The organism is Marinobacter sp. V34 (assembly GCF_055524115.1).
The window spans coordinates 57,672-115,342 of record NZ_JBUPZY010000007.1 but is presented as its reverse complement, the minus strand read 5'-3'; the positions used below and the strand labels follow the sequence as shown (position 1 = coordinate 115,342).

Here is a 57,671-nt window from a genome sequence, read left to right as displayed (position 1 = left end):
GTGGTGGCCGGAAGCTCTCAAAGGGTGACTTGGCGCTGGCTCGCATTTGCTCGGTAGAGCCAGACGCCCGTTCTCGCATGCGCAAAGCGCTGGATCACTGGAATGATTCAGGCTTCGGTTTCACGCTGGATTGGTTGCTGCGAAGTGTAACAACAATTGCTACTGGCGATGCGCGCTTTTCGGCTCTTCACGAGCTGGATGCCTCTACATTCAACAGTGCGCTGCAGCGCTCCATCAATCATATCAATACCATCCTGGATCTGATTGGTGCTCGACTGGGGCTGGACCACCAGCAGGTCCTGACCGGACATTTTGCCATACCCATTCTGGCCCGATTTCTGGACGAGGCCGGTGGTGCCGCCCAAGACCACGAAACCCAGAACAAGATCTTGTTCTGGTATGTGCAAACGGCGATCTGGGGCCGTTATTCCGGCTCCACCGAGAGTGTGCTTTCCCGAGATCTCAATATTCTGCTGGATGTGGGACCAGAGGCAGGGCTTGATGCACTTATTCGTGAGTTGCAGCTTTGGCGGGGTAACCTGCGGATCAGACCGGAGCACTTCACGGGCTGGAGCCGCGGTAACCGGTTCTACTCCATTCTCTACATGTTGACTCGTGTTGGCGAAGCTCAGGACTGGGGTTCCGGCCTACCGCTCAAGAAGGGACTTCTTGGTAAGAACACATCTTTGGAGGTGCATCATATCTTCCCGCGGGATTTCCTAAAGAAGAGTGGCCACGACAACAAGAAAGCCATTAACGCTTTGGGTAACTTTTGTTTCCTGACCAAGAATAGCAACCTGCAGATCAGTAACCGCCCACCACATGAGTATTTTTCCGAGGTCGAGAGCCAGCATCCCGGGGCTCTTGCCAGTCAGTGGATTCCACAGGACCCTGAATTGTGGAAGCCAGAAAACTACCCGGAGTTTCTTCGTCAGCGTCAGGCTTTGCTGGCTGCGGCGGCAAATGCATTCCTCGACACCTTGTATAACCTGCCTTCGGATGACAGTTCAGTCGCCTATGAGGCGATAGAGCAAGGCGAGTCTGCACCGGGTGGCATCGCCGATGCGGAGGAGGAAAAACAGCTGGATGACGTTAATGAATGGGTCAGCGAGCGGGGCCTGCCGGCGGGCGAAAAAGAATTCGAGCTAAGAGATTCAGACACTGGAGAACTGAAAGCTTTCCTCGACTTGGCTTGGCCAGAGGGTTTGCAGGAAGGTCTGTCAGATCCAGTTGCTCTGATTCTCAATGAGGAAATGGGTTTGTTCAAGTTGGCCACGAATGCTGGCTTCCAGGTATTCGATGACGCCGAAAGCTTCCGTGTCTACGCAGCCCGCAAGGTCCTTGGTGATCTTCATTACGGTCTTCCTGAATGGGCGCAGCAGGTGGAGGACACTGCCATCCCTGTGGTTAATCACATTATTAAGAGTGATCTGCCCGTGCCGGAGTGTGGAGCTGAAATTCAGATGGACAGCGGAGAGGTAGCCGGGGAGTTTGAGTTTGTCTGGGATGATCAGCGGGTTGCTGTTTGGGTCTCTTCGGAACGCGCGCCACAGCGGGCGATGTTGGCTGCGAAGGGTTGGCGACTGTTTTCTCTTGAGGAAGTAGTTGAGTTGCCGAAGTTGCTGGAAGTCGCACTGGATAGCACGCCTGCCTAACTCAAAAAATTGAAATTTTGGGAAATGGACTTACCATTATGGTAAATGATAAAGTTGTCAGCCGTTTCACTGGGACGCCAACCAGGGAAAACGGTGGGATCATCGGGAAGGAACCGCTTTATCCTCCCGACGAAGTTCTCGATTTACTGGACAGGCGCAGCATTGGAGCGATAACTCTGTGGACCAATGACTGTCAGAAAGATGTCCAGAATCTTGAGCTCGACCATGACGGTGTAATTAAGCTGATTAGGAATGCGCTCCGTAGCGGGAGGTTTGTGAATTCACAGTGGTGTCAGCAAAAACCAGGCGGCCCATGGGCTGCGTGTGATGCGTATACAGTCACTCAGGCAGAGTGGATTGAGGCTGCCTTCAAATCGCTTGATATTCAGTACTATGTAAAGTTTGCTTTGAACAAGAGCGGGAAGCTCTTGTTGGTAGTTTCTTGCCATACCAGCAGCTGAGGATGTTTATATGGAAAACAAGGTTTGCCCGATCTGTGAAGAGGGCGTACTGACCATCAGGGAAGGGCGTAATGAAACTGAGTACAAAGGGGTTAACGGTTCTGTCCGTTTCTTTTACGAGGAATGTAATGTATGCGGCAGCGAGCAAGCTGATGCCGCTTTATCTCTGAAAAACAAGCGGCTAATGATTGCCTTCCGAAAGCAGGTTGATGGCCTTTTAACCGGAGCGGAAGTGCGGGCATTGCGGGAACGCCTGCAGTTGAAACAGTCTGAGGCAGCCCTGGTATTTGGCGGCGGCCCGACGGCGTTTTCAAAGTATGAATCTGATGACATTACTCAGTCTGCAGCTATGGATAAGTTGCTAAGGGTGGTGGACGCTCTTCCTGAAGCGTTTCGTCATCTTTGCAAGTTGTCAGGCCAAGAGGTACCAAAAGGGGTTCCTTCATTGTCCGTGGTGAGGGGGGCAGAGAACATCGAATGGCAGACAATCGAGATCCCGGAAACATCGGATGGCGCCAACGATGAATATCATGCTGCCACGTCACACCTTATTTCTGGTGAAGAGAGGTATGGCTGATGACAGATGAAAAATTGCAGCGGGCCATAAATCACCTTGCCATCTCGGATGTTTATCTTGTTGCTTCTGAGGCTCGCCACGGTGAGGAGTTCAATCCTAAAGCTGCCCATGCCCTTGAAGGTTTGAAAGTTCAGACAATGCATCTAGCCCGGCGCTCGGAGATTCTAGAAACGGACAAACCCGACCGATATCTCCTGCGTATCGTGCTGGGTTTCGGTGTTCGCTGGATTAGTGAATCGGAAGTTGAAAAGGATGCACCCCAGATCAGGGCTTTCGTTGAAGCAGATTATGTAGCCGAATACTTAATGGATGAACGCCTGGAGCAGGATGCGATTGACGCCTTTGCACTTCAGAATGCGAGCTACCATGTTTGGCCTTATTGGCGTGAATACCTAATGAGCCAATGCGAGAGGCTGCGGATGCCCCGCTTGATTCTACCCACCAAACAATTTCCTGATAACCAAAAACAATGACATAAGGAAAGCCCATGATCCCCGGCTTGTTGGCCAGCGAAGTATCGGCCGCCCTGCGCGAGTTCATTGTCACCGGCTATGAAACGGAAACCGACCCGTTTAAAGGGGAATTCCGTCGTCTGGTAGAAGAACAGCAGGACGGGGAAGCATTCCTCAAAGGGCCCTACGTTTCAGTGGGCTTGCCCTTTATGCGCGGCAAAGCTGGCCGGGATTTCTTCAAGGGGTTTGAAACCGAGCATCCGCCTTTTGCCCATCAAGAGCAGTCCTGGCAACGATTAGCGTCTGATCGGCGGGCTGCGAATACTTTGGTGGCCACGGGCACCGGTTCGGGTAAAACCGAGTGTTTCATGTACCCGGTTCTGGATCACTGCCACCGAGAGGCAGGCGCCGGTATCAAGGCCATTGTGATTTATCCCATGAATGCGCTGGCCACAGACCAGGCGAAGCGTTTCGCCAAAGAAATTTATCGCCAGCCTGCGCTGAAAGGGCTTCGGGTGGGGTTGTTCGTTGGCGGAGATGGCCAGGGCACCAAGGCCATGGGCCCGGATCAGGTCATTACTGACAAGGAAACCCTGCGCAACAACCCACCGGATGTGTTGCTCACCAACTATAAAATGCTCGATTACCTGCTCATGCGCCCGCAGGACCAGAAGCTGTGGGCCTACAACGGGCCGGATACCCTTCGGTATCTGGTGGTGGACGAGCTGCATACCTTTGATGGCGCCCAGGGTACGGATCTGTCGCTGCTGATTCGACGGTTGCGGGCCCGGTTTGAGATGACGCCGGAGCAGTTGGTGTGCGTGGGAACTTCTGCCACCCTCGGTGGCGATGACAGTATTACGGGTTTGCTGAGCTATGCGTCCGACATCTTTTCCAGCCCGTTTCGCCGGGACTCGGTCATTGCCGAGCAGCGGCAAAATGATTCAGAGTTTCTCGATAACCTGGCGTTTCTCGGGCTGAACAAAGAAGTGGGGCCTGAGCATCTTTCGCTTGCCCTGAATGAGGGGCTGCAGGCCTATCTTCTGAAGGCCTACGACCTGTATTTCAGTAAAGAACCTGAAATACCGCTGAATGCCAAAGAAGGACGGATTCAGCTGGGCAAGGATCTCAAGCAGCATGGTCAGCTGGCAAACCTGCTGCGTCAGCTCAAACTGGGGCAGGGTACGCCGCGCTTTCGGGAACTGGTGGATATGCTGGCGTCCCAGATACCACCGAAGTTTCAGCGCCAGCCAGAGCAGGCATTGATTGCGTTGTTAGCGCTGCTTTCCCATGCCCGAGACGAAGTAGGGCGGCCGTTTGTGCAGTTGCGTTTGCAGCTTTGGTCCCGGGAGCTACGGCGGATTGTAGGCACCTTGCGGGAGCCGCAACCGCAAAACCTTGTGACGGACGAAGCGCCTGAAAACGGGCGCGCCGACGTTCTGCCCCCGTTGTTGGCTTTTGGGGACGATAAACCGCCGAAGGGGCAAAGGCAGGTGCGTTTGCCTCTGGTGCAGTGCCGGGAGTGCCATGGCACCGCCTGGTTAACTCGCATGGAAATGAGCCACGTTTCTGACCAGGTGGTGGAAACCGAACTTCAGAGTATCTACAGCGCGTTTTTTGGAAACCACGAAGAAACCGCACTCTTATTGCCTTGGCAACATGGCGAGGATGTTTCGCCAGCGGGGATGCACCTGGATAATTTTCGGCTGTGCCGTGAATGTGGCCGAACGGCGGCAGCGGATTATGCAGGCCCCTGTAAGGGCTGCCAGGCGGGCAACGAAGCGTTGGTGCGGGTGAGCAAACCTCATCAGTTGAAGGAGGTCAAACGTGACAATACCAATAAAAATATCCATGAGCACGATTGTCCCTACTGTTCAGCCAAGTCCGCTTTGGTGGTGTTCGGTGCCCGTGCTGCCAGTTTGAGTGCCGTGGCCATTCACCAGTTGTTCAGCAGCCGTGACAATGATGACCGCAAGCTGCTGACCTTCAGCGACTCGGTTCAGGATGCTACCCATCGAGCCGGTTTCTTTGCTGCTCGTACCTGGCAGAACAATGTGCGTATGGCGCTCACCCAGTTACTGGAAAATCAGTCCGAGCCATTACCGTTGTTGCAGTTACCTGATCTGTTTGAGAGGTATTGGCTGAATCAGGGAGGTGGGTCTGGGCGTATTGGGTTGCCCCGTTACCTGCGTGAGTTCATGCCGCCGGACAAGCGGTTTACTGCGGATTTCGAGCATTTCGAAACGACTGGCGAGGCGCGCGATGCGGCCAGGATGCTCAAGCTGATTCGCGGACGGATGTTGTGGCAGGCGCTGGAAGATCTGGGCTGGCGAGCTCAGGTTGGGCGTTCACTGAATCGGCTTGGCATTGCCGCGTTGGACTGGCCGGCAGAGTCGGTTGCCCGAGCAGCGCTGGCCTGGCGGGAAACCGTAGACAATACGCTGGGCTATCGCATTGATAGCGAGGCGGCTGCTGGCCTGATGACCGGCCTGGTTCAGCATCTGGTGAATCTGGGCGCGTTCGGGCTGAAAGACTTGGCGTACTACCGCGAGAAATCCGGCAAGAGTTACCTGCTTAAATTTCTGGATTACGCCCCGCCATTGGGCCCGTCTTCCCCACGGCCTCGGTACCCTGCTGTGGCAAAGGCTGAAGGCTATGAGCCGCTGAGTCACACTAATGCCTCGAAGTCCTGGTACGAAAACTGGCTCATCTGCCTGAACCCGGACACCCTCGTAGATCGCAAGCAAATGGAGCTGGTTCATGCTGCCGCTCTGGATGCGCTGGCGGATGTGGGAATGGTGCAGGCTGAAAACAATGAACGTGGCGTTAAACTATGGGCGCTGAACCCGGAGCTGTTGACCATCGTCACCGATGTTCGGGCTGTGGAGTGCGAAGGCTACCGCCCTATGCACGTTCCCGCCGACAAGGCCCGCAACTGGCTGGGGTTGCCGATGATCAGTGCCGCTGGTCCGGAGCTGCTGTACGAGAATGTCGTTCCTGTACGTGACACCTTGTATGCCAACCTCTACCGCCATGGTGAAATACACCGGGTAATCGCCCATGAACATACGGGTTTGCTGGCGGCCAGCGAGCGGGTTCGCGTAGAGAACAGCTTTATCAACGGTGAGAAGCCCTGGGAATACAATCTACTGTCGGCAACGCCTACGCTGGAAATGGGTATCGATATTGGTGACCTCTCCAGCGTTTTGCTGTGTTCCGTACCGCCGGCCCAGGCGAACTACCTGCAACGCGTGGGCCGGGGTGGTCGCCGGGATGGCAACTCCTTTGTCTTGACGGTGGCCAATGGCCGCCCACACGATCTGGTGTTTTACGCCGATCCCGGGCGGATGCTGGATACGCCGGTTGAGCCGCCTGCGGTGTTCCTGAAGGCCCGCCATGTGCTGCGCCGCCAGTTGCTGGCTTACTCCATGGACTGTTGGACCCGTGGGGCAAAGGGGGACAATCAGGTACCCCATACCATGCAGCCGGTATTGGATGCAGTAGAAAAGACCCAAGAGGACCGATTCCCCTACACCCTGCTGAATTTCCTGAAACATAACATGCAGCAAATCTGGGACGGGTTCAGTAGCCACGTTGCCACTGAACTAAGTGGGGAAGATCTGGAGCTACTGCGGCAATATCTGTTTGGTGGGCCGCAATACGATGAGGACCGGTTGGAGCTGTATCTCATCGGCCGGCTCAAGCTGGTGGCCGATGAGCGTAACCGCATGGCCATCACCATTAAAGACCTCGACAAGCAGCTGGATAAACTGCGCAAGCAACCCCAGGACGAACACACCCAGGCCGAAATTCTGGAGGTGGAGCGTGAAGCCGCGGGCTACCGTGGGATGCGCATTCGCCTGAACAAGCGTGAAACCCTGAATTTCTTTACCGACGAAGGGCTGCTGCCAAACTACGCCTTCCCGGAAGAAGGGGCGACCCTGCATTCGGTAATCTTCCGCTCTGAGAAAGGTGCGGGAGGCGATGGCGCAGAGCATGAATTCGTAAAGCGGGAATACGAATACCAGCGCCCCGCTCAGGCTGCGCTAACGGAGTTGGCACCGGAGTCGGTGTTCTATGCGGGCAACCGCAAGGTGAAAATAACCCGGGTGGAAACCTCGAAGGGCCGCAACATTCAGGACTGGCGATTTTGCCCCCGGTGCCATTATTCCGCGCCCGCCGATGATCCTACTTCTGGCTTCAGCGATAAAACCTGCCCACGCTGTCATACCAACCAGTGGGGCGATGAAAGCGCCCGCACCAAAATGCTAAAGATGACGCAGGTCTACGCGTTCACAAACGCCAGGGATGCGATTCTGGACGACCGCTCCGATGACCGGGAGCCAGTGTTCTTCAACAAGCAGATGCTGATCGACTTCAAACCTTCCGATGTACCGATTACCTGGGTGCTGGACGATAAGGAAAAGCCCTTCGGCTTCGAGTTCATCCGCTCCGCCAAGTTTCTGGAAGTGAACTTTGGCCGCCGCGAAGGGGAGGAGATGTACTTCGATGTGGCCGGAGAGCAAATCCAGCGAGCTGGTTTCCCTATCTGCCGGGAATGTGGCTCGGTGCAATCCAAAGCTGCAGCCAATGGCAAGAAAGAGGCTGCTCACCTCAAATCATGCAGTTACGCCCGTGGCCCAAAGAAACTGTCGAACGACAAAGAAGACACGGGCCTGGAGAATTGCCTGTACCTATACCGCCAGTTTTCGTCTGAAGCTCTGCGGATTCTGCTGCCGAGGCTGTCTACGGGCGGTACTGAAGAGCAGGTGAATTCGTTTGTAGCGGCCTTGCAGCTGGGCTTGAAAAGACGGTTTGGCGGCAAGGTAGACCACTTGCGGGTAGCCTATCAGAGCGAGCCAGTGGGCGAGACCGATGAGCGTAGGCACTTTATTGTGTTGTACGACTCCGTGCCTGGTGGTACCGGCTACCTGCATGAGCTGCTGAGCCGGGCGGAGAACATGCAGTCGGTGTTCCGCATGGCCTACGACGTAATGGATGCCTGTGACTGTTACGACAACACTATGGATGGTTGTTATCGCTGCCTGTTGGAGTATCGCAATGCCTATGGCATGGAAAGCACCAGTAAGGAGCTGGCGCTGGAAATGCTTAAAGATATTGTCGACGGTAACCATCAGTGGGTGCAGGACAAACAAGGTTTGAGCGCGCTGGGTGGTAACCCCTGGATAGACAGTGAGCTTGAAGCGCGCTTCCCGGAGGCGCTGGCACGGTTCTCTGGTGAAGACTGTGTGGGCAACCACAAGGTGCGAGTCGGCAAGGACATTATCCGGGGTAAAAGCGGTTACCGGCTGACCATTGGCGATCTCGCCTATGAGATCGAACCGCAGGTGAATCTGGGTATGGAGGAAGGCGTGCAGTTTGCCAGCAAACCGGATTTTGTGCTTTGGCCGGCACGTAAAGGTTTGCTGCCTGTGGCGGTTTTCCTCGATGGCTATAAGTTTCATGGCGAGAAAGCCAGCGAAGACTTGCTCAAGCGCCAGGCTCTGATGCGTGCCGGCTTTGTGGTTTGGACGCTGAATTGGTACGACGTCAACAAGGTTATGGGCGACAAGGCCATGGATGTGCCCTTACCGCTCGGCATGACCTCTGCGGAACAGAATCATCAGGCCATTGCGGGTCTCTCCAAGGTGGTTGGATTAAATAACACCGCTCAGCACCTCAATAAAACCACCTTTGACTTGCTGATGCACTTCTTGACCGAGCAGGACAATGCGTTGTTGCAGCAGCAGGCGCTGTTTTTCATTCTGCAATGTCTGCCGGCCCGGTCTTTGGCAGACGCCGACGTTAAAACTGTCGTGTTAGATAGCTTGAACGGCCTGCCAGCAAGCTTCACTGACCTGGCGCCTGATCCTGCTGCATTGGCAGGATCGGTTGAGCTAACCGATGACAACGCCGCAGCGAAGATTACCCTGAGCCTGCTGGCCGGACCGGAATTGCTCACAACCTTTGATCTGGGCAAGGCTCTGATCTCTGCTAGCTACACCCTGCAAAAAGGCAGTGAAGACCAGGCCCGTTACCAATGGCAACGGTTCTGGACAGCTGTGAACTTCCTGCAGTTCCTGCCCGCGTTTTACGCGTGGACCCCAGACTCGAAAAACAGCGGTATTGCGGCGGGTCTGCTCTGGACGAAAAACACGGGCCAATATGGGAAGCCCGACGTTAAGCCAGAGCAGGTTCCGCCCTGGTTTGACCAGCTCGAGGATGAGTTGCGGGAAAGGCTTGAAGAGCAAGATGTGGCCTGGCCGGCGGAGGTGTTGGTTGCAGAGCCCGTAACTGCGGGTGAACTGGACGAAGTGGTAGGCGAAGCCGAACTGTTGTTTGCCAGCGCAAAAGTGGCTTTGTTGATGGATGATATGGACGACCAGGTGGCTGCCAGGCCTTATCTTGAAGCGGATGGGTGGCGTATCTGCTCCTCGGTGGACGAGTTGGTTGATGCCTTGAATGAATTGGAATCAGGAGCCTGAGATGGCGAGTGTTGCGTTTTCTGACAAGTATTTTGAAAGCCTCCTCAAGTTGACACCGAAGGAGCAAAGTCAGGCCAATAAAGCGGTCATGTTATTTCAGCAGGATCGCAACCATACCAGCCTTAACTACGAGAAGCTGCCCGCTTTCAAGGACAATAAGGTCCGCTCTATCCGGGCAAATCAGGATGTACGGATTATTCTGGCGGCGGCGGAGAAGGAAGATCTGTATCTAATGCTCTATGTGGACCACCACGAACCAGCTTATAAATGGGCAGAGAAGCGTAAGATCGAGATCAACCCAAACACTGGCAGCGTTCAGGTATTTACGGTTGAAGAGAGTGTTCTTGAGCCGGCAGGGGAAGAACCGCGAGGGACATCACGGCCCGGCTTGTTTGATGCCATCAGGGATCGGCAACTGTTGCAGCTGGGCGTTCCAGAAGAGGCGTTGCCCCTGGTTCGTACTATGAAAATTGAGGCGGACCTGGAAACCGCGCTGACTGAAGAGAAGATTCCGAAAGACGTTCACGACGGCCTGTTCATGATAATGGCCGGTGCCAGTTATGAGGAAGCCTATAACGAAGTGGTTCCGGCGGCCCCGGAGACGGTGGATACTGAAAACTTCACAGCAGCGCTGACACGCCCCGAATCGCAGGCTGTCTTTACGGTGGCCGAAAACGAGCAAGCTCTGCAGGAGGTGCTGAACCAGTCGATTGAGAAGTGGCGGGTGTTCCTGCACCCGGCCCAGCGCCGACTGGCAGAGGGCAAGAAAAACGGCCCGGTTCGCGTGCTTGGCGGTGCGGGTACCGGTAAAACCGTAGTGGCTATGCATCGGGCTAAATGGCTTGCCAACCATTTGGAAGAAAGCGATGGGAAAATACTGTTCACGACCTTCACCAAGAACCTGGCGGCTGACATCCAGCAGAACCTGAACAAGATCTGTAGCCAGGAGGCGCTGGCTCGTATCGAGGTGCAGAACCTAGATGCCTGGGTGATGAACTTCCTGAAAAAGCAGGGCTACGACTACGGTTTGTTATTGGATAGCCGGGAAGAGAAGAAACTATGGGAAGAGGCTTACTCAGAGAAGCCCGCCAGTATTGATCTGGGTATGGCATTTTTCCAGGAAGAGTGGGCGAGGGTGATCCAGCCCCAATCAGTGCGCAGCGTAGATGAATATAAGAAGGCTTCGCGGATTGGTCGTGGTACACGGTTGAATCGCCAGCAACGGGTGGAAATCTGGCCGGTATTCGAGCGTTATCGTCATCTGCTGGCCAGCAACTACCTCAAGGAGACGGATGATGCCTACCGCGATGCCCGTATGCTGATTGATGGCAAATCGGAGCTGCGCCCCGATCTGGCGGCAGTCATTGTGGATGAGGCGCAGGATATGGGCACCCAGGCATTTATGCTGATTCGTGCTCTTGTACAACCAGGCCCTAATGACTTGTTCATTGTTGGTGACGGTCATCAGAGAATTTATGGCAAGAACAAAGTCGTGTTGGGCCAGTGCGGCATTGATATTCGTGGTCGTAGCGCCCGTCTGAAGGTTAACTACCGGACCACAGATGAAACCAGGAAGCTGGCGGTCAGCATTCTGGAAGGCGTGACCGTGGATGATCTCGACGGCGGCGAAGACACGCAGTCTTTCTACCACTCCCTGATGCACGGCCCGTCACCAGACATTCGGTGCTTTGATTCAATGCCGGCGCAGGCCGACGCTATATTGGCAGCCATTCGAGACAACGATCTTGCCCCCGAAGCCTGCTGCGTGATTGCCCGCACCCGAAAGGAAGTGAATGAACTGAGAAGCGCGTTGGAAAGCCGGCAACAGATTTGTCAGGTATTGGATGGCCGCTATGTTGCTACGCCGGAAGGCACTCTGAATCTTGCAACCATGCACCGCGTGAAAGGTCTCGAGTTTGATGCTGTGTTCCTGGCTTCAGCGAATAAGGGGCTTGTGCCATTGGATTATGTTCTCAACTCAGCTGCGGACGCGGTAACGCAGCGGCAGCGGGAGAACGAGGAAAGGGCTTTAGTCTATGTGAGTGTTACCAGGGCTCGCAAGTTGGCTTTCATTTTTGGCTACGGACCGATGAGTGAATGGTTCTCAGGCGAAAGCCACGACAAGTGATGGCGACATTGAGTCGACAACCCAAAGAATAGCAATAAGCGAAATCCTCTAAATCGCTATGTATATCAGGTATTTACTATGGAAGCTGTAACTATCACCAGCGTTTTCAGTGCCATCCTTGGGGCGTTGACTGGAAATGTCGGTGCGGCCTTGCTGGGTGCGGCAATTGGTGCTGGACTATCGGCTGCGCTGATTGTAATTCACGAGACCAATCGTGAGAGGAAAAACAGGGCATTGGATCTGATTCAGGAGTACACGTCACCTGACTTTATTCAAATCCGTAACGATGCCGGGCGAGCTCTGAGAAAAGCCTTGGCTGAGGTGGAAGTGCCCTCATGGAGCAATCTTCATAAAAGCTTGCCAACGGAGGAGTGGCAAAAAATATCCAAAATAGAGCATTTTTATAAAAAGTTGGATTTCATGGTGAGTATCAAGGAAGTAGATTCGAAATACGTTTCGAAATATTTTGAAAAAGAGTTTCCTCACTGGCAGTCGCGCTACTTTGGCAAAATCAACGTGGCGTCTAATGAGCCAGAACATGGCTTCAAAAATCTTTTTGAGGAATTGGAATCCGCATTTTCAAAATCCTAAATGTTCGCAGAGGTTCGGTTTGCCGAGCTGCGAGTGGATACCCATGCCATTAGAATATTGAAATAGCCCCGAGTGAAAAATTGAGAAATTTAGGGCGCTCGGTATGCTGATACGCACTGAGGGGAAGATCTGAGATGGGATTGAGGGGTGAAGCCGCGTGACAGTCAATATCGGCGGCATTCAGCCCTCTTCTCTGGTTAGCTATTCACATTAGAGGCGATTGAGCGGCTTGTCGAAAACCATCACCCAGTTCTCAACCCGGTTGTCATAGACCTGGACCCGGTGATGAACCAAAAGCCCAGCCTGAGAAAGTTCCTCAAAAGCCTCCTTCTGCACTTTGGGCGTAAGGCCAAGGTTTTTCCGCACGCTTCGGGGAGTGATAAAGTTTTCGAAGTTCCACTCAAGAAGGGCTTTCCAGATCACTAGCGCCATGAAGGAAACCCCCGGGTTGTCCTCAATCTCCTCATCGGTCAGTGGATGGTTTTCGTAGATATCATCGATTGTATCGGTCATCGCTCGATCCTTTTTCGGATTAGTAAGTGAAAGCAACATTTTTCGCTTGAAAGGCTCTGCGCCCTACAAATCCAAGATATCCGTTTGAACGGTCGCCGATTCACATAAAAACGGCATTTTTTGCGCCTCGTTTTGCAGCCTGATAGTGCGATTTTAACGAGAAGCTTCGAAAAGGAGCCAAAGGTTAAGTTTTGAGAGTTGCTTTGCGTACAGTGGCTTTTTTGTCAGCACGGTTGATCGCTTGGAGAGCCTTGCGAAGATCAGAATACTCTGCGCGGATTTCTCCCATCTGCTCCTCAATCTCCAAAACTTTTCCGATAGTCCATGGTTTTGCTCGCAGCCAAAGGCTTCTCGAGCGATAGCGGTGTCCGCGACCCTTTGGGATAAGTTTGGATGAGGAGTAGTAACCTCCGATGTTAGAGCCGTTGCGGGTCCGGGAACGGCTCCAATAGATTTCCAGGTGGTGCGCTCTTATACGGGCGTAAACCCTCAATGGGCATTGTTCGGCAGGAGGGAGAGCCGAATTGTTGAAGTAACTGAGGTGCCTCCTGTGGCACTCCACCAAACCCTGTGCCTCATCATGAAGCTCTTCAATTCGAGTTTTAATGTGCTCAACGGCTTGTGACATCGCCATAAGTAGGTTCCCCTTTATATGAAATTTGATAAGACCAGGCAGGATCGCCTGATCGATCTGGTTCATTGAGAGGATATAGGGGGGCTTTTCCGCCCGCTTGCACCACGCAACCACTTTTCAGGCAGTTTTTGGTGGGTTCGAATATCAAATTTGTGTTTGTCGGTCGGAAATTGGCTGTCGATCTCTATCCGTTAAGCCATCCCGCTCTGTGCGACTAATTAAAAAAGGTAAAAAGGACTGGAGCGATCACAGCAGAATGAGAAGTTGCTTTTCCCTTCAAATTAAGGATTTGAGTAGATATTGTTCGAATTTGGCCGCGCTTCGCTGCCACTCTCCATAAAATCAGCTTCCTGATGTAATTGTTTCCGTCAAATTACGAAAAAAACGTAATTCGCTCCTGGTAAAGTTGCTGGTACTAAAACGAGCAACGGAAAGGAGCACAAGATGACATCGCAAGTTCGTTACACGGCCACAGAGACTGAACAGCTGCTACGGCATGCACTGGATTCGACAAGCCGCCTGACAAAGGGACGTCTGGCAACAGAATTAGGAGTTGCACCTGCTCGTATTTCTGAAGGCCTCAGCGGAGAGTGGAAACTTGGTGGTGACAAGCGGGAGAAGCTGATCGAAAAATATGGCCAGCCAAGAGGTAAACGAGGCCGATATGTGGAGGCAGAAACCTCTGAGTCCATCTCCGATTTTCTCCAATACGAGCAGGAAGTCTCCCGAAAACGACACCTGGAAACCGTTTTGGTTGCACTCACGGCCCCAGGCTTCCTCCAAGAATTAGCTGGTCATATCATTAAGCCTGATCGGGAAGACTTCTCAGGAATACCGCCCGTTCTGACCCCACGGCAAGCAAGCCAGACGCTCGAAAAGATTGAGCAGTTCCTCATGAGCCCAGAGTTCGCGGAATGGCTGGAGGCCATCCGCATTGGACACCAACGGCTCGGTAAGTCGAAGGTTTCTGCTGAACACCTTCAAGACTATTTTAGAGCATCAACATTTTACGATATCGATCAGGTTGCTGAACTTACCTTTCCGATAGAGCGGCCGGAACCCCCTAGTGACCATGGGCTAAAAGATTATGCAGACAGATACGGTCTAGCATTTCAACACATTAATGGGTTGGATCTTGCTGCCCTTGGTGCAGCTTTTCTTTCCTTGCAGGACGAAAATTACTATCGGGCCGCTGGCCTAAAGAAACCAATTTCATTGGCGAAGCCTCCCAGCCGCAGAGCTCTCGTTGAAAATAAGGAATTTGTTCTTACCGGAGATCGTGTATGGCAAGAGCGGGGTCGATTTAACTCCCCCAAGATTGGTCAGCCATTCACGGAGGCCGGAGTTTTCCGGGTCCCGCTTAAATACCCTCACCAGGTTTTATCGCCAACCTTTGAGCGGCAAAGAAATCTGGAGGTCCCTAGCGGTGGAAAGAGGGTTGATTGGAACCTTGATTACTGGACTACCTATCGGGTGGAGTTGTTTCTGAATCAGGACTGTAACTACGCCCTTGTTATTGAGCTTGGCACCGATCATGGACCATTTATTGCCAATGACTTGCACCTCACCGAACGAACAATACTAATACCAAAGATCTCGGGTCGGCACGTTCTCGAACACTTAAACGAGCTCAGGGATTGGTTGGGCATGGACGAGCTTCCTGAAACATCCATTAAAGAGAATATAGCCCTTAAAGGTGGCTATATCCCAGGCGCCGAACTTCTCTGAGGGGGGTGAGTCATGTTAAAAATTAAGTTCATTGGTGCAATCCAAGGTGTTACCGGTTCATGTAGTTGGCTCTGGGATACAGGGTCAGATACGCAGTTTTTAGTTGATTGCGGCATATTCCAGGGAGGACCTCACCATGTTGAGTGGTCTAATCGTAAGCCATTCCCATTTGATCCATCTGAGATTCAATATGTGCTCCTGACTCATGCCCATCTCGACCACTGTGGCTTGATACCCAAATTGGTTGCAGAAGGCTTTAAGGGATGGGTTTATTGCACTCAGGCGACTCGGGATGTCGCCAAGGAACTGTTGGCTGATGCAGCAAAAATATCGGGGTTATATTCCCAGGATGATGTGGACAGTATCCATTGGCATACGATTGATGACGGTCAGTTCAGTTGGGGCCGGAAGTTAACCCTCGGCGACGACCTTATTGCGACGTTTAACCGAGGCTCCCATGTGCTCGGGGGGTGCTCGATCTCGGTATCGTGGGCCAAATCGACAGGCGATAAACCTGAGGACTTTGCCAGTATTCATTTCTCTGGCGATCTAGGATGTCAAACCGACGAGAACCCATATCTACCGCTTCTCAAGCCGGATCACTCGCCATACCCGAATGCCGAATACATTGTTACTGAAGCGACCTACGGGGATAGATTGCGGGGATCTAAATGCTGGAAGACCCGCACATCGCTGCTCTCGGATACGATACTTCGAACAGTGACAGTGAAAGGGGGAAAAGTACTGATTCCAACCTTTGCTTTTCATCGAATGCAGGAGCTGATTGCCGACATCCGAACCGTGGTCGGTAACGATGATAATAACTTGAGACGAAGGCTCGCAGGTGGCAAGCAGCTGAGAATTTTATGTCATAGCCCTCTCAGCAACAGATTGAATGGAGTATATGGAGAGCAGCTGGTAAAGGTTTTGGGCAACGGCAAGTATCAGTATCTGAATAAGGAGCTGGCGGGCAGGGCTCGGTGGTCTGCCTCAGAAATTGCAGCGTTATACACCTCACTTAACCATGGTCGCACAGTATCGTATGGCCCGATTACGATCTCCTCGGTCGGCCCAAAAAAAGGGAAGGCAGCGGAATCGTTCGGGCAACATCTTGAGAAATCTGATGTGATCTTGGCGAGTTCCGGAATGTGTGATCAAGGCCCGTCGTCCGAGTACCTGCAAATGCTCCGGGATGATCCGAGAAATACAATTATATTGACGGGCTTTCAGGCCAGGAGTTCTGCCGGGCGGGCTCTCTTGGAAGGCTCTGAGCAAGGTGCGGAAGTTGTCGATTTATCGTCTCATTACTCGGGGCATGGTGATCAGCAAAAACTTTTGGACAACATTTTCGAACTTGGTGGCTATAAGGGCAGGCAGGAGGGGACAACTGTTTTCATCAATCACGGAGAGCCTGGTAGCAAAGAGACGTTCAGAGCAAAGATCATGGAGCGAAACAAGGAAGAAAGATCTGGGCAGAGGAAAGTTGCCAAGGCTCTGATTGCTAATGATGATTGGTTTGATCTTGATGCAGGCGATTATGCGGAAGACACCGAGTCTCTGACCAAGCAGGAACTACAAGAGGAAATTGAGCGATTGCAGAAACTGCTTCAAACCGCGTAGCGGAAAATAGCATTTGCATGATGCCGAAATACCCTCCCTCTGGTGCCGATTGTAGTCCCTGTCTGACGAAGCCTTGAGCGATATTAAGTAAAGGTCCTATTTCGTGTGAACCGCTCGTGAACCTGTGGGTACACTGCCGATTCATAACCATGAAGCTGATTTTTAGACGGTGTACCGCTGGTGTACCTGTGGGTTCACTGGTTCAAAAAGCAGGTCATTCGGATGGATTGATGAGTGTACCGTGAGTGAACCTGTAGGTTCACAGCATTAACCATGATCAGCGCAGTTGATGAGCAGGATACCGCCAGTGAACCCACAGGTTCACTGGCGTACTTAGCCTGGCCTTATTTGGTTGAGCTCGAAAAGAACAGCGGCACCCCGCCATTTTCAGGACTTGCGAAGTTGCTCCAGTTATCTCAAAATCATGACAGACGTCTGTCCGCGACGCATAGCGGAATAGAGCTAGCTGGGCCTCGAACAGCTGCGGCCATGCCATCGAGCTAGATGGTAAGCCGCCTGCCAATCGGCAGTACCGCAAAGACTCACACCTTTGAGTCACTTCAGACCGCTGTACCGGACCTCCCGGTTACAGCCTCCAGTAGGGATTCGATGATCCCCCCGGAGAGTTTCCGTTCAGTTTTTTGCCGCATGCGTGCGTTTTGTCGCAATGCTGTTGCAAACCAACCTCGACGTTTATTTTTAGACTCGACTTGCCCGTACGTGGAATAGTTCTGGCTGATTTAAGAGACCACCACTGGGGCATCGTCACTCGTTTTACTGTTTTTAAAAAATCATTTCACACAGAGACAGGTTAGAACGATGTAATGCTAGGCCGCGCTACGCGCGGGGTTAGCCGCCAACTACGGTGGACGAAACTGGACGAAAACGTGGCTTCAGGCCAAATTTTCTCAGTTTTAACCACCCTCTCCATTGCTCGAGCCGCGCCACCTGGAGCGCGGGGCTAAATGCCTACGCCGGGGCTGTACCACCCAATGTCCTATCACGACATGTCGGTATCGCGCGCGACTTACCTCGCCACAGCACTCGATTCCGCAATGGAGAGCACCGCTTACCAGAATTCCGGCATGACGCTCCGGCACTGAAAGCGTCTTCTCTCAGAGGGTTTGCGTGCACCTGAAGCACAGCGCATCACTTAACAGCCAGGGAAACAGTTATGAGAGGAAATAATCTTGGTTTGAAAACTCGAGACATGGCCAAAGCCGGGCGCTTTGCCATGAATCGGGAGGTGGCCGACGGCAATGCCAGTTTTTCGACGGCAGCCACCATTGCGGATCGATTTAATCTTTTTTCTCAGTTCGCTAAAGACAGGGGGCTGAGAAGACTTGAGGAAATTACAGTTAATCTTGTCACTGATTATGGCCAGGCGCTGGCTCGCCAGGTCGAGGCAGGTGACCTGTCTGCAGCCTACGCCCAGAACCTTGTATCCGCGGTGAATACCGTTATGCAAGCGGCTACAAGAGGTAATTGGACATCTGTGAGTCCGACCAAGACCTGCAAAATACCTCAGCGGTGCCACGTGCGTGAAAACACCCCTGCATCGACAGACCGCGGTCTGGTCGACAGGGCAATGGGAGCTATGAGTGAACGCGGACGCGCGATTACGTGTCTGGCTCGAGACCTTGGTTTGCGATCTAAAGAAAGCAGCCTGATCGACGCAAAAGCCGCTTTTACAGAAGCGAAGCAAAGTAAAAAGGTCACGATCGTTCACGGCACCAAGGGTGGTCGAAAACGGGAAGTGCCTATTAATAATGAACACCAGTTGGCGTCACTGGAGCTTGCCGCTGAGGTTCAAGGTGAGGCTCGCTCTTTAGTGCCAGAGGATCAAACTTGGGCCCAGTTCTTTGAGGGAGACTTGAGAGTGACTCGAGAAATTCTCCAGGCCCACGGAATGACCGGGTTACACGACCTTCGCGCTGGCTACGCATGCGATCGCTACGAGAATCTTACCGGTGAACTCCCGCCGCTTAATGGCGGCAAGGCATCTAAAGCGGACGACATGGCGGTTCGAAAAGTGATTGCAGTCGAACTGGGACACGGCAGGACTGACGTTGTGAGTTCCTATATTGGAGGAAGGCCATGAATCAGGAACTCTTTTATAAGCTGCATCAGCATGCCCGTCGAGGAGGGAAAGTTGCCCGGAAACGACAGCTCCAGCGTGTAGACCGGTTCATTAAGTGGTGCGGCAGGGCGCCAGACCAAATTGGCCGAAGGCAGATCCATGAGTTTTATAGGGCTCATGATTTCGCACCGACGACGGCCAGAGATTATGACAGCGCTATCCGACTGTTATGGGGAGTTATGGGCAGAGCCGGCGAGCCGCCCCGACCACCACAAACACATGAGTAGTTCTTTGTCAGTTTGGAAGTGACCGGGTTGCAGATCGCGATTCATGAGGAAAATAGAAGCTGATCCCTCAATTGCGACACAGGTGCAAAATGGTAAATTTCAAACTGACTATTCCTATCTCTGCGACACTCTCTCTGGTCATTTTTATGACCGCTTGCACTACTACCTACGAGCCTCCCGTGGTCGCCGACAAGCTTATCTGGACCTCTGACGGCGAAGGCTCTCGGCCTGCGTGGACACTTGCGCCAGCTGCTACAAAGGATTCGGCAGACCAGGCTGTCCGTGTGGTTGGAATGAGCAACCGGCACAGCACGCAAAAGGGCGCTCGAGATGCTGCCATGGATGATGCTCGCCGACAGATCGCTAACTATTTTTCCAGCCAGGTCGACGACAAAGTCGAGCGAGTTGAAAGTGGCGCTAATACGCAGAGTGGGGTGCAAGACCCCGTGCAGGAGCTGAACCGGATTACGCAGCAGCTTTCTGTTCACGCGGTGAACTCAATGACAGTAGAGAATTCTCGATACGAGCAATGGTTCGATAGCCGAACCGGCAAAACCTTCTTCAACGCATTCGTGAAGGCCTCCATGCCCATAAATTCGCTTAATGTTGGAAGGTCCGGTGAGTTGGAAGATATGCGTCGGCTAGACGAGGACGAACGATGAATAGAGGTTTTCTTCTCATGACGGTCAGTCTTCTATTTATGGCATCTGGCTTGGCCCGCGCAAACGATACATCTGTCCTGAAGACCGCTGAGCTTCCATCGTGGACCTCACAAACGCAATTTCGGGAGGCTGGTGGTAAGCGGATGGTGTTTGTGGGAATGGGACAGGGAGACTCAATAGCGCACGCCAAGACCCGGGCACGAAGTGATTCCCAAGCACAGTTCCTATTGGCAGTCGGCGGGGTGGTGATTACAAGTCAGAAGATTGTGGAATCATCACAAACAGATCAAGACGGCATCGCCCAGTATTCAGTGTCGGGCCAACGCTATACCAGCATTTCCTCGGAGGGTTTGTTTCAGAGCGGCGATTCAGAGTTTGTTGCTCATTCCTCCGGAAACACTGTGAACGGGTATTTCCGTTTTAGCCTCCCGATTGAGTCTGTTGAGGCTGCGCGCGATGAGCTGGCACGCAAGCACAAGGCTGAAGTTCTCCGCAAGATTGAGGCTTACCGATTGGCAAGGCTATCTAGGCAGAATGGAGTCAACGGAAACCTTTATGCGGTGGTTGAGCAGCGAGCGTCCGCCCGGCGTGGAACAAACGAACTGCGAATTTCTGTGGAATACGAAGCACGGCGCAAGGCTCGGCATGCATCAAAAGTTGCACTTCTCAAAAGTCTGAAGGGGGCTTCCATCATAGCTGTTTCAGCCCAGTCCGGTCAGCAAGTCGACATGAGTTTCTCCAGCGCCACAGGAGTCATCCGGTCGGAAGTTGTTGCTGAACGAGTGTGGTGGGAAGGCGAGGAAGCAGTTGCAGAGAGCTTCCTCCTTGGCTGGGTAAAATAGGGCTGATTCATGAGTGTGATGGTGAGATTTTTGATCAACGTGGCAGCTGCTTTCTTCCTGCCGGTTTTCGCTGCTGCAAACACCGTTGTCACCGTGGGTGCTACAGGGTCGGATCGGGACGCGGCTATCGATAGGGCTCTGAGTAAGGCTTTGGTTGAGGCGCTGGGCAGTCAGGTGTTTTCAGTAACAACAATGAATGGCGACCGGTTTCAGTCAATGGCTACAGCTGTGAGCAGTGGCCGGGTCAACAGCTACGACCTTTTAGAAGAGCGGGAAATCTTTGACGGGGTGCATGTGCGCCTGCAGGTGACTCTGGCTGAAAAAGATATCGCCGGGATCGTACCGGAGGAAATAAAAACGTGGGATCAGCGAATTGAGAATGTGCGGAGTTGGGATCAGGCTCAGAAGTCTGTTGGCGAGTATCGGCGCCTCTTGGATGAGTTTCTGGTCGGCCCGCGGCATCAATTTAACGCGGGTTATGCCGTCGTACTCCGATCCTATGATGTTTCGGCTGTCGACGCGCACCAGATCAAAGGAAGTATCTATGTCGATATCATCGTGAATCAGTCCTGGTGGGATACCTACTATCGGCTGGTTCGCACACTTGCTCCCCAGGGCAACCAGGTAATACAGGAAGGACCTCTGAAGGTTTTCAACGACACTGCTGCCGTTGATCGTGCCTTGAGTCGCCGAGTGGATAAAAGCCTGCGATACGACCTCGCTCACCCTCTGCCGGTGCGCCTATCAGTTGGCAGGAACGTGGCTAACTTCATTCTCTATAAAAACGCTCTGCTGGTTTCCGCTCAACCAATGACTGAGGATTCCGCGCAGACGGATTACCAAAGATCACAGGCAATCAGCGGAGAGATATCGCTGACGAAGGGCAATGTCGTCAGCGGTGACGCCGAACTTGATAAACGAAAATCCGACCTGCAATGCGGCTCCGTCGAGCGAGGTGCGTCTGCGGTCTACTGTGGCCACCGCTTCACAGTGAAAATCCTGTTTGAGGCAGACAACGAAGCTGAGGTGATACAGATCATGCGGCGCGGTGTAAAAGCCGAGCTTAGCCTGTATGGAAATCACGTCTGCGAGCATGATTGCTATCTGCTAGACGAAGATCCAGCAGATGATTCAGATGCAAATGAATTGTTGAAGAAGTTCCTTTTGAAGTACAGGCAATAAGTAGGGCTGCAGGATGAGTTTGGTGTTTCCAACGTGCGAACGAGAGGGTAGCAGTATGACGAACAGTGTTTGGGGCGTGATAGCGGCAATACTGCTAGCGGTGTCTTTTCCAGCTTCCGGATGGGACTTTGATCAGACTCGGGCACGCGACATTATGGACAGAGCTGCAAATGACGGGGATTCCACGGCCAGGCTGCTCGTTGCTATGGCACTGGATGAACGGATTGATACGAGCTTCGATGATTATGAGTTCCGGTTGCCACCATCAAAAGATCCGAAGCAGCTGTATATTCGGTGGCTTGATCATGACCACATCTACTCCAATTTAATGTATGTGTCGAGAAAGCACGCGTCGAAGGCCACTCTGATGGTTTATGCGCTTCAGGGTACGTTTTCCCTATGGAATCGCAGGTACGCGAGGGCAGCGCTTTACTACCGAGCGGCGGAACAAATAGGCGAGAAGTTGATTCAAAAAGATGGGTTTGGGCCGGACCTGGCTGTTCTCACTTACGATGTCCGAGCAGGCAAGGTGGCCGCAATGCGCTGCAGTGGCGACACCCCACCGCAGGATACCACCTATAAAATTGATAAGATGTTGGCAGGCCTGGAGCGAACATCGCAGATCGCAAAAGATTACCGCGCATACATACAGTATCACTCAGTCGGAAAGCCAAATACGTTGGGATTGGAAGACTCAGGATGCTGGGCTGGGGCAGCCTCTGGCGCTGCCGTGGTTTATCCTTTGGCGCCGTTTAATTATGAAAAGAACACATCTAAATACGTGGGACTAGATTACTGACTGGCGTTTTCGACGCCGGGATTAATCGGGGTTTTTCCGTTCTTGATTGCGAGAGTGCAGGCACCACCCGGTAAGGATGGCTGCACCAATTATGCCGATGGCCATGGCGGTCAAAACTCCTGTCTCGATCGTCATTTGATCGGGTCCCCCACCTTTTTCCCAGCAGCGTGAATTTCGTCAGGATGATTCTGACATTTTTGGTGAGGGAGTACATCAGCTGGTTGCCGGTTTGTGCTTACCTTCATTAGTTCACTCCTTCTTAGTATGGAGTTTCTTAGTAAGGGGCCTTGTGATCGGGTGTTGGCTTATCGGTTGTTTGGCAACCCGTTGCGGGGAAATCGGCCCCCGGTTAAAGCCGGATTTGCAGGGGCCAGTGATCTGCTTAAGAAGCTCCGAATGGAATTGGCTCGTAAACATGTGGGCTTCAGTAAGCCCGTCTTGCAAGTTACTGCAATTAGCAAGAGGGCTCACTGAGTAGTGATTTAGTCAATTTCTACAAGTGCAATTTCTGTATCTTGGTTCATGACGGCCCACCATCTCCCGTTATACTGGGGTTCTACCCCGTGACAGCGGACAGGCCCAAAAAGAGGCTGGGGTGTGTCATCCGTATCGGGGGTGCTCCAGCGAGTGAGCTGGGCGCTATCCCCAAATCTGAATGTTCGCTTTGCGACCTTTCCGTACACCCCTTTTATTCCATTTGTAACGGGTTCAGGTCAGAGGTATCTGACGCTGGTTGATTGACCATAAGGCGGATGCAATCCTGGCCTTTTCCGTGTCCGGCCCTTACTTGCGATTCCAAGCTTGCCCATCTTCGTCCGTAAGTGGTTTTAAAGAGGTTCGGAAAATTGTAATCCGAAAGGTCCAGCGGCCGTCTGAAGTCCGAGCTTTGTCTTTTTCATCCTCTTTTACCAGATATCCCGCGCGCTGCAAGTCTCGAAAGATTCTTTGTTGAACTACTTTTCCGATATTAAAATGTCGCCTGATTTGGGCGGCTCTGACGATCCAGTCTTCGGGCATAGACAATAGGAACACCAGGACCCCCAATGCTTCTGGCGATAGGCGGTGATCCCGCAATGTGTCGTTCGGAATGCATGCGTAGTGAGATGTCAGTTCGTCTTTTCTAATAGCCATCTGTGGTGTAACTCCAAAAGTTTCAGGTAATGCTCCAATTGATTCGAAAGCAATTGAGCTGTTGTGCGCTAAGAAGGTGGAAGTAAACGTCGCAACCGCGCAGTGGCTAAGATAACGGTTTGCAAACCTCGGCACTGACAACACGCCGGCACAAAACCAGCAGCGTTCTGCACGCAAAATATTTGTGAGGTGTTAAAGGGTGGGGACTATCTGATTAATACGAGATTTCATCGAGCCGATGGATGCGATGAGCTGAAAACCACCCAAAAAATGAAAATATAACTTATTGATTGGAAAGGACTTTACTATGCCCGAATGAGCGTAAATTATTTGTCAGGAAGGTTGTTTAAGTATATGTATTTAAAGAAGAAAAGTGATTCAGGAAGTTCGTCCTGCAACTCCGTGTACGCCGGTTCGATTCCGACCCGCGCCTCCATTACCTTATTGAAAACAACGGTTTACGGTCAGAGAGTCGATCTGTCCAACATTAAACCAACATCCTGAGTTTGATTCACTGACCCCTTAATTTAGCCCACCGTCGGGCCAAAACAACTTAAGGGAATGTGACCATGAACAAATACTCGCCGAAAATTGATGAAGTCAGAGCGCACGTACTTGATACCGAGTCGTTGCTGCACTTCTTGTGTAACCGTGAAAACCTGAAGGCCGTGCTGGCCCACGGAAGCCCAGAAGTTCCCATAGGGGGCCATGCTTGATGGCGCTTACAAATCGATCTCTGAGGCCAACGGGGCTTGCATTGAACTCGAAGAGGTCCGTGATGAAGACTTCCGCGCAGAGTTCAAAGAAACCGCGATCCAGGCGCTCGATAAGGCCGGTCAAACTGAGGCCGGAGAAAAGCCAGCAAAGCCCGAATCATTGCCGGCGGCAATCATACCGCCCAATGCTGCTGAAGATTTCGACACCCTGGACGAGATCTACGCCCAAACCGGCGCATTGCTCACGATGCTGTTCACCTATATCGGCGAGGTTGGACCCCATGGAGAGGAACTACACCCGCACGTTATCCAGAACTATATCTGGCAGATCCAGAGCAACAATAAGCGAGCTGCGCGTCTTTCCGATGAAATTTACAGGGGCCTGAAGCAGGGAGGCAGCAATCATGCGTAACCAGCGAATAGAACAAGCTAAAGCTTTCCGGAATGAACACGGTCACCAGGGCGGCCATGTGGTTTTCTTCGGTGATGAAATTGCTGGATGGACCCTGCATCTAGATCGGCCGTCCGCCTGGGTCCCGGGGTGCATTGCAGTGGATGGATCCGGCAATGAATATCGGGCTACCGGGGGCGACGATCAAAACGGCGCTTTAACTTGGGAATATTATTTCGTGAGCAACCGGGCAAGGCCTTTTGTTCCGGTATCGCCCGAATTCGGCACCGAGGAGGAGGCAGAGAGCTGACTTGCTCAGCATGGTGATGGGTCAATGCGGCTCGTCAGTGCCGGGCATCTGTAGCTCAGTGTGGCCTCGGAGACGGGGCTATCCATCTGCTCAGAAATAGGAGTACCAATTATGGAGCGAGATAAAATAGCGCTGCTGGAGAAAGTCGTCGATCTGGCGCTGGATGTTCTGATGTCCAGAGACTCAGATGCAGGGTGGCAAAATTCCGGAATACTCGGTCGGATTCAGGAGTGCGGCGGGGCTCTTCCAAAAGGTCAGGCATCAGACGTTGCTGTGTGGAGAAAGGGTCGGATGCTGGGGGACTGGAAGCCGAAACACCGGCAGGCGCTGGCGTTGCTGGACAGGCTGTCACCAGACCACCGCCAGGCGGTTCTGGTTCACCGCGCCTATCTCAAGCGCACCACGGTGACGATTGATCCGGAAACGGGGGCGCGGGGTCTCACTCGCTGGACGCTGGAAAAGATGGCTGAAGAACTTGGAATCTCGGTCAGCGCGTTCAGGTCCAGGGTGGGGCGCGGGTATGAGGTGCTGTCTGAGTTTCTGCAGGTGCCTGAAAATAGCACTGCGGAGTGAGTCAGAGCCCCGGCCAGCCCGGGATTTGTGTTTTATACCCGTGTAACCGGCCCCGGGGATCTAGGCTGGTTACTACCTGCTATTACATTGCAAAGCCGCTCACACCTGCCTGACCAGACTGCAGGTGTGAATCGCTTTTCCATGGTTTTCAGGTCTACGCCATCGGCGCATACCCTTCAGGGCTTCCCGCTAACTGTGGGGTTTTCCCGGTTCCACCAACTGTGTAATAGCACCCGATGAACGGATTTTCGGTGGATGAAGAAGATCTGCGTCATGTGGCGGGCCAGCCTTACGGGCGCGCGCGGCTTTTCCTCAGCTTGAGGATGACTACGAAACTTTCGTAGTCCTCGGGCAGGGTTCATCCCTGAGCTAACATGGCTTGCAGAGGTTGCCGGATTGCCGAAAGGCGCCGGGCGATACCTCCTGCCGCGTATTCGAATTCCTTGTGCTACGCTCAAAGCTATTGCTGAATGTTTCAGTTTCCTTGGCAAACCCCGATTCAGTGAGGGACCAGTGACAAAAATTGATAGCAAGGGAGTGATCGCCGGGGGCATCGTCTGGCTGGCCCTCATGGCCATGAGGGCTGCAAAAATGGCTTGTATCGACGCCAGGTCCTGCGGTGGGGAAGATTTCGTGTTGTACGGGCTCATGGGCATTGGCATGCTCTGCCCCTCATATTTGATGGCGGCCATCCTTTCGAGATGACAGAAGAGCCTGAAAACCGTCTGCCGGGTTGTAATTTACCCAAGGCAAACAGGCTTTCAAGGCGTAAACCACTGAGGGTTCGAGAGGAGTGGCGATCAATGATTAAACAACAACTGGTCCGAGAAAATTCTCGGTGTTCAGTGTTAGCCATTAATGATTAGGTGGTAGCTATGTTTCGAAATTTGATGCTTTTTTTATGGTCTTTTCTCTATCGGTAGTGCCAAACGCATTGGCCAGTGAAGACGATCAGAATTTTGAGAGCATTTTCTACAGTGCGTTTAAGACGGTAGAGAGGTTCGGGCTGATCAATGTTTCCCTGGAGGGATCGGCCGAAAATATTGGATTAAAAAAGATGATCTGACCGATTATCTGCGACTAAGGTTTAAAAATAGTTTTGCCGGAATGGTTCAAGGAACCAGAGAATTTATTTGAGACGTTTCAAGATAAAGACAAGGCGAGAAAAACAGGAAATATCAATCTGAAAGTATGGACTGTCGGAGAGGATTACCCCGTCGCTTACCATATTTCAATTAAATCGGGTAACCTGGAAAGCAGTCGCGAATATGAAAATGCGCGCTTGGGTTATGGTTCGAGCGGGAGTGTTCCTGAGTCAGTTCGCGAGTCAATATCGAAATTAATTGATGATTTGGCCGTTTCCTTTTTCAAAGCCAGGGGTGAAATATAATAAGAGTGGATAGTTAGTTTACAATTGCAAATTATTTGATAGTCACATTCTTGATGTATACATACCCGGTGAATGTGCCGTCCTGAATCCTGTCGATTCCCCCGGAAAAGTTGATCACATCCTCTCTCGAGAGCTTCAGTGCTCCATTATCCGAAACACCCTCCAGGAAGTAATCGGTAAGGGAATTTTCAGACCCATCACTGAGCGTCACGGTGTTGCCCCATGTACCGATTTTAGGGGATGGTTACACTAGGAGTGTCTACTGTACCGGGGTAAGTCCAATCAGAGCTTAGGCACCTGTCCAGATTTCGGGGTCCACTTCATTTTTCTGATTCTTGAGTTTCCATTATAACCTATACATTTCAGCTAAATAATAACCTATAATTAGTCAGCTAATTAACCGAACGATACGCTAGCCGATGCTTTTTGTGCTCCAATGCTTGCGCGGATGGAGTGACTGCGCTGCTTTTGGATGCACAATACTGAGATCGCGTTTGTAAAAGGAAAAGATGCATGACAATAAAAAATTCGGACGCGGACGCGCTAGCAGGTAGTGCCGCGGTGGACGCTGCTCCGCTAACCGGGCTGGATCGCCATTTAGTGAGCAACGCCATCACGGGCTTTCTGTTCGGGGTTACCGGACCGCTGGCGATCCTTCTGACGGTTGGTCAGGCGGGAGGGCTTTCCGAGGCTGATCTGGCATCTTGGATATTTGGTTCTTACGGCCTGAGCGGCGTGCTGACTCTGTATTTTTGCTGGCGCTACCGTCAGCCCTTAGCCATGGCATGGACGATCCCCGGCGCCTTGTTGCTACCTGCCGCGTTCGGTCATTTGAGCTTTGCCGAAGTCATAGGTGCCTATTGGGTGACTGGATTGCTAATCGTCGTGTTGGGTTGGAGCGGCCTGGTCAGTTGGGTCATGCAGCGGATTCCCATGCCTATCGTCATGGGCATGGTGGCGGGCGTGTTCTTGCCGCTGGGTATTAAGGTGGTTACCGCGTTCACGGACAATGGACTGCTAGCGAGCGTAAGCCTGACTGCCTTTGTTCTGTTTTCGGCGGTGCCCGCACTGGGTCAGCGACTGCCAGCGATATTGGCGGCGGTACTGGCCGGTGGAATTGCCGCTTGGCTGACCGGCGCGATTGCGCCCCTGTCGGAGGCAGCTACTGTGCTAGTCCGCCCAAACCTCTACATGCCGGTATTCTCGCCCACAGCGATGCTGGAGTTGGTCATACCTCTAGCCGTCACGGTGCTGGGCATTCAAAACGCTCAAGGCTTCGCTGTATTGCGGCAAGCTGAGCACGCACCACCGATAAAAGCGATTACGGTTGGCTCGGGGTTAGGCACAATGCTGTTCGCGCTGGTCGGTTCCGTTCCCGCCTGCCTGACCGGCCCCACCAATGCACTGTTGGTCGCGAGTGGCGAGAGGCGGAGGCACTGGATTGGCGGAATTTTCTTTGCCTGCGCAATGATCGCGTTTGGCCTGTTTGCACCCGTGGCCACCAGCTTCGCACTCGCCCTGCCTCTGAGCCTGATCGCCCTGATTGGTGGTTTGGCCATGATCCGTGTATTACAGGGAGCTTTTCAAGCGGCCTTTCGTGGGGAATGTCCTTTGGGCGCCATGGTGGCCTTCGTCGTCTCCACAGCGGGCGTGCCGATTTTCAGCATCGGCGCGCCTTTTTGGGGGCTTGTGTTCGCCTTTGTCACTTCCTGGTTGCTGGAGCGGGAAAGCCTGCGCCGCGCCATCGGCACTAGTGTGCCTTAACAAAATCCGTATAGATAATTTTCCGATCCTGTATAATCTCACAAGCAGACTCAGGAGAGGCAACCATGGCGCGAATAGTTAGCCCCCTTGAAGTGAGCGACTCTGAGCGAAACGAATTGGAGTCATGGCTAAGGCGACAAACAATGCCTGCCTGCCGCTGAACCGTTGCGAGCCCGTATCATTCTCCTGAGTACTAAAGGCCTTCCGGGCATAGTGGTCGGTGAGGGTGAGCGCGTTGGAGTAACCTCCGAAACTGTGAGTAAGCGGTGAAATCCTTTCAAAACACACAGCGTTTCGGGTCTAACTGATGCGCCCAGGTCTGGCCGGTCTTGGACTATAAATAATCAAAAAGTTACTGACTCGGCCTGATTTCACAGCGCTGGATCAAACGAAATTCGCATCGCAGAATACGAGAAATTGAACGTTCGATCAAAGACCACCTGAGGACCTAGAATGAAGACCTAAAGCTATTTGAGCGGAATAGATCTGCCGACCAAATTATTGAGTCAATCGCCAGATTATCAGACAAGCTTTATAAGCAAACGGGCTGCTGTTGAGGAACATTAGGCATGCGCTGATTCCAGTCGCATGGTTTAACTACTTCTATATCCTCCCTTTAATAGAGTGGGGAATGAATCGAATCATAATGTTGGCAATGTACGTCTGCGGCGTAACCAAATATCGAAGCTTGGGCCGCACTGCTTCGAAAGCCTTGTAAACTTTATCCGCGACATCCAACGCACTGGCTGTAAATGGCGTCATTTTGGCGCCTAGCGCGAGTGCTGCTTCCATTGCCTCGAAATTTTCCCGGTGCACTGCGCCCGCCCGGCTAGGTAAGGGCTGTAGAGCGGCCAGGGCATGTTCTCTGAACCGGGTCGCTAAAGGCCCCGGAAGCACAAGCGATACACTTTCCAGGCTTTTGCTGCCCTGTTCATCAAACCAGAAGCTTTCATGGGCCGTGTTCATCGCAGACATCGCGGCACAGTAGGCGCCTTTCATTTGTTGGGGCACGATGGAGAGAACGGAGCTTACGGCGATGACTCGCAAGGGTATGCCTTGTTGTTCGCAGAGTCTCAGTCAGACGGCAGCCAGCTTGATGGGGCCGAATACGTGGGTGTTGAATTGTTTTAGCCACATGGATTAGGAATGATCGCGAAGCGTCCCAAACTGCCCGTAACCGGAGTTGTTGACAAGAACAACCCGCTTGGCGCCTGCAAGTTCGGCGTCTAGTTTGCCCGCAAGCGCTTCGATCGGTTCAAAGGACCCAAGGGCCAGTGCCGTCTCCAGAGCTGCGGACTCAACGCCACTCGGCTGACTGGATAGAGCGATCACCCTATAGTCTTTCCGGGCGAAGAGCGCGCAGGCTTCACGTCGCAATGCTGGCGTTGGCACCGGTTATCAGGGCTAGTTTGGTTATTGCATCAATCCCCAATCCAGTTTTCTTTATCGATGATCGGTTTCAGCTTGTAGCCGAGAAACCGATACTTGCCCCAGTGTTGAAATGCGTTTTGAGTTTCCTTCGGGTCGAACCCTTGATGCCAGAGATAGGCGCTGACTTCAGAGTCGACCGGAAGCGTCTCAAAGTTCCTCATGAGCATCATGGTGTTTACTGCCGCATAGGGGCCAATGCCTTTCAGGGAGATCAGGTAGTCATAGTCAATGACGTCACTAAGCGCTGAACCATCGATTTGGTTGGCTTGATCCTGCAGTAATTGATCGGTCACTGTATCGACGGTTCCGGCTCTGAACCCCAGCTTGCACTCCTCGGCCAATCGCTTGGGCCCAATCGTCTGGAGTTCTCCGGGCTCAGGGAGCAGGCTGTCGTCCAGAGAAACCAATGAGGCGACCATGGATTTGCTCTGTTTCCATGTCGTATTGATGGTGCAAACCGTTTTAATGAAATCCTCAAAGAAGGTGTCGCTGCGCAGAAATCGCCCGCCACCGGACCGGATGAAGCGGGCAATGTCCGGATCGTTGCTGTTGCAAAGCGCGAGAAACTCGGAGGGATCCCAGTCCAGCTGCAGCCAGCGGGCGACGCGTTCGGTGACAGCGTCGGTGCTGGATGAGGAGGTTTCGATCAGAAGCTGATCCTCAGAGGGCTGCTGGACGCGGGCCCATTCTGCGTTGGTGCCTATTCTTACTGTTCTCTCCAGATTCCGACCGTCCCAGTGCCAGGGCACAAGCTGGCACCAACCGTGGCACTCCACCGTCATGCGGAGATTGAAGGGCCGTTGTAGATCCAGGGCAAAGGTATTTGCGATCATGTTTGGTTGCGCTCCATCAAAACAAAACTCAATCTTGCATCCTCAGACGAAATTCACCAATCTGCCGCCCCAAATGCGAGGATGTGGTCTCGTTGTGATGATGTCTTGGTTGTTCATCGGGTGACCTTCAGTTGTTGGGAAAATCATAGCGCCCATATCATTGAGAGGCTGCCAAAGCTGAAATTATCTTTGTTGGTTTGCTCTTCTCCCGTTGTTGCCCGGATGGTCAGCGAGAGTTGCAGCCTGTCCCAATACACCGATGCGCCAATCCCGGCCTGGCCCTGAAGCAGGCTTTCCTGGAACCGGAAGGGCGATGCGTTTTTGTCCAGATAGGAGTAGGGCACCACTTCCAGGCCCAGTCCTATAAAAGCAGACCATCCTGGTGCGCTGTGATCCAGGGCACCTGGCAGTCCGATGGTCGACGAGGTGCCGGCATAGTCGGGGATGAAGTTCATCGGTAGATTGTGCCCGGTTCTCCAGACGGCTGCTGTGGCGAAACTGGTCCGAAAACTCGATAAGGTGGCAGAGCCCACGAGTGACACTTCTTGCTGAGGACCATCCGCGGTACCGTGCGCGACCAGTTTGCGCGCATAAGTGGCCCCCAACCCCGCAGTAACATCGGTACCAAGCTGAGCATCCCAGCCTCGCGGTTCTTCGCTGCCAGTTAGCTTATGGACGAGTTTCTGAGAGGCTTCAGTGCCGCTTTCCGGGCCTATAACGCCGATATGGGCGCCATAGCCGGTAATGGTGTCCGCGTTCCAGCTCCATATTGTTGAGCTTGCGGAGAGATAGCCCGCATAAGGCAGGTCGTTGGTATCTGGTGGCGTGGCCGTGATGTCGGCGGGTGTTACCATAAGTTGCTTCAGGCTGAATGCCAATGCTTGCTGATGGCCGGAGGATGAAAGGCCAGGAAGAAAGTTCAGTGCTCTCTCAGCGGTACGGGCGAGCCTGGCTGATCGCCTGTTCTGGTCTTGAGCCGGTGCTGTCAGATAAGAGATCACCAGGCCATTGGTGTAGCCTCGATCCGAACCTGTTATAAGGTCATTGTCCCATGCGACATTGAGCAAATCGGCCCGCGCGAGGCTGGGCAGTGTGGCGGAAGCAAAAAGCAGAACACTCAGATACTTCCTCGAGTCTTTGTGTTGACGGCTCATCCTTTCTCTCTCTGGGAAATTTTGGGTAATGTGTCTTCATACGCACTTCTCGGACCGATTGCGATGTACCTGTGAAAGTTTACCTGAACAAGATTCTCTGCGGTCTTCCTATCAATTACGAAGCTTTCCTGAAAAAGCTTCCCGATCGGTTCCATTGGCGCCACCGGAATATGTTTGCCACGGAAAAAGTCCAGGCCAACCGGTGGCTGGTTACGGTGCTAGATGAATCAGCGTTCGAGGAGCTTAAGACTCTGGCGGAGGATCCGGTAAGCCGGGTAGACGCCGCGAAAAAGGGTGACTCGCACCGCCATGGCGCCGAGGTCAGTTTTCTCCTGGTTTACCATCAGGGGCTGGCGTCCACACGGCCGGATGTAGCCGTTATCGGGAACGAGTCCGTTGATATGGGTTTTCACCAGGCCCGGTCAGTGCTGATAGTAGAGAACGAGCGGAATTTCTACCAGTACTCTGAGATGCTGAAATTTGCCAATGAGGCAATGGGAGTGCCTTTGCGGCTGCGAAATTGCGATGTGGTGTTGGGCGGTGGCAACCGGGTTACGCGGGGCGCGGTTCTGGATTGGTTGGCCGGCTACGAAGACGTATTCTGCGCATTCGATTATGATGCGGGTGGTCTGCAAATGTTCTCGACGATAGCAGCCGCTCTCGGTAACAAAACCACCTTTGTTCAGCCGCGCGACTGGCAACCTTGGCTGGACCGGTTCTGCAAGGTGCCGGACAGCACCGAGCGGTTTACAAGAGCGGTATCGCTGGCGGAAGGGCTTGGCTTTGTGGCCCTGGCAGAGGCATTTCGATCGACCGGCAAATTCATGGAACAGGAGATGATTCTGGATGAGTGACTCCCAGGGGAGCCCAGGCAATTTCAACTTTGGTATTCGCCGCCTGGTGTTGGTGGATTCCGCCGGCTTCTGTTACGTGGAAATTCCGGTGGATAACCACGGCCTGATTCTGGGGCCGGGCAACCTGGGTAAATCCAGCCTTTTAAACAGCCTGCGCCTGTTCCTGTTGCCGGAAAACAACTTCAAGAACAGCCGCAAGAAATTCGCTTTCCGCAATGCCAGTGCTGGCAGCTTCTACACCAACGAGGAAAGCTACCAGCATTATTTCTCGAGCCAGTTCAGCTTCCTGATTATGGAGGCCGAAAACCCGGCCGGGGTGCATTGCCAGATCCTGTACCGGGACAGCGCAAGCCAGCTCAGTTACGGCCGCGCCTTTGTGCCAGTGGGTTATGACCAGCTGCGGCCGCTGTTCTGGAACGGTGACGATGAAGACGGCATTGGCCAAGCGGTGCCGGAGCTGTCGTTCAGCCGTTTGTCAGAGAACTTAAAAAAGCTCTCCAAAGAAACCCGGTTGGTGAACGATCCCGCCAAGCTCAAGCAGATGCTCTACAGCAGCGAACTGATGAACGCCGATGCGGTGCGTTATTCCGTGCTGCCACTGGGTGAGTCTGATGAGCGACGGGTGCAGTCTCTGCGCACGCTGATCCTGCTGTTGTTTGAAATGAAGGCAGACGATCAGGCCATGTCTAACGCGGTGGCCAGCATTATCGAAGCTGACAAGAAATTTGCCGACGACGCCTTTGATTTCAATATCGACGACTTCCTCAATCGCCACGACCAGTTGAAGCAGCAGCAAACCCAGCTGACACGCATTGAGAAAGAGCGCTCGCGGTTTGAAAAGCTGCAAAAGGACTACCAGGCCTACCAGACGTTGCTCCGCAACCAGCATGACTTTGCCGCTTTTCGGGATGGCGTGACTAACGCACTGCAGGACATTGGCGTGCGACGAAAAGGCGCTGTGGAAGCGTTCAATGAACAGAACGAGACGCTACGCCATGTGCTGCAGGCGCTGAAGAAGCTGGAGCAGGAGGCCAGCGGCCTGAAGGGAGAAATCCGCTCTGCCGACCGTCGGATCAAGCAGGCAGAGCAGAACCAGAAAGATGGCGAGCTTCTGGTGTCCCAATACGGAGAAATGACCCTACAGGAAATCGAGGAGATTCAGAAAGAGGAACTCGAAGGCAAGAAAGGGCACCTGGCCGCCTTGAAGAGTGCCGCCCAGGCGGAGATCCGGCTGGAGCAGATTCAGCGCAACAAGCAGGAACTGGAGCGCAAACTCGACACCCTGAAGGATCGGGAGAGCAAGCAGCAATGGCAGTTGCAGAACCAACTGAACGAGGCCACTGCGGCACCGCTGCGGGCTGTGGACGCCCGTTTGGTGATGGCCAGCCCGGGCCAGGATTTGGACGCCGACAGTAAGGCCACCATTGAAGCTTTTGCCCGGCTGTTTGTGCCCAATGATAAAGGCTTTGACTGGTTTGACTCCGAGTACCAGGCGCAACCGGCCCGGCAGACTGACTTTGCAGAGCAGCGCCGGCATCTTGAAGGCGAGCTACATGGCCTGGAAAAGGAGCGTTCCGAGCTGGCGGACACCGCCAACCAGGAACATGACCGGCCACGGCTGATTGAACGCACGGAAAAGGAAATCCGCGCCATCGAGAAAGACCTGGAAACACTCCAGCGGTACCCGGCGGCAGCCACCACCCTGCGGGACGCCACTGAAGAAAAGCAGGCGGCGGAAGAACAACTGGCGAAACTGGAAGAGCAGGCGCGGCTGGAGCAGGAAAAGCAGGATGCGGTGCAGCAGAAAGCCGCCAAAGCCAGGGCCGAGAAAGAGCGTGTCGAAGAGCGGGAGCGGGAACTGGCAGGCCTCAGCCGTAGCGTAGGAACCGTGGAGCACCGCTTCCCGCATCTGAAAACTGCGGAAGCGGAGCAGCCGTTGGACATTGAACAGGTGTCCGTCGCCGCGTTCGACGACCTGCAAACCCAGCTGGACGACCTGGAAGAACGCCGCCGCAATATCCTCGACCACCTTCGCCAGTTCGTCTATTTGGGGATTCATGAAGACACCGAAGGCGAACTGCAGAAAGACAGCCCGGCGTCATCGGTTATCCGCGAGACGTTCAAAAGCCTGTCGGACCTGTTTGCCGGCATGGCCGAACGATGGAATGTGCTGGAACAGCAGGTGGGTATCCACAACGAAACCGTGGCCAGCTACCGTCAGGCCCTGAAATCCAACCACGAGCACATTGCCCGGTTTGAAGCGCAGCTTAATCGCGAGCTTGATGGCGTACGTATCAACGATTTGGTGGAAATCCGGGTGGACATCCACACCGACCCGAAATTCCGCAATCTGGTGGAAGAAGCCAACAACATCGACCCTTATGGCAACCAGCTGCAGTCCGATGCCTTTTACGACCGCTTGCGGGTGTTTGTGGCGGACTTTTTCGGGGAGCAGGGCGGCAGCAAACGCCTGACCATGGACAGGGTGATCACCGGCATTTCCTACCGCACCCGCAAGGAAAACGCCGCCAACCTCGACAAGAAGGGCCAGTCCACATCTACCACGGCGCTGATCAATCTGGAACTGGTGTACCGGCTGTTAAAACGGGTGTTGTATCCCGGCGTGCAGCTGTCGTTCCCCATGGTGTTGGACGAGCTGGCCAGCGTGGACATCAGCCAGATGCCATCGCTGCTGGAACGATTGCGAAACCAGGGCTTCAACCTGTTTTCCGCCGCCACCCACAGTGCCAGCGCCGAGGTGATTTACCTGATTGGACGGCATCTTGAAGTGGGGCAGATGCGCACGGCACGGCCCTACAGCCCGCAGCGCACCCTGGTGTTCTGGGGCGGTGCCGAGGGGTTCACCAACGGCGAATCGCTCAGCCACTGGGGTGACCAGACCCAGAACAGCCTGCTGGAGCCGGCGGATGAGTAAACGCTTCAGCACCCTGGACACGACCCGGCTGTTGTTCGAACACCCTAAGATTCTGTTCCGGATGATCGAGAAGATGGACCGGAACGAGGCCCGGTACATTCGCGAGAGTGATCTGGTGGCCGAGGTGATGGACTATACCCGCACACTCGGTAATGCCGATCGGGACCGGGTGCGGCTGGCGCTGAACACCGACAATCTGTTCCGCAGCGGCCTGGTGATCGACATCATCAAGGCGGAAGGCGAGCGCCGGCTGGTGTTCCAGGATGCGGTGATCAACCTGATGCGGGCCTGCAATGCGTCGCTGTACCAGGAATTGACCGATGCCAAGCTGAGAGGCCATCTGGTGACCTTGCGCGATTTGCGTAATCGCCTGGAAACCAGCAGTTTCAGTGACGCGGACCCGGACTACACCGAACTGCGGGACGATCTGAACGAACGGGTCAGCCAGCTCATCGGCCTGCTGCGCCAGAACGTGCTGCGCATGCAGACCATCAGCGCGCAGCTTGCGGATCTTTCCGGTGATGCCAGCCGGGCGCCGGAGAAATACCTGGAGTTCCGCCAGAACCTGTTCGAGCAGATCGTTACCCTGTACGAGCGTCACATCAAGCCAACCCTGGTATTTCTCAATCCGGATACCCGGCTGCCCGATGGCAGTAACCTGTTCGAGACCCTGGAAGCCATCGTCCGGTTGCTGGAAAACCACGATGACCAGAGCCTGGCGGACCAGTTGTTCCGGTCCTCCATCAGCCTCAATGCCCTATATAAGCCCATTCAGGCGGTGGCCCAGGAGGTGGAGCATTTCCTGCGTAAGACGCGCCAGGGCATGGTCCAGTACAACGCCATGGAGCATTTCTACGGCAAACTGCGGGAACTCAAGGGCGAAACCGAGACCCTCAGTCTCAAACGGAAGTGGCTGGAAGGTGGAGGCTTTGCCCGCAGCACCGGCTTCCTGATCGGCCTGCGCGCCCAGCAGCGCCCGAAGCATTACGCTTTCGGTGAATCGTCCAGCTACTATCAGTTGTTGTTCAGCGAACTGGACCTGCGCCTGAACGATCTTCGCCGCAAAGCCGAGGTGCCGGTTTTGCAGGAAGTGGACGGCAGCGGCCGCCACACCCGCATTGATGTACAGCGCATCAACCAGCTGTATCAGTGGCTGGAGACCCTGGAACTGCGGCCCACCACGGATCTGGTGCGGGAGCTGCACGGCCGCCTGGACGGCTTTATCCCCGGTTATCGCTTTCCGGATTTGCTGGCGGCCCTGAACCGGCTGGTAAACTCGCCGCCGGAGGGGCTGCAGGTGATCACCACCAACCGTTTTCGAATCCTCGACCAGTCATCCGACAGCGAGCAGTTTGTGTACCGTAAGCGCCGCCTGGAGCAACACCATGCCTGAATTCTCTGACGCGATGGAAACCACCAAATCCACGGACCATTCCCAAAGTTCGAGCACCTTCGAGCAGATCCTGCCGGCCCACAGCGCTGCGATCTATCGGGAATTCCAGGCCGGTCGGGTGATTGTGCGTGACCTATGGGACAGCAACCGCTCCGAGTTGCGCGCCAATCCGCTCTACAATCTGTTGTACAACCATCTGTCCCACTTCCGAACCTTCTATGAACACCTGGGCAGCGAGCTGGTATTCAACGAAACCGGCGCGTTTTTCTTCCTCAAGGAAAGCAGTGACGACGAGAGCGAAGAGCACGATGAGAATGCCTTTCGGGTACAGGTGATCTTGCTCCTGATCGGGCGTTATTTCGCTCGCAGTGGTCGGGATTTGGAATACCTTGGCCGTCCGGATGCCGGACTGAATGAGCAAGATCTCGAGGTGCTGGCGAGCGACGAGGAGTATCAGGAGATTCTCAGAGCGGCGCGCTTTGAAAGAGGGTTGCCAGAGGCCCTGGATTACCTGGATAAACGCAATCTGCTGTTCCGCGCCGGGGCCGGCCGCTGTTTTCTGAGTTCTGCGGGGCTCTACTTTCTGGAGGAACTGGTTCGGGAATATGAGCGGGGGTAGAAGCTAAATTGATTCAATAAAGGAGAATTAAATGTCTGGCTCCCTATCTCACTTGCGTGTCCTCGATCTCTCCAGGGTATTGGCTGGCCCTTGGGCGGGCCAGATTCTTGGGGATCTGGGCGCAGAGGTTATCAAGATTGAGCGGCCCAAACATGGTGATGACACTCGCTCGTGGGGGCCCCCTTATCTTCAGGGAGCTGATGGCAACGAGGAACTTTCTGCCTACTTCCTGACCGCTAATCGCAACAAGCAGTCACTGGCGGTGGATATTGCTCATCCTGAAGGGCAGGAACTGATTCGAAAACTGGTCGCAGAATCGGATGTCATCCTTGAAAACTTCAGGGTGGGCGGGCTTAAGCGTTATGGTCTGGATTACGAAAGCCTGAAACGTATCAACCCCAAACTGATCTACTGCTCAATCACCGGATTTGGCCAAGATGGCCCCTACGCAAATCGACCGGGCTATGACTTCCTGATCCAGGCCATGGGTGGGCTGATGAGCATCACCGGGCAACCGGACGGCGAGCCCGGCGCCGGGCCGATGAAAGTCGGTGTCGCACTGACGGACATTATGACCGGGCTGTATGCCACGATTGGTGTGCTCGCTGCGCTCAGCCACCGTGACCGGACGGGGGAGGGCCAGTATGTCGAGGCCGCGCTGCTGGATGTACAGGTGGCCTGCCTGGCCAATCAGGCCATGAATTACCTGACGACGGGGCAAGCGCCAGGGAGGATGGGTAATGCGCATCCCAATATCGTCCCGTATCAGGATTTTCCTACCGCAGACGGCAACATGGTGCTAACGGTCGGTAACGATGAGCAGTTCGCCCGGTTGTGCGATGTTCTTGAGCATCCGGAGTGGGCGAGCGATGAGCGTTTTGCGACGAACCGGGCCCGAGTGGCGAATCGCAAGGAACTGATTCCCAGGCTACGGCAGGCCACGGTGATGCGGCCTACTCAGGAATGGGTGCAGATTCTGGAGCGTTCAGGGGTGCCCTGCGGGCCGGTTAACACACTGGATCAGGTATTTGACGATCCGCAGGTTCTGGCGCGGGGCATGAAACAGTCTGTTCCACATCCCGACCTGGGCGATGTGCCGACGGTTGGCAATCCGATCAGGTTGAAGCTGACGCCGGTAAGCTACAGGACGGCGCCTCCGCTGCTGGGGGAACAGTCAAAACAGGTCCTTGAGAAGATTGCCGGCCTCTCTACCGTTGAAATAGAGGGCCTCATGGAGCGCGGCGTCATCTCGTGACCCGCTATTGCGTCAGCTTTCCTCAGCCAACGCAACCAGATCGGATCGTATCGCCTCCACACTGACCTCCGGCCTGATCAGTAAGCGCGCATTCCCTTCGCGATCAAACACATAGACGGCCCCACTGTGGGAAACGTTGTAATTGCCCTCTGCGTCCGGTTCGTCGTAGCCGAAGGTGGTTCGATAGCGTTTGCTCAGTTCCCTCAGCGCTGGCTCGTCTCCAGTCAGGCCGATGGCCCGGTCGCTGAAAAAGCTTACATAGCTGTCGATGCGTTCGGGGGTATCCCGTTGTGGGTCCACGCTGACGAAGACAATCCGTGTGTCCTCCCGCAACTCTGCCGGCAAATCCTTCACCGCCCTGGACAGTTTCTGGAGCGTCGCGGGGCAGATATCGGGGCAGGAGGTGAAGCCGAAGAACAGCATCCGGATAGTGCCGTCGGTTTGCGCGGCAGTCACTGTGTCGCCTGAGGTGCCTGTCAGTTCAAAGGCCAGTTCCGGCATCAGGCCGCTGATGTCCTTGCCATTCCAGTTTTCATTGTCACCAAGACACCCACCGAGTATTACGACGGACACAATCAAGGCCATGGCTGAAATTATTCTACGAGAGCACCTGCAGAACCGGTTTTTCATGAATGGCTGACCTTCAGTTTTTCGTTATAGGGCGACACCTTGCCATCTTGCCTCATGGCGCGTCGAAGGATAATCAGTATGCCGAGAATGCTCATCATGGCCGGGGGAATCCAGGTCAGTAGGCCTCCCAGCAATTGGTCGGTCTCCGGCGGCATTGGCCAGGCACGGCCGCAGACTTCGTATACGTCGTACACCATGCCTCGTGAGAACACGATGGTGGCGCCCAGAATCATCTGGGGTATCGCGACCAGGGCCAGCAGCAGGATGCGTTTTCCGTAGCCCAGAGCGTCGCTGATGACGGGCGAGCGTGGGTCGAAGATCAACCACCAGAACAGCATGCCGTCCAGTAGCATGCTCCAGTTCATCACCCAGTAGAGATCCCGGCTGAGCATGGCGTCGAAGTGAATGGGCGGCCAGAGCCAGAAATAGATCAGGCCGACAAATAAGAAGGAAGCAATTGCTGGATGTTGAAGGAATCGGTACAGCCACCCCACGGGTGTTAATGCCTTCCTGACTCCCGGTTTGATCAGGCTGTATAAGAATCGCATAACGGGCAGAGGGTTGGACAGTGCAATCAGGAACGGCCCCAGATGGTGAAGGATCAAGTGCTGTCCCCGGTGTACAAAGAACATGTACTGGGAGTAGTAATCGAACCGAGTCTGCATCACGCCATAGCAAAGCATCACGCCCAGCACGAACACCATTATTCGACCGCTTCCGGGGCGCTCGTCCTCGGGCATCCTGGCCAGGCCATATCCGTACAGCGCCAGAACGAGCACGAAACTCAATATCGTGAGCGGCGAAAAGTCATAGGGTACGAGGTAATCTAAGGCCGACATCGGGCTTGCCTTTGTGCTCTGGGGGCTGAACCGGGTGATTGTTGTTGTAACTGACCCAGAGTTTTACCGGACTGTGTTCTAAATTCAAGAGATTGTTCGGTTTCCTGTGCTAATCGGGATAGCCGGTAATATCGCGGATTTTTCGGTACAGCGGCTGCAGCTGGGGGTACATTTTCAGGTATACCTCGCGATACAGGCGCTCATAGAGTTGCTGGGTGTCGGCTTGAGGATGAAACACATCACCAACGCGGGTCATGGCGTTCACCGCCGTTTCAAAATCCGGGTGTAGCCCCAGACCAACGGCGGCGTCGATGGCGGCGCCAAGACCGGAGGTTTCGTAGGTGTGAGGCCGCTCCGCGGGCAGCCCGAAGACGTCTGCGGTCAGTTGCATGGCGGCGTCGCTCTGGGAGCCACCTCCGGCGACTCTCAATCTGCGAATAGGAACGCCGCTGCGTTTCTCGATCCGTTCCTTGCCTTCGCGAAGGGCGTAGGCCAGGCCTTCCAGTATGGCGCGGTATATGTGGGAGCGGGTATGTACGTCGCCAAACCCGATGATGGAACCCTTGGCTTCCGGCCCGGGCTGGCGAACCCCGGGTGACCAGTAAGGCTGCAGCATTAACCCCATGGAACCAGCCGGGACGGCCCGAACCAGTTCGTCGAAGAGCGCTTCCGGTTCCACGCCTTGCTGCTCGGCCAGTTTCCGTTCCCGCAGCCCGAACTCCCGTTTGAACCAGCTCACCATCCAGAATCCCCGGTAGATCATCACCTCGGTGGAATAGTGGCCGGGCAGGGCGGAAGGATAGGGTGGCATCATGCGCACCGGTTCCAGGTAGCGTTTGCTAGTGGTGTTGATGGTGGCGGTGGTGCCGTAGCTCATGCAGCCCACCTCTGGTGTCAGGCCACCGGAGCCGAGGATTTCGCAGGCTTTATCCGACGCCGCTGCAATGACCGGCAGTGGCCCCGGCAGGCCAAGGTGTCGGGCCGCGTTTTGGGTAAGATCGCCAATCTTATTGCCGGGCTTAACCAGTTCCGGCAGCATGTCACGGCGAACGGGCATGGTAAGCCATTTGAAATCCCGCTGGCGGGCCCATTGGTGGCGCTTGTAGTCGAAGGGGATGTACCCCACCTGACTACCCACGGAATCTTTGAACTCGCCGGTCAGACGGTAGTTCAGGTAGCCTGACAGCAAAAGAAAATGCCGGGTGGCAGACCAGATGTCAGGCTGGTTCTGGGCAATCCAGTTGGCCTGGGTTTTCTCGCGGAAACGGTCAACGGTGGGTTTCAGCCGCAGCAGCTTGAACAGCCAGCCCCATAAGCCGGGCACAGGCCCTTCAACCCGTGCGTGACGCTGGTCGAGCCAGATGATTGCAGGTCGAAGTGGCTTGCCGTGCTGATCCAGGTTAACGACAGTGCCCCGCTGGGTTGTGACGGTGACCCCGGCTACCCGGTCCGGTTTCGCGATTGTGTTCTGCCATAGCAGGTCACATGCCTTACCCAGATTTTCCCAAAAATACTCCGGATGTTGTTCTGCCCAGCCCGGCTGTTCGGAGAAGTAGGGCTCGATGTCCTGCTTGCCCTTGCCGATGAGGTTGCCCTGAGTATCGAATAGCAGGGCCCGAACGCTTTGGGTGCCGTTGTCGATGGCTAGAATCAGTGGCTCGGTTACGCTCATTTCATCGCTCCCGGTGCGGGCGGAAGCGAGTAGCAGGCCCGCCAAAGATCCAGGTAGCGTGTTTCTTCCTGCTCCCAGGTGGTGTCATCCCAGGCCAGGATGGGTTGGCACAGGAAACGTATGTCCGGGAGCAGGTCTTCGCCGCCTTTTGGAAGCACCAGCCCAAGCCGGGTGCGGCGCAACATCAGGTCATCCAGGTGGACCACGCTGGTGTTGGCTGCGGCCCAGGCTAGCTCTGCCCAAAGAGTATCGGTACTGGCGATGGTATTATGGCCGCCCGCTTGCAGGACCTCTGCCAGAGCAGGACCGTAAAAGCCCGCTAATCGATGCCAGTTCCGATGGCTGATGGCTTCGGGACGTTTAAGGTCCGGGGGCGGTGTGAATTCCGGCAGTGCATCGTTCCTGAGTCGAAAGCCCGGTATTTGCCCCCGTTCGAGTACTTCCCGAGCGATAAGCCGAAAGGTGGTTAACTTGCCACCGGCGACACTGATCTGGCCGTCGTCGGACCAGATCACATGCTCCCTGTTTTCCTGGGAGGGCTTTCGTGTTCTCTCTTTTTGCGTGACTACAGGACGCACTCCGGCCCAGGTGGCTATCACGTCACGTTCGGAGATGGCGCTGGCAGGAAACAGCCTGGAGGAGACTTGTAATAGGTAATCCAGCTCCTCCCGGGTGATGGCGGGCTCGCGAGACAGCGTGTCTTGGTGGTCCAGGTCCGTGGTGCCCAGTACCGTCGCGCCTTGCCACGGGAAGGCGAATACCGGCCGACCGTCTTCGGGATGAAAGAGAGAAACCGAACAGGACACCGGAAGCCGAGAGTAGGGAACAACCAGGTGGCTTCCCCTCAGGGGGCGTATTCGGGTGTCAGTATGATCGGCCTGCTTAAACTGGTTTGCCCAGGCGCCCGTGGCGTTAATAACCAGCGGGGTGTTGACGATCAAGTCCGGCTTGTGGGCCTCTGTGCGGGCATCCTGAAGGTGAACGCCTGTGACGGCATGAGTGTCATTGTCTCGGAGAACCGCCTGCGCCGACATGTAATTCAGGCAGATAGCACCATCGGTCTCGGCTTCTTCCAGCACTCTCTGCACCAGACGCGCGTCGTCGGTGACCGCATCGGTGAAGCCGCTGGCGGCGACCAGATTGTTGGTGGCTATGCCTGGAACCCACTGCAGTGTTTCCACCGGGCTGAGTCGTTGCCTGGAGGGCTTGCCTGCAATGCGGTCGTACAGGCGTAGCAGCAGTTGGAACAGTTTCGGGCCGGGGAATTGTTTCCGGTAATGGGGCATCACAAAACGCAGGGGATCAATTAGCCCCGGCGCCTCCGCCATCAGGCGCTCCCTCTCCCGCACCGCGTCCCGTGTCAGGCGAAAATGTCCGCTACCCAGGTAGCGCAGCCCACCGTGGATCATTTTCGAAGAACGGCTGGAAGTGCCCCAGGAGAAGTCCCGTTGCTCCACCAGTAAGGTGCTTAAACCGCTGCCGGCAGCCTCGCGAGCAATGCCTGCACCGGTAATACCCCCTCCGATCACAACCACATCAAAGGTGGAATTGCCGCGGGTCAGTTGCTCGAGCTTCTGTTCGCGCGTCAGTGACATTATTTCTGAACCAGCGTCTGTGGATTTAGCAGGCCGGCCGGATCAAAGGTTTGGCAAAGAGACCCGATGGCCAGCATGCCCAGTTCGCCTTTCTCAACCGGCAGGAAGGGGGCGTGGTCCTTGCCAACGCCATGCTGATGGCTAATGGTGCCCCGGTTGTTAACGATAATGGCAGATGTGCTGTCTTTGAGGGTTTTCCAGCGTGCCAGGGTTTCCCCGTAGCTGTCTGCAACCCGGAACACATAGGTGGTGTACAAGCTGCAGCCCTGGGTGTAGAAATGCGAAAGATGGGTGAAAACATGGACTCGCTCGTTATTTTCAATCAGTTGGTTACGAAGGTTTTCTTCAATCAACTTTAAGAGATCGTCAACGTTATCCCAGTCGGTGGCGGTTTCCAGGGTGTCGACGGCGTAACCCAGTTTCCAGAGGGCTTCCCGCAGGTAGGGCATGGTGAAGCGCTTGGCCGCCCATTTGTCGCCGAGTTTTTTACCGGTGTAGATGCCACCAAATTCGCGGCAAAGTTCGCGAGTTTCCTTGAGAGCGTTCCGGCACTGGCGTTTGCTGCCGGTGAGGCCGAACGTCATCATGCATTTGCCGTCTTGGGCGCCCCGTAGGCCCAGATAGGACTCCAGCAGACCAATCATTCCGGGGTGGCCGGCAAGAGCAAGCTGGGTTTCTGTCTCCGTAGCGTTGCTCAGGCGCAGCATCGAGAGCTGGGTGCGATTCTGAACCAGCTTGCGACAGGCTGTTCGAGCCTTGTCCCAAGAGGGAAAGAACACCACATGGAAGCTTTCCTGGGCCGGCAATGGCGTGACGCGCACTTTGACCTCGGTGATCAGACCAAGCCTGCCTTCGGAACCAAGAATCATCTCGCGGATGTCCGGGCCGGCACTGGAGGCTGGAATGGTGGGGATGTCCAGCGTGCCTTTCAGGGTTTCGATGCGGCCACCGGCAAACAGCTGTTCGATCCGGCCATAACGGAGTGATTGTTGCCCGCTGGACCGGCTGGCGACCCAACCGCCAATGGTGGACAGCTCAAAAGACTGTGGAAAATGCCCCAATGTATAGCCCAGTGCCCGTAACTGCGACTCCACCAACGGGCCCGGGGTGCCGGCGCCAAACGTGGCGACCTGGCTCTCCCTGTCCAGATCCATCAGGCGGTTCATTCGGCCCATATCCACGGTCAGCACGGCTTGATCGCCGGATACCGGGTTGATGTGGCCCGCCACGCTGGTGCCGCCGCCATAGGGGATGAGCGCAATACCGTTTTCGTCAGCGTATTGAAGCAGAGCCTGAACATCCAGGGACGATTCAGGGTAGGCAACACCATCGGGAAATACGCCAAAGTCTCCGCTGCGCATGGCGAGCCAGTCTGCCAGGCTCTGACCGCGAGCGTGGCGCACTCGATCTTCGGCTGCGTCAACAATTGCTGGATGCCGCGGCAGCCTGCTGGCGGGCACCTGAGCGCTGACATGCTCCAGGGACACGTCGGCCAGAGCAGGGGCGCTTCCTATGCGCTCGTCCAGAAATCGCTGCCCTTCGTTGGGTAATTCAAGATTAAACTGGTCATCACCCCAGCCGTTCCAGCGTCGCATGTGGCCGTTCCTCGTCGGTAAGTGTGTGGTAAGTCTATTCGTGGAGCAGATTGTACCGCCTGGGGCCGTTAACGCTGTGTCGCCTGGCGACAAGTCTTGTGTCTTATGCCGACAACGATGGTTCTAGCGGAGACTGTCCACCATGCGATCATTGAGACTTTGCCAGTGTTCCAGTTTTTTCGCTTCTCCGATTCGTTCGGAGTCACCACCGGAACGGTTCAGCCACAGACCGTCACCATTAAAGCTGTAGACTGGCTCCAGGTCCGGCCTTTGGGACGCCGGTTTGATCTCGTTGATAAGGTTATCGAGGATTAGCGGGTCCGCGTCCGGCTCCGGATACCACGCCAACACCATATGAGCCTGGTTCAGCTCCAGAGCCTTGACGTAAACAATGCGAAGTTGCTCATCGGGAACCCCCATGGATTTGAGGGTAAGGTATTTTGCGATGGAGAAGTCCTCACAATCGCCGCCGTTGGTGGTGAGTAGTTCAACGGGCGTCGCCCAGTAGTCTTCTTCTCCCCAGTGGGCAATGTCGCTGACAAACCGGACTCGGTTAAAAAACGAATTCACGAGCCGGAGCTGGCGGTCGATTGCTGCCCGGGAAGCCATGTCGTGAAGGCTTTGCCAGGTTTCCAGCCGGCCGTGGGCCTCCTCGCCGAATTCTGAGCGCACGTAGGTCATGAGTCGTTCGCTGAGTTCGAAGGCGGCCACCGTTAACGTGATGACCATGAGTAGCATGGGAAGCAGGGAGCCGCTGCGGCGAGGATTCGATGCGGCCGTTTCCATGGCTGTCCTCAGTTGTTGGTTCTCAGGCGTTCGCGAAGTTGTTCCAGACGCTGCCGGATTTCCTCACGGCGTTGGTCGCTGGTGTCTGTATTGGTGGAGGTAGAACGTCTGTCCACACCTGTTGGACGAATTTGCGTGCCACTGGGTTCCTCCTGCTCGCTGGAGGTTTGCGTGGAAGCCATGGAGAGACCGGTTCTGTCTTCATCTTCCGGGAAGTAGAGATTTTCGAGTTTGCCGCTGCGCTCAATGATAATGCGATTGGGGCGAACAGAACGAAGGGTCGCATTGCCGGGTAGCTCATCGCCCACCAGGTAGGCCTCGGTGTTCCGTTTGTCGTCTTCAATCAGTGCGCTACCAGGAAAATCTCCCGAGGCGGCCAGTACACCGCGGAGGAACAGCCTCAGGTTGGTTTCCGGCAGGTTCTCGGTATCGGGTTCCGATTGGGGAACCTCTTTTCCGGCTTCTCCAAACAGGGCAAACGAGGCCAGATTGGCGTCAGGGACGTCCCGGGTCTCGGTTTCCGCCATCGCAAGGTCCGTGGCGGACGTAGCGCCACCTGCACTGGTTTCATTCTGCCAGAAGCGAACGCCCTGCCACGCTGTCACAGTGATCATGGCGATGCCTGCGACGGTGGCGAGTATCAGTGGTAACCTTGAACTGGTAAAAAGCATTGAATGTCCCGAAAAGAGCAGGTGTGGGCCGGCAAAAGGCTCACAGGTTATCAGACTGCAACGATTTATTGGCAGTATAGTGTATAGAGTTATTCAGCGGTTCCATATCCTATGGTAGCCTTTCTGAATTAATTGAATAGAAAGGGATTCCGGAACATTTTCTTCCCGCCCCGGCAACATAACGAGGACGATCGTGGACACAGACACAGAACTTCAGCCGCAGGATGCTCCGCTGGGCCGTCTACCTTTCACGTTCGCCAAACGCAACGGTGTCATCCTGACCCGTGACGACGAAGGCGATCCCGTAATCCTGGTAAGACCCGGGGCGGGTCACTCAGCGCTGGCGGAAGCCAACCGTATCAGCGGGGGGCGTGCAAGGTTCTCTCCCATTGATCCGGCCCGTTTCGACGCAGCGCTGAACGCGGCCTACCAGAATGATTCCGCCGAAGCCATGCAGATGGTGGAGGGGATTGGCGATGATATGGATCTGGCGTCGCTGGCGGATTCGGTACCAGAAACCGAAGACTTGCTGGAACAGGAAGACGACGCCCCGATTATCCGGCTGATCAACGCTATCCTCACCGAGGCCGTCAAGACCAGCGCCTCGGACGTGCATATCGAAACCTACGAAACCCGGCTTGTGGTGCGTTTCCGGGTGGACGGTGTACTGCGGGAAGTGGTGCAGCCCAAGCGCGCACTGGCGCCTTTGCTGGTGTCGCGAATCAAGGTTATGGCCAAGCTGGATATCGCTGAGAAGCGGGTGCCACAGGACGGTCGTATCGCCCTGCGGGTGGCTGGACGGGAAGTCGACATTCGTGTGTCCACCATGCCGTCGTCCAGTGGTGAACGGGTGGTATTGCGTCTTCTGGACAAACAGGCCGGGAGCATTCGCCTGGAGTCCCTGGGTATGGCGGGCGGCGACCTGAAGATACTGCGGCGGCTGATCTATCGGCCCTATGGCATCCTGCTGGTCACCGGCCCCACCGGTTCTGGTAAATCGACAACGCTGTATGCGTCGCTGCAGGAAATCAATGATCGCAGCCGGAACATACTGACCGTTGAGGACCCGATAGAGTACAACCTGCCGGGCATCGGTCAGACCCAGGTCAACACCAAGGTGGATATGACTTTCGCCCGGGGGCTCAGGGCCATTCTGCGCCAGGACCCGGATGTGGTGATGATCGGTGAAATTCGTGATCTGGAAACCGCTGAAATCGCAGTCCAGGCCAGTCTCACTGGTCACCTGGTTCTTTCCACCCTCCACACCAACACCGCAGTGGGCGCGATTACCCGCCTGATGGACATGGGCATTGAGCCTTTCCTGATTTCATCCAGCCTGGTGGGCATCGTGGCCCAGCGATTGGTGCGTGTGCTTTGTAAAGACTGCTGCGAACCTTATACGCCAAGTGAGGAACACTGCGAATTTCTGCAGCAGGACCCGGCCAACCCGCCAACGATTCATCGTGCGAAAGGCTGCGAGCACTGCAACCAATTGGGGTATCGGGGCCGTATCGGTATCTACGAAGTGGTTGAGGTCAACGAGGAAATCAGCTCCTTGATTCATAAACGGGCAGGGGAGCTGGATCTCGAACACGAGGCCAGGCTTCATGGCCCGAGCATCCACGCCGATGGCGTCCAGAAAATCCTGGATGGGGTGACCACAGTCGAAGAGGTCCTTCGCGTGACCCACCGGAGCAGGTAACTCCATGCCAGCATTCGATTACAAGGCGCTTGATAGCCGCGGCAAACAGAAACAGGGCGTTGTCGAGGCCGATGCCCCAAGGGCGGTGCGCCAACAACTGCGAGAACGGGGGCTGACGCCCCTTGCAGTTGAACCCGCCTCGGAGAAGCAGGCCCGGAGCAATCCGCTTAGCAGCCGGGGCAGTCTTGCAACGGCGGACCTTGCCCTGGTGACTCGGCAGCTTGCAACGCTCATACAGTCCGGCATTCCGATCGAGCAGGCCCTTTCGGCGGCTGCTCAGCAGTCTTCCAAGCCGCGTATTCGCAGCATGCTGATTGCCATACGCGCAAAAGTTATGGAGGGTTACAGCCTGGCAGATAGCCTGGGTGAGTTCCCCCGGGCGTTTCCGAGGCTCTATCGTTCCACCGTCGCGGCGGGTGAGCACGCCGGCCATCTGGACCTGGTGCTCAACCGATTGGCGGACTATACCGAGGCCCGGCAGGAGGCCCGTCAGAAAATCCAGTTGGCGGCCATTTACCCAATCATTCTCAGCGTTGTGGCCATTGCCATTGTGGTGTTCCTGTTGACCTATGTGGTGCCGGACATCATCGAGGTGTTTGTTAAGCAGGGGCAGGAACTTCCGGCGCTGACCGCCGCCATGCTGGCGGTATCGGATTTCCTGGGCAGCTACGTTATCTATCTGCTGATACTGATCATCGCCGCGCTGGTTGTTTTCCGGTGGTCATTAAGGAAACCCTCGTTCCGGCTCCGTTTCCACAAAAGCCTACTCAATATGCCGTTGTTTTCCGGCATGGTCCGTGGTGTCAATACTGCGCGCTATGCCAGTACACTGAGCATTCTGACCACCAGCGGTGTGCCGTTGGTGGAAGCCATGCGCATTGCCGGCGAGGTGCTGTCAAATGACCACCTGCGCCAGGAACTGCGGGATGCGGCAAGAAAGGTGAGTGAAGGCGGCTCCCTGCACCGCTCGCTGGACCAGACCGGCTATTTCCCGCCGATGATGCTGCATATGATTGCGAGTGGCGAGGCCAGCGGCGAGTTGGACAGCATGCTGGAGCGAACAGCGACGATGCAGGAGAACACCCTGCAGTCCAAGATCGCCGCCATCGTGGGCCTGTTCGAGCCGATGATGCTGCTGTTGATGGGCGTGGTTGTGTTGATTATCGTGCTGGCAATCATGCTTCCGATCCTGAATATGAGCAACCTGGTTGGCTAGGCCAGGACCGGCAGGCCAACCCCATTTCCAAACCCAGAGATAGGGACAGATGAAGAGCGAAACAATGAAACATCAAGTGGCACAACGGGGTTTTACCCTGATCGAGATCATGGTCGTCATGGTTATTCTGGGCTTGCTGGTAGCCATTGTGGCGCCGAACATCATGGGGCGAAGTGATCAGGCCCGGGTGACGGTGGCCGAGACACAGATGAGCAATGTGGCAAACGCCCTGGACCTCTACCGTCTCGACAACAGCCATTATCCGTCCACTCAACAAGGCCTCGAAGCATTGGTGTCCAAGCCCAGTGGTAGCCCCGAGCCCAGGAACTGGAACCCGGAGGGGTATCTGAATAGCGTTCCCGAGGACCCGTGGGGGGCAGAATACCAGTACGTTAATCCAGGCACGGAAGGCCCCTACGACCTGTATTCCTATGGCGCGGATGGCCGTGAAGGCGGCGATGGTGACAACGCCGACATCAGCGTTTGGAAGGTCAGGGACTGATTGTGCACTCCAGGACACGACAGTCGGGCTTCACGCTGATCGAAATACTCGTTGTCCTGGTGGTGGTTGGATTGCTTGCTGCGCTTGCCGTTATGTCGATGGGCGGCAGCTCGCGTGATCGTGAGATGGAAAATGAAGTACGCGAGCTCTACCTGCTGATGCAGACCGCCTCGGAGCAATCGATACTGAACAATACTGAGTTGGGCCTGATTCTCGAAGACGATAGCTATCGTTTTGTTGCCTGGGAAGAATTGAGTGGCGAATGGAAGCAGCCAGCCGAACGAATGTTCCGGACGCGGAGCTTCCCAGAATGGATCACCGTAACCGAATACATAGAAAGCGATACCCCCCGCTTGGCGTCTGACGAAGACGAACTGCGGCCGGATGTGGTGTTCTTTTCCAGCGGTGAAACGACGCCTTTTGAGCTGGAGTTCCTTGTTGGCCGTGACGATTCCCGGATGCACACCATCACGTCCGATGGCATTTCTCCCCTTGAGTGGCGCCACCCGGGAAGCGAGGAGAGCGAGGACAAATGAACGGCCAGCGCGGTTTTACACTGATCGAGGTCCTGGTGGCGCTGCTGGTGTTTGGCTTGATCGCAACGGCAGCAGCCGAGGTGGGCAGCCAGTATATTTCCAGTTATGAGCGGATTCGCGACAAAACCCTGGCTGGCTGGGTGGCGGACAATCGTATCAATGAAATCCGGCTTCAGGAAAATTTGCCCTCTATCTCAGAGAACTCGGACGACATCGAATACGGCTCGTATAAATGGCAGGTAACCACCGCTGTCCTCGCCACCGAAGACCCGTCCATTCTTCGTGTTGAGGTGACCGTGGCTCAATATCGCGGCAACAGAACTGAGCCCGCCCCGATTCACACGCTGTCTGCGTTTATTGGTGAGAACTGATGCCGGGTCCCATGATCGTTGCTCAACACAGGTCGCGTCCCTCCGCTCAAGCCGGCTTTACCCTGATGGAAGTGCTGATCGCGGTTACCATCACCGCTGTTATCGGCCTCGGGGTATGGCAGGTGTTGGGCAATGTGGTCTCGTCCAGGGACCGGGTCAACGAAGTCGCGGAACAGTTTGATCATATTCAACGCACCATGCTCTTGCTGGAGCGGGACATTACCCAGGTGGTGAACCGGTCGGCCCGTGACATTTACGGCGATTTCCGTCCTGCTCTGACCAGCCGTGAAGAAGAGTTTTCATTGATTCTCACCCGCCAGGGCTGGCGCAACCCACTGGGCACTCGTCGCAGCAGTCTGCAGCGGGTGGGCTGGGAATACACCGGGGATGAATTGCGCCGGCGGTACTGGGTAACCGTCGACAGGGGGCAGGAAGACAACAGCCAGGACCTTCTTCTGCTTTCCAATGTCACCGACTTCGCCGTCCGCTTTCTGGATGACCAGCGAAACTGGCGGGATGAATGGCCTGATGAAGAAAGTCTGGCCAATATGACGCCGGGGGCGCGGCCGGACATTCCTTTACCGCTGGGTATCGAGGTCACCATAGAGCACGAACGCTTTGGTGAGCTGGCAAGAACCTTCACGCTTCCTGATTTTGATAATGATGTTGCTCAGGGTGTGGTGAACAGCGTCAACGACGCCGCAGACGACCAGGATGATGACCAGCAACAGGACCAGGATCAAGATCAAAGCCCGGGCCAAGCCCCGTCTGGGTCAGGAGCGACGGATGGGTAGGCGTCCATTCAGGGGAAGGCCCGGTGATCGCCAGGGTGGCGTGGCTCTGATCATGGTACTCCTCGCCATGGCACTGGTGGTCATGCTGGCCACAGGCATGACACAGCAGCAAAGCGTGAGAGTGTTCCGTGCCAGCCATTACCTTGCCCAACAGCAGGGGCACAGCGTCGCCCTCGGTGCGGAAGCCTTTGCCCGCCAGATTCTGGTCCGGGACTTTGAGGACGATAAGGAAAACAACCTCATGGTGGATAGTCTGGATGAGTTCTGGGCAAAGAATGCCGCCATTCTCCCGCTGGACGACAACGGTGTGGCCGAGGTCCAGATTGATGATCTCGGTGGCAGGATAAACCTCAACGACCTGGTGAGTGTCAATGGGCAGGTTGATCCTATGGTCCGTGACCGGATAGCACGCCTGCTTCAGGTTCTCGAAATCAACACAGTCAATGTCGATGCGTTGGTTGACTGGATTGATCCTGATGACCAGACCGTCAGCGCCTATGGGGCCGAAGATGGCCAGTACCTTTCTGCGGATCCAGCCTACAGGGCCGGCAATCAGCCCTTTGTCGATGTTTCCGAACTTCGTATGATCGATGGTATGACTGAAGAAGCCTATCGTGCATTAAGGCCCCACGTAGCGGCGTTGCCTGTGGCGGGGCTGGGCATTAACGTCAACACTGCGACAGCACCGGTACTTATGTCTCTCCATGAGGAACTGACACAGGCGCAGGCAGACGCTATTCTTGAAAGACGTTTGGAAGAGCGTTTTGAAAATGTACAGGATTTCCTGGCATTGGATGAATTTGCGGGGAGGGGACTGAAATCCACAGGCCTGGGCCTACAGACCCGTTTTTTTGAAGTGGTGTCGCGGATTACCTACGATAACCGGGTTGCCAACCTGGTCAGTACGGTTTATCGAAGCCCGGAGGGCGAGATGCAAACCGTGTCTCGTGACACCGGGCAAAAGAATCGAATTACCAAGGAACCGTTCACTGTCTCCGAGGAGTAGGGAAGTCCGGAGTCGGAAAATCGTTACAAACAGAACCGATAACCCCGAAAGGGTTTCGAAAAAGGAAATTGTTCAGAATGTCATATCGCCTCTACGTCAGGCCTCGACCCCCATTCGCGGACCCCGACGCCAACCCGGAAGCCCAGTTGTACAATTGGGTGCTGGTGGATGCCAGTGGAGATGCCCAGGCCCGGGGAACAGCGGATTCACGAGACGCCATCGAGCAGACCCTGACCCAGAACGATCTTGAGAACGTGCTGTTGGTTGGTCTCATTCCCGGCGACGAGGCGCTTTTCTGCGTAGCTGACATTCCCGCCAAACAGACGCGATTTGTTCATCAGGCGCTTCCCTACGCGGTTGAGGAACAGGTTGCCCAGGATATCGAAAGCGTTCATCTGGCCCTTGGCGACCGTACGGAAACAGGTTTCCGGGTAGCCGCTATAGACCACGGTCAAATGGCAGAATGGGTGGCGATGTTCAGTGGTTGGAATCATCTTAAGCTGGATGCGATCTATCCAGATTCCAGCTTGCTGCCCCTGACCGAAGGTGGCTGGTCGGTGTGCCTGGATGGCGATTCCGCCATGCTTTCCAGTGATCAGGGGGAATGGCTGAGTGTTCATGCGCGGAATCTCGCGATGTTTGCGCAGACGCTTGCGCTACCGCCCTCCGATGAAGTGATTGCCGAGGTGCCGGTCACTGTTTATGGCACTGAGCAGGAATTTGAGCACCAGCAGGCGGACCTGAGCGAGCTGAAATCGTCAGGGCGCCTGGTGGTTCGCGAGGAAACGCTGGAACTGATGCCACTGGAACTGCTGGCACATTCCCACCATCATCACCTTTGCCAGCCGATCAACCTGTGCCAGGGGGCCTACAGCATCCGCACGGGCAAATCGAGTGCGCTGGGCGCATGGAAACCGCTGATCGCCGTGGCCTGCGTATGGTTTGTGATCCAGATTGGCGTGGAAGTGGGCATGGGGTTTTACTACCAGCAGCAAGCTGACGAAATCCGAGAGCAGGCGATGGCGGTTTATCGCGAGGCCTTCCCGGGCGACGCCAGGACCCATTCCGGTAACGTGCGCAGGGTTGTTGAAGGGCAGTTGCGTCAACTACAGGCGGAAGGGCCAGACGCTGGTTTTATCATGTTAATGAAGTACACGGGTGAACAGTATTCGAAGATTCCCGACTCACGCGCTGTCAGCTTCAATTCGGTGAACTATAGCCGGAACCGCGGAGAACTTGTGGTCGATGTGCGCGCAGACAGCTATGACAAGCTCAGCACCCTGAGAAATGGCCTGACCAGTCGCGGATTGGAAGCGAAGATTGGCTCGGTGGTTAATGAATCCAATGGCGCCCGCGGTCGCCTGACGGTTTCCGGAGGATAACGGCATGTTAAACAGGATCAAAGAGCAGCCGGCCGTCGGAAAGCTCATCGCCCAATATGACCAGTTGCCTCGCAGGGACCAGCAGGCTCTCTCAGTTCTAGCGGTAGCCATTCTCCTGGGCATTCTCTACTTTGGAGTTTGGCGCCCCGCCACGGAGTTCCACAACGAAGCCGTGGACGCGAGGGGGCGTGCGACTGAACTATTGGCGTGGCTTGAGGCGAATCGTCAGTCATTGGATCGTCTGTCCAGTGCCAGTTCGTCTCAGGGGGGCGCAGGTTCTGATACGCCGGTAGACGGTAGAGCACTTATGGCGCTGGTGACGCGTAGTGCCGGCGAATCAGGCCTTTCGCTTCAGCGTTTCGAGCCCAGCGGTGAGAACGCCATTCGGGTCTGGCTCGAGGGAGCACCGTTCACTGAGGTGGCCAGCTGGCTGGAACGTCTGAACACTAGCCACGGTGTTCAGATAGATCAAGCGTCCATGGACCGACAGAACGATCCAGGGATCGTATCCGTACGTCTCACGTTAACGATTTGAGGCAGACATTGGAGAACATGTGATGAGTGACGGCACACAGAACAAGAATAGCCAGGAGCCGGTCATTGTTCGACTCGACGGAAGTGCCCGAAACGAGGCGATTTCCATACTGGTCCACGCGTACCGGGATGAACCGACGTTCCAGTACCTGTTTGATCATCGTCGGCCGGGCTATCAGCAGCGAGTGCGGGCCACAGTTCGGGAACTGATTGACCTCTATTTTGGTTTGCACCAGGACGCAGTTGGTGTGTTGGTGAACGATACGCTCGTCGCTGTTGCCTTCATTGGCGAGCCGGAGCTCCGGCTGAATCTAGCGGAGCAGCTTAGCTGGCGTATTCGCATGGTTCTTACCACCGGGTTTGCCTGTACCCGTCGCTACCTGGATTACCACGAGAGAATCCGGGAAATGCTACCCCAGCCTCTGGCCCACCAGTTGCCATTGATGGGAGTGAATCCGAACTATCAGAACAAGGGATATGGGCGATTGCTGTTATCCACAGTTGAAAAGCTCTGTGCAGAAAATCCCCGAGGAAGTGGGCTTGTCCTGGATACGGGCAACAGCCGATACATTCCGTTTTACGAGTCCGAAGGGTTCCGTAGCCTTGGCACCATTCGCCTGGGCAGCTTTGAGGATCATATACTTTTCCGTGAGGTCCGCCCGGATGAACAGGCGGCGGTATCCGGTTGAACGAACAAATTGTCGAAAACGACAGGAGACGCTGTGTCTGACAGACAGGATTTTGATCTGATTGTTGTGGGTGCCGGTTCCGGCGGTGTGAGGCTGGCACGTATGTCAGCAGCCAAGGGCGCCCGTGTGGCCGTGGTGGAATCGCGCTATCTGGGTGGGACATGCGTTAACGTGGGCTGCGTTCCCAAGAAACTGTTTGTCTACGGTTCCCATGCTGGAGAGGATATTGAGGACGCTGCAGGCTATGGCTGGAGCGTGCCGGGCGAGCAGGTCAGTTTTGACTGGACCAGATTGGTTGCCAACAAGAACGCCGAAATCGAAAGGCTTAACGGAATCTACGGGCGTATGCTTGCCAACGCCGGCGTTACGGTTATAGAAGGTACCGCGACACTGACTGATGCTAACACCGTGTTGGTGGGAGAGCGGTCCTATACAGCAAAGCATATCACTATCGCTACCGGCAGTTGGCCAGTGGTCCCGGATGTGCCCGGCAAGGAATGTGTACTTACCTCAAACGAAATGTTTTACCTACCGCAACTGCCGAGGCAGGCAGTTGTCTGGGGCGGCGGCTACATTGCGGTGGAGTTCGCCGGTATTCTTGCGGGGCTTGGCGTTGAGACAACGCTTCTCTATCGCGGTGACCTGTTCCTTCGCGGCTTCGATGACGACGTCCGAGAGTTTACCGCTGCGGAAATACGCAAGAAGGGCGTGAACCTGCGTTTTGGCGTTAATATTGAATCCATTGAGAGCGAGGATACCCATTACAACGTTAACCTGACCGATGGAACGCGACTGAATACCGGCCTCGTGATGGCAGCTACGGGGCGCCGTGCATTGGTGGATGGTCTCGGGCTTGAGGCGCTGGGAGTCCAGCTCAGCGCTTCCGGCCATGTGGTTGTGGACGATCATTTCCAGACCGCCGCACCCTCCATTACAGCCTTGGGCGACGTGATTGGCACACCCCAACTGACGCCGGTGGCGCTTGCCCAGGGCATGGTGCTTTCCCGCCGACTGTTCGGAGATGGCCAGGGCGAGATGGACTATACCTGCATTCCGACAGCGGTATTCTGCCAGCCCAATATCGGAACGGTCGGCCTGACGGAAGCTGAGGCAAGGGAAGCCGGGCATAAGCTCCGTATCTACCGGTCGGAGTTCAAGCCGATGAAACATACATTGAGTGGTCGGGATGAGCGGTCACTGATGAAACTGGTGGTGGACGCTGACACAGACCGGGTGCTGGGCGCTCATATGGTCGGCCCCGATGCCGGGGAAATTACCCAGGGGATAGCGGTTGCCCTGAAGGCTGGCGCGACCAAAGCGCAATTTGACAGCACCATTGGTATCCATCCGACCTCCGCCGAAGAGTTTGTCACCATGCGTGAGCCCGTAGCGTAAGCGCTCCCGCCTCACCATTCGTGTCTTACTGTGGGCCGCTGGCTACACCCGTATCCAGCGGCTGAGTACCGCTCTCAGGTTCTCTTTTCTCACAGGCTTAGCCAGGTAATCGTTCATGCCTGCCTCTCGACAGCTGCTCTCAGTTCCTGGGAGGGCGTCCGCTGTCAGAGCGATAATTGGGGTTCCGCCCTGGCCATTGCTCTTTTCCCATTCCCGGATACAGCGGGTGGTTTCATAGCCGTCCATTACTGGCATCTGGCAGTCCATCAGGATAACGTCGTAGCCTGAGTGGTTGGTCTGGACCAGTCGCA

General features: G+C 55.0%; 51 protein-coding genes (2 of these 51 cut by a window edge). 35 read left to right on the top strand and 16 right to left on the bottom strand.

Annotated features, from left to right (window positions below; translation table 11 throughout):
- The 6 genes from AC0B60_RS12960 to AC0B60_RS12935 all read left to right on the top strand — a co-directional run.
- Positions 1 to 1,655, top strand: the 3' portion of a protein-coding gene (locus tag AC0B60_RS12960; protein WP_465086241.1) for a GmrSD restriction endonuclease domain-containing protein. 595 nt of this gene lie to the left of the window's left edge; 1,655 of the gene's 2,250 nt are visible here — the last part of the coding sequence; its start codon lies beyond the left edge, outside the window; the stop codon is at positions 1,653 to 1,655.
- Positions 1,656 to 2,126: 471 nt separating this feature from the next.
- On the top strand, positions 2,127 to 2,693 hold the full coding sequence (locus AC0B60_RS12955; protein ID WP_465086240.1) for a type II toxin-antitoxin system MqsA family antitoxin: 567 nt from the start codon (positions 2,127 to 2,129) through the stop codon (positions 2,691 to 2,693).
- Positions 2,693 to 3,166, top strand: coding sequence for a hypothetical protein (locus AC0B60_RS12950; RefSeq protein ID WP_465086239.1), 474 nt, complete (start codon positions 2,693 to 2,695; stop codon positions 3,164 to 3,166). Before AC0B60_RS12955 ends, AC0B60_RS12950 begins: the two co-directional genes overlap by 1 nt.
- 14 nt (positions 3,167 to 3,180) lie before the next feature.
- On the top strand, positions 3,181 to 9,630 hold the full coding sequence (locus AC0B60_RS12945; protein WP_465086238.1) for a DEAD/DEAH box helicase: 6,450 nt from the start codon (positions 3,181 to 3,183) through the stop codon (positions 9,628 to 9,630).
- Complete coding sequence (locus tag AC0B60_RS12940; protein WP_465086237.1) at positions 9,608 to 11,758, top strand: UvrD-helicase domain-containing protein; 2,151 nt, start codon at positions 9,608 to 9,610, stop codon at positions 11,756 to 11,758. Before AC0B60_RS12945 ends, AC0B60_RS12940 begins: the two co-directional genes overlap by 23 nt.
- 78 nt (positions 11,759 to 11,836) lie before the next feature.
- The gene (locus tag AC0B60_RS12935) at positions 11,837 to 12,349 is read left to right on the top strand and encodes a hypothetical protein (RefSeq protein WP_465086236.1); all 513 of its coding nucleotides are present in this window, start codon (positions 11,837 to 11,839) and stop codon (positions 12,347 to 12,349) included.
- Between the two features lie 210 nt (positions 12,350 to 12,559).
- Here the strand turns inward: AC0B60_RS12935 and AC0B60_RS12930 are convergent, their stop codons facing one another.
- The gene (locus AC0B60_RS12930) at positions 12,560 to 12,862 is read right to left on the bottom strand and encodes a hypothetical protein (protein ID WP_465086235.1); all 303 of its coding nucleotides are present in this window, start codon (positions 12,860 to 12,862) and stop codon (positions 12,560 to 12,562) included.
- Between the two features lie 184 nt (positions 12,863 to 13,046).
- Positions 13,047 to 13,490: a conjugative transfer protein MobI(A/C) gene (gene mobI, locus AC0B60_RS12925; protein WP_465086367.1), complete on the bottom strand. Its 444-nt coding sequence runs from the start codon at positions 13,488 to 13,490 to the stop codon at positions 13,047 to 13,049.
- Between the two features lie 450 nt (positions 13,491 to 13,940).
- Between mobI and AC0B60_RS12920 the strand changes: the two genes are divergently transcribed.
- The 3 genes from AC0B60_RS12920 to AC0B60_RS12910 all read left to right on the top strand — a co-directional run bounded on the left by AC0B60_RS12920 (position 13,941) and on the right by AC0B60_RS12910 (position 18,945).
- Positions 13,941 to 15,224 (top strand): hypothetical protein, encoded by a 1,284-nt coding sequence (locus AC0B60_RS12920; RefSeq protein ID WP_465086234.1) that lies wholly within the window; start codon positions 13,941 to 13,943, stop codon positions 15,222 to 15,224.
- Positions 15,225 to 15,236: 12 nt separating this feature from the next.
- Entirely contained in the window at positions 15,237 to 16,844 is a 1,608-nt protein-coding gene (locus AC0B60_RS12915) for an MBL fold metallo-hydrolase (RefSeq protein WP_465086233.1), read from the top strand.
- 1,174 nt (positions 16,845 to 18,018) lie between these two features.
- Positions 18,019 to 18,945: an integrase domain-containing protein gene (locus tag AC0B60_RS12910; protein WP_465086232.1), complete on the top strand. Its 927-nt coding sequence runs from the start codon at positions 18,019 to 18,021 to the stop codon at positions 18,943 to 18,945.
- Here the strand turns inward: AC0B60_RS12910 and AC0B60_RS12905 are convergent.
- The gene (locus AC0B60_RS12905) at positions 18,924 to 19,103 is read right to left on the bottom strand and encodes a hypothetical protein (RefSeq protein ID WP_465086231.1); all 180 of its coding nucleotides are present in this window, start codon (positions 19,101 to 19,103) and stop codon (positions 18,924 to 18,926) included. The two genes, AC0B60_RS12910 and AC0B60_RS12905, sit on opposite strands and share 22 nt — an antisense overlap.
- A 197-nt stretch (positions 19,104 to 19,300) precedes the next feature.
- Here AC0B60_RS12905 and AC0B60_RS12900 point away from each other — a divergent pair, with 197 nt between their 5' ends.
- The 4 genes from AC0B60_RS12900 to AC0B60_RS12885 are packed head-to-tail and all read left to right on the top strand — an operon-like array spanning position 19,301 to position 22,696.
- Positions 19,301 to 19,873 (top strand): hypothetical protein, encoded by a 573-nt coding sequence (locus AC0B60_RS12900; RefSeq protein WP_465086230.1) that lies wholly within the window; start codon positions 19,301 to 19,303, stop codon positions 19,871 to 19,873.
- Positions 19,870 to 20,715 carry a hypothetical protein gene (locus AC0B60_RS12895; RefSeq protein WP_465086229.1) on the top strand — a complete coding sequence of 282 codons (846 nt, stop codon included), beginning with the start codon at positions 19,870 to 19,872 and terminating at the stop codon, positions 20,713 to 20,715. Before AC0B60_RS12900 ends, AC0B60_RS12895 begins: the two co-directional genes overlap by 4 nt.
- A gap of 9 nt (positions 20,716 to 20,724) precedes the next feature.
- Positions 20,725 to 21,897: a hypothetical protein gene (locus AC0B60_RS12890; protein ID WP_465086228.1), complete on the top strand. Its 1,173-nt coding sequence runs from the start codon at positions 20,725 to 20,727 to the stop codon at positions 21,895 to 21,897.
- A 55-nt stretch (positions 21,898 to 21,952) separates the two neighbouring features.
- Positions 21,953 to 22,696 carry a hypothetical protein gene (locus AC0B60_RS12885; RefSeq protein WP_465086227.1) on the top strand — a complete coding sequence of 248 codons (744 nt, stop codon included), beginning with the start codon at positions 21,953 to 21,955 and terminating at the stop codon, positions 22,694 to 22,696.
- Positions 22,697 to 23,479: 783 nt separating this feature from the next.
- Here AC0B60_RS12885 and AC0B60_RS12880 read toward each other — a convergent pair.
- Positions 23,480 to 23,827, bottom strand: coding sequence for a hypothetical protein (locus AC0B60_RS12880; protein WP_465086226.1), 348 nt, complete (start codon positions 23,825 to 23,827; stop codon positions 23,480 to 23,482).
- A 708-nt stretch (positions 23,828 to 24,535) separates the two neighbouring features.
- On the opposite strand from AC0B60_RS12880, the gene AC0B60_RS12875 reads away from it, so the two are divergent.
- From AC0B60_RS12875 to AC0B60_RS12850, 6 genes are all read left to right on the top strand, one after another.
- Positions 24,536 to 24,955 carry a hypothetical protein gene (locus AC0B60_RS12875; RefSeq protein WP_465086225.1) on the top strand — a complete coding sequence of 140 codons (420 nt, stop codon included), beginning with the start codon at positions 24,536 to 24,538 and terminating at the stop codon, positions 24,953 to 24,955.
- Positions 24,948 to 25,244, top strand: coding sequence for a hypothetical protein (locus AC0B60_RS12870; protein WP_465086224.1), 297 nt, complete (start codon positions 24,948 to 24,950; stop codon positions 25,242 to 25,244). Before AC0B60_RS12875 ends, AC0B60_RS12870 begins: the two co-directional genes overlap by 8 nt.
- Positions 25,245 to 25,355: 111 nt before the next feature.
- Complete coding sequence (locus AC0B60_RS12865) at positions 25,356 to 25,817, top strand: hypothetical protein (protein ID WP_465086223.1); 462 nt, start codon at positions 25,356 to 25,358, stop codon at positions 25,815 to 25,817.
- A 513-nt stretch (positions 25,818 to 26,330) separates the two neighbouring features.
- A complete protein-coding gene (locus tag AC0B60_RS12860; protein ID WP_465086222.1) occupies positions 26,331 to 26,522 on the top strand; it encodes a hypothetical protein in 192 nt (63 codons plus the stop codon).
- 394 nt (positions 26,523 to 26,916) lie between these two features.
- Complete coding sequence (locus AC0B60_RS12855; RefSeq protein ID WP_465086221.1) at positions 26,917 to 27,207, top strand: hypothetical protein; 291 nt, start codon at positions 26,917 to 26,919, stop codon at positions 27,205 to 27,207.
- A gap of 513 nt (positions 27,208 to 27,720) precedes the next feature.
- A complete protein-coding gene (locus AC0B60_RS12850; RefSeq protein WP_465086220.1) occupies positions 27,721 to 28,971 on the top strand; it encodes a benzoate/H(+) symporter BenE family transporter in 1,251 nt (416 codons plus the stop codon).
- 603 nt (positions 28,972 to 29,574) lie between these two features.
- Here AC0B60_RS12850 and AC0B60_RS12845 read toward each other — a convergent pair.
- From AC0B60_RS12845 to AC0B60_RS12830, 4 genes are all read right to left on the bottom strand, one after another.
- A complete protein-coding gene (locus tag AC0B60_RS12845) occupies positions 29,575 to 29,946 on the bottom strand; it encodes a Rossmann-fold NAD(P)-binding domain-containing protein (RefSeq protein WP_465086219.1) in 372 nt (123 codons plus the stop codon).
- 165 nt (positions 29,947 to 30,111) lie between these two features.
- Positions 30,112 to 30,363, bottom strand: coding sequence for a hypothetical protein (locus AC0B60_RS12840; RefSeq protein ID WP_465086218.1), 252 nt, complete (start codon positions 30,361 to 30,363; stop codon positions 30,112 to 30,114).
- Between the two features lie 29 nt (positions 30,364 to 30,392).
- Positions 30,393 to 31,235: a DNA glycosylase family protein gene (locus AC0B60_RS12835; protein ID WP_465086217.1), complete on the bottom strand. Its 843-nt coding sequence runs from the start codon at positions 31,233 to 31,235 to the stop codon at positions 30,393 to 30,395.
- 143 nt (positions 31,236 to 31,378) lie between these two features.
- A complete protein-coding gene (locus AC0B60_RS12830; RefSeq protein ID WP_465086216.1) occupies positions 31,379 to 32,389 on the bottom strand; it encodes a lipid A deacylase LpxR family protein in 1,011 nt (336 codons plus the stop codon).
- 71 nt (positions 32,390 to 32,460) lie between these two features.
- Here AC0B60_RS12830 and AC0B60_RS12825 point away from each other — a divergent pair, with 71 nt between their 5' ends.
- The 5 genes from AC0B60_RS12825 to AC0B60_RS12805 are packed head-to-tail and all read left to right on the top strand — an operon-like array spanning position 32,461 to position 39,445.
- Complete coding sequence (locus tag AC0B60_RS12825; protein WP_465086215.1) at positions 32,461 to 33,243, top strand: hypothetical protein; 783 nt, start codon at positions 32,461 to 32,463, stop codon at positions 33,241 to 33,243.
- Positions 33,236 to 36,178 carry a coiled-coil domain-containing protein gene (locus AC0B60_RS12820; protein ID WP_465086214.1) on the top strand — a complete coding sequence of 981 codons (2,943 nt, stop codon included), beginning with the start codon at positions 33,236 to 33,238 and terminating at the stop codon, positions 36,176 to 36,178. Before AC0B60_RS12825 ends, AC0B60_RS12820 begins: the two co-directional genes overlap by 8 nt.
- Positions 36,171 to 37,571 carry a hypothetical protein gene (locus AC0B60_RS12815; RefSeq protein ID WP_465086213.1) on the top strand — a complete coding sequence of 467 codons (1,401 nt, stop codon included), beginning with the start codon at positions 36,171 to 36,173 and terminating at the stop codon, positions 37,569 to 37,571. Before AC0B60_RS12820 ends, AC0B60_RS12815 begins: the two co-directional genes overlap by 8 nt.
- Entirely contained in the window at positions 37,564 to 38,190 is a 627-nt protein-coding gene (locus tag AC0B60_RS12810) for a condensin complex protein MksE (protein WP_465086212.1), read from the top strand. The genes AC0B60_RS12815 and AC0B60_RS12810 overlap by 8 nt, the downstream gene beginning before the upstream one ends.
- 31 nt (positions 38,191 to 38,221) lie before the next feature.
- Entirely contained in the window at positions 38,222 to 39,445 is a 1,224-nt protein-coding gene (locus AC0B60_RS12805) for a CaiB/BaiF CoA transferase family protein (protein WP_465086211.1), read from the top strand.
- A 12-nt stretch (positions 39,446 to 39,457) separates the two neighbouring features.
- Here AC0B60_RS12805 and AC0B60_RS12800 read toward each other — a convergent pair whose 3' ends face one another.
- The 7 genes from AC0B60_RS12800 to AC0B60_RS12770 form a co-directional block, all read right to left on the bottom strand.
- On the bottom strand, positions 39,458 to 40,030 hold the full coding sequence (locus AC0B60_RS12800) for an SCO family protein (RefSeq protein WP_465086210.1): 573 nt from the start codon (positions 40,028 to 40,030) through the stop codon (positions 39,458 to 39,460).
- Between the two features lie 41 nt (positions 40,031 to 40,071).
- Positions 40,072 to 40,914, bottom strand: coding sequence for a cytochrome c oxidase assembly protein (locus AC0B60_RS12795; protein ID WP_465086209.1), 843 nt, complete (start codon positions 40,912 to 40,914; stop codon positions 40,072 to 40,074).
- A gap of 109 nt (positions 40,915 to 41,023) precedes the next feature.
- Positions 41,024 to 42,586, bottom strand: a complete 1,563-nt coding sequence (locus AC0B60_RS12790; protein WP_465086208.1) for an FGGY-family carbohydrate kinase — start codon at positions 42,584 to 42,586, stop codon at positions 41,024 to 41,026.
- Positions 42,583 to 44,181: a glycerol-3-phosphate dehydrogenase/oxidase gene (locus tag AC0B60_RS12785; RefSeq protein WP_465086207.1), complete on the bottom strand. Its 1,599-nt coding sequence runs from the start codon at positions 44,179 to 44,181 to the stop codon at positions 42,583 to 42,585. Before AC0B60_RS12785 ends, AC0B60_RS12790 begins: the two co-directional genes overlap by 4 nt.
- Entirely contained in the window at positions 44,181 to 45,776 is a 1,596-nt protein-coding gene (locus AC0B60_RS12780) for an FAD-binding oxidoreductase (RefSeq protein WP_465086206.1), read from the bottom strand. Before AC0B60_RS12780 ends, AC0B60_RS12785 begins: the two co-directional genes overlap by 1 nt.
- Before the next feature lie 123 nt (positions 45,777 to 45,899).
- Positions 45,900 to 46,562, bottom strand: coding sequence for a transglutaminase-like cysteine peptidase (locus AC0B60_RS12775; protein WP_465086205.1), 663 nt, complete (start codon positions 46,560 to 46,562; stop codon positions 45,900 to 45,902).
- An 8-nt stretch (positions 46,563 to 46,570) separates the two neighbouring features.
- The gene (locus AC0B60_RS12770; RefSeq protein WP_465086204.1) at positions 46,571 to 47,233 is read right to left on the bottom strand and encodes a type II secretion system protein N; all 663 of its coding nucleotides are present in this window, start codon (positions 47,231 to 47,233) and stop codon (positions 46,571 to 46,573) included.
- Positions 47,234 to 47,426: 193 nt separating this feature from the next.
- Here AC0B60_RS12770 and gspE point away from each other — a divergent pair, with 193 nt between their 5' ends.
- From gspE to gorA, 11 genes are all read left to right on the top strand, one after another.
- Positions 47,427 to 48,935 (top strand): type II secretion system ATPase GspE, encoded by a 1,509-nt coding sequence (gspE, locus tag AC0B60_RS12765; RefSeq protein ID WP_465086203.1) that lies wholly within the window; start codon positions 47,427 to 47,429, stop codon positions 48,933 to 48,935.
- A 4-nt stretch (positions 48,936 to 48,939) separates the two neighbouring features.
- Positions 48,940 to 50,151: a type II secretion system inner membrane protein GspF gene (gene gspF, locus AC0B60_RS12760; protein WP_465086202.1), complete on the top strand. Its 1,212-nt coding sequence runs from the start codon at positions 48,940 to 48,942 to the stop codon at positions 50,149 to 50,151.
- 64 nt (positions 50,152 to 50,215) lie between these two features.
- Complete coding sequence (gene gspG, locus AC0B60_RS12755; protein ID WP_465086201.1) at positions 50,216 to 50,653, top strand: type II secretion system major pseudopilin GspG; 438 nt, start codon at positions 50,216 to 50,218, stop codon at positions 50,651 to 50,653.
- 2 nt (positions 50,654 to 50,655) lie between these two features.
- Entirely contained in the window at positions 50,656 to 51,189 is a 534-nt protein-coding gene (gspH, locus tag AC0B60_RS12750) for a type II secretion system minor pseudopilin GspH (RefSeq protein ID WP_465086200.1), read from the top strand.
- Positions 51,186 to 51,560: a type II secretion system minor pseudopilin GspI gene (gene gspI, locus AC0B60_RS12745; RefSeq protein ID WP_465086199.1), complete on the top strand. Its 375-nt coding sequence runs from the start codon at positions 51,186 to 51,188 to the stop codon at positions 51,558 to 51,560. The genes gspH and gspI overlap by 4 nt, the downstream gene beginning before the upstream one ends.
- Positions 51,560 to 52,354: a type II secretion system minor pseudopilin GspJ gene (gene gspJ, locus AC0B60_RS12740; RefSeq protein WP_465086198.1), complete on the top strand. Its 795-nt coding sequence runs from the start codon at positions 51,560 to 51,562 to the stop codon at positions 52,352 to 52,354. Before gspI ends, gspJ begins: the two co-directional genes overlap by 1 nt.
- Positions 52,347 to 53,360 (top strand): type II secretion system minor pseudopilin GspK, encoded by a 1,014-nt coding sequence (gene gspK / locus AC0B60_RS12735; RefSeq protein ID WP_465086197.1) that lies wholly within the window; start codon positions 52,347 to 52,349, stop codon positions 53,358 to 53,360. Before gspJ ends, gspK begins: the two co-directional genes overlap by 8 nt.
- Positions 53,361 to 53,437: 77 nt before the next feature.
- On the top strand, positions 53,438 to 54,742 hold the full coding sequence (gspL, locus tag AC0B60_RS12730) for a type II secretion system protein GspL (RefSeq protein ID WP_465086196.1): 1,305 nt from the start codon (positions 53,438 to 53,440) through the stop codon (positions 54,740 to 54,742).
- Positions 54,743 to 54,746: 4 nt separating this feature from the next.
- Entirely contained in the window at positions 54,747 to 55,277 is a 531-nt protein-coding gene (gene gspM / locus AC0B60_RS12725) for a type II secretion system protein GspM (RefSeq protein WP_465086195.1), read from the top strand.
- A 22-nt stretch (positions 55,278 to 55,299) separates the two neighbouring features.
- Positions 55,300 to 55,965: a GNAT family N-acetyltransferase gene (locus AC0B60_RS12720; RefSeq protein ID WP_465086194.1), complete on the top strand. Its 666-nt coding sequence runs from the start codon at positions 55,300 to 55,302 to the stop codon at positions 55,963 to 55,965.
- A 33-nt stretch (positions 55,966 to 55,998) separates the two neighbouring features.
- Positions 55,999 to 57,360, top strand: a complete 1,362-nt coding sequence (gorA, locus tag AC0B60_RS12715; RefSeq protein ID WP_465086193.1) for a glutathione-disulfide reductase — start codon at positions 55,999 to 56,001, stop codon at positions 57,358 to 57,360.
- Between the two features lie 42 nt (positions 57,361 to 57,402).
- Here the strand turns inward: gorA and AC0B60_RS12710 are convergent, their stop codons facing one another.
- A protein-coding gene (locus tag AC0B60_RS12710) for an ATP-binding protein (protein ID WP_465086192.1) crosses the window boundary here: on the bottom strand, positions 57,403 to 57,671 show its 3' portion. Its footprint extends 1,675 nt past the window's final position; the window shows 269 of its 1,944 coding nt (coding positions 1,676-1,944); the start codon falls outside the window, past its right edge; it ends in the stop codon at positions 57,403 to 57,405.

Coding starts and splice junctions, on each gene's coding strand:
- AC0B60_RS12865 (WP_465086223.1), top strand. CDS start 25,356: ATGGAGCGAGATAAAATAGCGCTGCTGGAGAAAGTCGTCGATCTGGCG.
- gspG (WP_465086201.1), top strand. CDS start 50,216: ATGAAACATCAAGTGGCACAACGGGGTTTTACCCTGATCGAGATCATG.
- AC0B60_RS12955 (WP_465086240.1), top strand. CDS start 2,127: ATGGAAAACAAGGTTTGCCCGATCTGTGAAGAGGGCGTACTGACCATC.
- gspI (WP_465086199.1), top strand. CDS start 51,186: ATGAACGGCCAGCGCGGTTTTACACTGATCGAGGTCCTGGTGGCGCTG.
- gspM (WP_465086195.1), top strand. CDS start 54,747: ATGTTAAACAGGATCAAAGAGCAGCCGGCCGTCGGAAAGCTCATCGCC.
- AC0B60_RS12950 (WP_465086239.1), top strand. CDS start 2,693: ATGACAGATGAAAAATTGCAGCGGGCCATAAATCACCTTGCCATCTCG.
- AC0B60_RS12920 (WP_465086234.1), top strand. CDS start 13,941: ATGACATCGCAAGTTCGTTACACGGCCACAGAGACTGAACAGCTGCTA.
- AC0B60_RS12915 (WP_465086233.1), top strand. CDS start 15,237: ATGTTAAAAATTAAGTTCATTGGTGCAATCCAAGGTGTTACCGGTTCA.
- AC0B60_RS12780 (WP_465086206.1), bottom strand. CDS start 45,776: ATGCGACGCTGGAACGGCTGGGGTGATGACCAGTTTAATCTTGAATTA.
- AC0B60_RS12850 (WP_465086220.1), top strand. CDS start 27,721: ATGACAATAAAAAATTCGGACGCGGACGCGCTAGCAGGTAGTGCCGCG.
- AC0B60_RS12900 (WP_465086230.1), top strand. CDS start 19,301: ATGGTAAATTTCAAACTGACTATTCCTATCTCTGCGACACTCTCTCTG.
- gspF (WP_465086202.1), top strand. CDS start 48,940: ATGCCAGCATTCGATTACAAGGCGCTTGATAGCCGCGGCAAACAGAAA.
- AC0B60_RS12835 (WP_465086217.1), bottom strand. CDS start 31,235: ATGATCGCAAATACCTTTGCCCTGGATCTACAACGGCCCTTCAATCTC.
- AC0B60_RS12810 (WP_465086212.1), top strand. CDS start 37,564: ATGCCTGAATTCTCTGACGCGATGGAAACCACCAAATCCACGGACCAT.
- AC0B60_RS12945 (WP_465086238.1), top strand. CDS start 3,181: ATGATCCCCGGCTTGTTGGCCAGCGAAGTATCGGCCGCCCTGCGCGAG.
- AC0B60_RS12785 (WP_465086207.1), bottom strand. CDS start 44,181: ATGTCACTGACGCGCGAACAGAAGCTCGAGCAACTGACCCGCGGCAAT.
- AC0B60_RS12820 (WP_465086214.1), top strand. CDS start 33,236: ATGAGTGACTCCCAGGGGAGCCCAGGCAATTTCAACTTTGGTATTCGC.
- gspL (WP_465086196.1), top strand. CDS start 53,438: ATGTCATATCGCCTCTACGTCAGGCCTCGACCCCCATTCGCGGACCCC.
- AC0B60_RS12805 (WP_465086211.1), top strand. CDS start 38,222: ATGTCTGGCTCCCTATCTCACTTGCGTGTCCTCGATCTCTCCAGGGTA.
- AC0B60_RS12815 (WP_465086213.1), top strand. CDS start 36,171: ATGAGTAAACGCTTCAGCACCCTGGACACGACCCGGCTGTTGTTCGAA.
- AC0B60_RS12905 (WP_465086231.1), bottom strand. CDS start 19,103: ATGAGCCCTATAAAACTCATGGATCTGCCTTCGGCCAATTTGGTCTGG.
- AC0B60_RS12720 (WP_465086194.1), top strand. CDS start 55,300: ATGAGTGACGGCACACAGAACAAGAATAGCCAGGAGCCGGTCATTGTT.
- AC0B60_RS12800 (WP_465086210.1), bottom strand. CDS start 40,030: ATGGCCTTGATTGTGTCCGTCGTAATACTCGGTGGGTGTCTTGGTGAC.
- AC0B60_RS12930 (WP_465086235.1), bottom strand. CDS start 12,862: ATGACCGATACAATCGATGATATCTACGAAAACCATCCACTGACCGAT.
- gspK (WP_465086197.1), top strand. CDS start 52,347: ATGGGTAGGCGTCCATTCAGGGGAAGGCCCGGTGATCGCCAGGGTGGC.
- AC0B60_RS12895 (WP_465086229.1), top strand. CDS start 19,870: ATGAATAGAGGTTTTCTTCTCATGACGGTCAGTCTTCTATTTATGGCA.
- AC0B60_RS12890 (WP_465086228.1), top strand. CDS start 20,725: ATGAGTGTGATGGTGAGATTTTTGATCAACGTGGCAGCTGCTTTCTTC.
- AC0B60_RS12775 (WP_465086205.1), bottom strand. CDS start 46,562: ATGGAAACGGCCGCATCGAATCCTCGCCGCAGCGGCTCCCTGCTTCCC.
- AC0B60_RS12880 (WP_465086226.1), bottom strand. CDS start 23,827: ATGGCTATTAGAAAAGACGAACTGACATCTCACTACGCATGCATTCCG.
- AC0B60_RS12870 (WP_465086224.1), top strand. CDS start 24,948: ATGCGTAACCAGCGAATAGAACAAGCTAAAGCTTTCCGGAATGAACAC.
- AC0B60_RS12935 (WP_465086236.1), top strand. CDS start 11,837: ATGGAAGCTGTAACTATCACCAGCGTTTTCAGTGCCATCCTTGGGGCG.
- AC0B60_RS12795 (WP_465086209.1), bottom strand. CDS start 40,914: ATGTCGGCCTTAGATTACCTCGTACCCTATGACTTTTCGCCGCTCACG.
- AC0B60_RS12875 (WP_465086225.1), top strand. CDS start 24,536: ATGCTTGATGGCGCTTACAAATCGATCTCTGAGGCCAACGGGGCTTGC.
- AC0B60_RS12885 (WP_465086227.1), top strand. CDS start 21,953: ATGACGAACAGTGTTTGGGGCGTGATAGCGGCAATACTGCTAGCGGTG.
- AC0B60_RS12790 (WP_465086208.1), bottom strand. CDS start 42,586: ATGAGCGTAACCGAGCCACTGATTCTAGCCATCGACAACGGCACCCAA.
- AC0B60_RS12845 (WP_465086219.1), bottom strand. CDS start 29,946: ATGTCTGCGATGAACACGGCCCATGAAAGCTTCTGGTTTGATGAACAG.
- gspJ (WP_465086198.1), top strand. CDS start 51,560: ATGCCGGGTCCCATGATCGTTGCTCAACACAGGTCGCGTCCCTCCGCT.
- mobI (WP_465086367.1), bottom strand. CDS start 13,490: ATGTCACAAGCCGTTGAGCACATTAAAACTCGAATTGAAGAGCTTCAT.
- AC0B60_RS12830 (WP_465086216.1), bottom strand. CDS start 32,389: ATGAGCCGTCAACACAAAGACTCGAGGAAGTATCTGAGTGTTCTGCTT.
- AC0B60_RS12940 (WP_465086237.1), top strand. CDS start 9,608: ATGAATTGGAATCAGGAGCCTGAGATGGCGAGTGTTGCGTTTTCTGAC.
- AC0B60_RS12910 (WP_465086232.1), top strand. CDS start 18,019: ATGAGAGGAAATAATCTTGGTTTGAAAACTCGAGACATGGCCAAAGCC.
- AC0B60_RS12770 (WP_465086204.1), bottom strand. CDS start 47,233: ATGCTTTTTACCAGTTCAAGGTTACCACTGATACTCGCCACCGTCGCA.